The sequence below is a fragment of the Roseivivax isoporae LMG 25204 genome, from assembly GCF_000521865.1.
Classification (GTDB): Bacteria; Pseudomonadota; Alphaproteobacteria; order Rhodobacterales; family Rhodobacteraceae; genus Roseivivax; species Roseivivax isoporae.
On sequence record NZ_JAME01000013.1, the window covers coordinates 56716 to 112264 of the forward strand.

General features: G+C 71.2%; 54 protein-coding genes and 1 pseudogene (2 of these 55 running past the window's edge). 36 read left to right on the forward strand and 19 right to left on the reverse strand.

The features are described 5' to 3' along the window. The 5 genes in view from RISW2_RS10095 to RISW2_RS10115 are tightly spaced (at most 41 nt apart) and all read right to left on the reverse strand, a layout consistent with a single transcriptional unit that may run on beyond the window. On the reverse strand, positions 1 to 831 hold the 5' portion of the coding sequence (locus tag RISW2_RS10095; RefSeq protein ID WP_043770001.1) for a CgeB family protein. Its footprint begins 282 nt before the window's first position; the window shows 831 of its 1113 coding nt (coding positions 1-831); it begins with the start codon at positions 829 to 831; its stop codon lies beyond the left edge, outside the window. Next, positions 831 to 1919, reverse strand: coding sequence for a CgeB family protein (locus RISW2_RS10100; RefSeq protein WP_043770002.1), 1089 nt, complete (start codon positions 1917 to 1919; stop codon positions 831 to 833). Before RISW2_RS10100 ends, RISW2_RS10095 begins: the two co-directional genes overlap by 1 nt. Further along, complete coding sequence (locus tag RISW2_RS10105; RefSeq protein WP_043770175.1) at positions 1916 to 3031, reverse strand: CgeB family protein; 1116 nt, start codon at positions 3029 to 3031, stop codon at positions 1916 to 1918. Before RISW2_RS10105 ends, RISW2_RS10100 begins: the two co-directional genes overlap by 4 nt. Positions 3032 to 3072: 41 nt before the next feature. Then, complete coding sequence (locus RISW2_RS23470; RefSeq protein WP_051491921.1) at positions 3073 to 4914, reverse strand: NAD-dependent epimerase/dehydratase family protein; 1842 nt, start codon at positions 4912 to 4914, stop codon at positions 3073 to 3075. Further along, positions 4911 to 6014: an NAD-dependent epimerase/dehydratase family protein gene (locus RISW2_RS10115; protein WP_043770005.1), complete on the reverse strand. Its 1104-nt coding sequence runs from the start codon at positions 6012 to 6014 to the stop codon at positions 4911 to 4913. Before RISW2_RS10115 ends, RISW2_RS23470 begins: the two co-directional genes overlap by 4 nt. 181 nt (positions 6015 to 6195) lie before the next feature. Here RISW2_RS10115 and RISW2_RS10120 point away from each other — a divergent pair, with 181 nt between their 5' ends. Further along, positions 6196 to 7212, forward strand: coding sequence for an MDR/zinc-dependent alcohol dehydrogenase-like family protein (locus tag RISW2_RS10120; protein WP_043770008.1), 1017 nt, complete (start codon positions 6196 to 6198; stop codon positions 7210 to 7212). Next, a complete protein-coding gene (locus RISW2_RS10125) occupies positions 7203 to 8204 on the forward strand; it encodes a Gfo/Idh/MocA family protein (protein WP_043770011.1) in 1002 nt (333 codons plus the stop codon). The genes RISW2_RS10120 and RISW2_RS10125 overlap by 10 nt, the downstream gene beginning before the upstream one ends. Here the strand turns inward: RISW2_RS10125 and RISW2_RS25035 are convergent. Beyond that, on the reverse strand, positions 8196 to 8972 hold the full coding sequence (locus tag RISW2_RS25035) for a hypothetical protein (RefSeq protein WP_043770014.1): 777 nt from the start codon (positions 8970 to 8972) through the stop codon (positions 8196 to 8198). The two genes, RISW2_RS10125 and RISW2_RS25035, sit on opposite strands and share 9 nt — an antisense overlap. A gap of 174 nt (positions 8973 to 9146) precedes the next feature. Between RISW2_RS25035 and RISW2_RS10135 the strand changes: the two genes are divergently transcribed. Then, on the forward strand, positions 9147 to 10373 hold the full coding sequence (locus RISW2_RS10135) for a cation:proton antiporter domain-containing protein (RefSeq protein ID WP_043770018.1): 1227 nt from the start codon (positions 9147 to 9149) through the stop codon (positions 10371 to 10373). 99 nt (positions 10374 to 10472) lie between these two features. Here RISW2_RS10135 and RISW2_RS10140 read toward each other — a convergent pair whose 3' ends face one another. Beyond that, complete coding sequence (locus RISW2_RS10140) at positions 10473 to 10973, reverse strand: YciE/YciF ferroxidase family protein (protein WP_043770021.1); 501 nt, start codon at positions 10971 to 10973, stop codon at positions 10473 to 10475. Between the two features lie 187 nt (positions 10974 to 11160). On the opposite strand from RISW2_RS10140, the gene RISW2_RS10145 reads away from it, so the two are divergent. The 7 genes from RISW2_RS10145 (at position 11161) to RISW2_RS10175 (ending at position 17675) form a co-directional block, all read left to right on the forward strand. Beyond that, on the forward strand, positions 11161 to 11802 hold the full coding sequence (locus tag RISW2_RS10145) for an SRPBCC family protein (protein ID WP_084615325.1): 642 nt from the start codon (positions 11161 to 11163) through the stop codon (positions 11800 to 11802). Positions 11803 to 11834: 32 nt separating this feature from the next. Further along, positions 11835 to 13004, forward strand: coding sequence for a zinc-dependent alcohol dehydrogenase (locus RISW2_RS10150; protein WP_043770024.1), 1170 nt, complete (start codon positions 11835 to 11837; stop codon positions 13002 to 13004). 21 nt (positions 13005 to 13025) lie between these two features. After that, positions 13026 to 13808: an SDR family NAD(P)-dependent oxidoreductase gene (locus tag RISW2_RS10155; protein ID WP_043770026.1), complete on the forward strand. Its 783-nt coding sequence runs from the start codon at positions 13026 to 13028 to the stop codon at positions 13806 to 13808. Positions 13809 to 13858: 50 nt separating this feature from the next. Next, positions 13859 to 15922, forward strand: coding sequence for a catalase (locus RISW2_RS10160; RefSeq protein ID WP_043770030.1), 2064 nt, complete (start codon positions 13859 to 13861; stop codon positions 15920 to 15922). Continuing rightward, complete coding sequence (locus RISW2_RS10165; protein ID WP_043770033.1) at positions 15919 to 16272, forward strand: hypothetical protein; 354 nt, start codon at positions 15919 to 15921, stop codon at positions 16270 to 16272. Before RISW2_RS10160 ends, RISW2_RS10165 begins: the two co-directional genes overlap by 4 nt. 158 nt (positions 16273 to 16430) lie before the next feature. Beyond that, entirely contained in the window at positions 16431 to 17054 is a 624-nt protein-coding gene (locus tag RISW2_RS23475; protein ID WP_051491922.1) for a BON domain-containing protein, read from the forward strand. An 87-nt stretch (positions 17055 to 17141) separates the two neighbouring features. Beyond that, entirely contained in the window at positions 17142 to 17675 is a 534-nt protein-coding gene (locus RISW2_RS10175; protein ID WP_043770036.1) for a DUF421 domain-containing protein, read from the forward strand. Here RISW2_RS10175 and RISW2_RS10180 read toward each other — a convergent pair. Then, the gene (locus RISW2_RS10180) at positions 17646 to 18734 is read right to left on the reverse strand and encodes a glycosyltransferase family 4 protein (protein ID WP_051491928.1); all 1089 of its coding nucleotides are present in this window, start codon (positions 18732 to 18734) and stop codon (positions 17646 to 17648) included. The two genes, RISW2_RS10175 and RISW2_RS10180, sit on opposite strands and share 30 nt — an antisense overlap. A gap of 320 nt (positions 18735 to 19054) precedes the next feature. Here RISW2_RS10180 and RISW2_RS24535 point away from each other — a divergent pair, with 320 nt between their 5' ends. Both RISW2_RS24535 and RISW2_RS10185 read left to right on the forward strand, forming a co-directional pair. Beyond that, positions 19055 to 19231, forward strand: coding sequence for a hypothetical protein (locus RISW2_RS24535; RefSeq protein ID WP_156943819.1), 177 nt, complete (start codon positions 19055 to 19057; stop codon positions 19229 to 19231). Between the two features lie 353 nt (positions 19232 to 19584). After that, a pseudogene (locus tag RISW2_RS10185) lies at positions 19585 to 20070 on the forward strand (sigma-70 family RNA polymerase sigma factor); the annotation flags it as partial. Positions 20071 to 20232: 162 nt separating this feature from the next. Here the strand turns inward: RISW2_RS10185 and RISW2_RS10190 are convergent. The 4 genes from RISW2_RS10190 to RISW2_RS10205 all read right to left on the reverse strand — a co-directional run bounded on the left by RISW2_RS10190 (position 20233) and on the right by RISW2_RS10205 (position 25161). Further along, on the reverse strand, positions 20233 to 21387 hold the full coding sequence (locus tag RISW2_RS10190; RefSeq protein WP_084615327.1) for a mechanosensitive ion channel family protein: 1155 nt from the start codon (positions 21385 to 21387) through the stop codon (positions 20233 to 20235). A gap of 3 nt (positions 21388 to 21390) precedes the next feature. After that, positions 21391 to 23001, reverse strand: a complete 1611-nt coding sequence (locus RISW2_RS10195; RefSeq protein WP_043770038.1) for a sodium:solute symporter — start codon at positions 22999 to 23001, stop codon at positions 21391 to 21393. A gap of 79 nt (positions 23002 to 23080) precedes the next feature. Further along, positions 23081 to 24313: a cytochrome P450 gene (locus RISW2_RS10200; RefSeq protein ID WP_084615328.1), complete on the reverse strand. Its 1233-nt coding sequence runs from the start codon at positions 24311 to 24313 to the stop codon at positions 23081 to 23083. Next, the gene (locus RISW2_RS10205; protein ID WP_043770045.1) at positions 24313 to 25161 is read right to left on the reverse strand and encodes an SDR family oxidoreductase; all 849 of its coding nucleotides are present in this window, start codon (positions 25159 to 25161) and stop codon (positions 24313 to 24315) included. The genes RISW2_RS10200 and RISW2_RS10205 overlap by 1 nt, the downstream gene beginning before the upstream one ends. Positions 25162 to 25292: 131 nt before the next feature. Here RISW2_RS10205 and RISW2_RS10210 point away from each other — a divergent pair, with 131 nt between their 5' ends. Next, the gene (locus RISW2_RS10210; protein ID WP_043770048.1) at positions 25293 to 25517 is read left to right on the forward strand and encodes a hypothetical protein; all 225 of its coding nucleotides are present in this window, start codon (positions 25293 to 25295) and stop codon (positions 25515 to 25517) included. A gap of 206 nt (positions 25518 to 25723) precedes the next feature. Next, positions 25724 to 28846: a CheR family methyltransferase gene (locus RISW2_RS10215; RefSeq protein WP_043770050.1), complete on the forward strand. Its 3123-nt coding sequence runs from the start codon at positions 25724 to 25726 to the stop codon at positions 28844 to 28846. Here the strand turns inward: RISW2_RS10215 and RISW2_RS23480 are convergent. After that, a complete protein-coding gene (locus tag RISW2_RS23480; protein ID WP_051491923.1) occupies positions 28836 to 29417 on the reverse strand; it encodes a response regulator in 582 nt (193 codons plus the stop codon). The genes RISW2_RS10215 and RISW2_RS23480 overlap by 11 nt on opposite strands. 162 nt (positions 29418 to 29579) lie before the next feature. Here RISW2_RS23480 and RISW2_RS10225 point away from each other — a divergent pair, with 162 nt between their 5' ends. The 13 genes from RISW2_RS10225 (at position 29580) to RISW2_RS10285 (ending at position 41840) form a co-directional block, all read left to right on the forward strand. Further along, a complete protein-coding gene (locus tag RISW2_RS10225; protein ID WP_156943820.1) occupies positions 29580 to 30218 on the forward strand; it encodes a hypothetical protein in 639 nt (212 codons plus the stop codon). Between the two features lie 238 nt (positions 30219 to 30456). Continuing rightward, a complete protein-coding gene (locus RISW2_RS10230; protein WP_043770056.1) occupies positions 30457 to 31116 on the forward strand; it encodes a cytochrome c3 family protein in 660 nt (219 codons plus the stop codon). Next, positions 31104 to 33833: a 4Fe-4S dicluster domain-containing protein gene (locus RISW2_RS10235; protein ID WP_043770059.1), complete on the forward strand. Its 2730-nt coding sequence runs from the start codon at positions 31104 to 31106 to the stop codon at positions 33831 to 33833. The genes RISW2_RS10230 and RISW2_RS10235 overlap by 13 nt, the downstream gene beginning before the upstream one ends. Next, a complete protein-coding gene (nrfD, locus tag RISW2_RS10240; RefSeq protein ID WP_043770062.1) occupies positions 33830 to 35170 on the forward strand; it encodes an NrfD/PsrC family molybdoenzyme membrane anchor subunit in 1341 nt (446 codons plus the stop codon). The genes RISW2_RS10235 and nrfD overlap by 4 nt, the downstream gene beginning before the upstream one ends. Then, positions 35167 to 35679 (forward strand): DUF3341 domain-containing protein, encoded by a 513-nt coding sequence (locus RISW2_RS10245; protein WP_043770065.1) that lies wholly within the window; start codon positions 35167 to 35169, stop codon positions 35677 to 35679. Before nrfD ends, RISW2_RS10245 begins: the two co-directional genes overlap by 4 nt. Then, complete coding sequence (locus RISW2_RS10250; RefSeq protein WP_043770068.1) at positions 35676 to 36215, forward strand: c-type cytochrome; 540 nt, start codon at positions 35676 to 35678, stop codon at positions 36213 to 36215. The genes RISW2_RS10245 and RISW2_RS10250 overlap by 4 nt, the downstream gene beginning before the upstream one ends. Continuing rightward, a complete protein-coding gene (locus RISW2_RS10255) occupies positions 36208 to 37221 on the forward strand; it encodes a hypothetical protein (RefSeq protein WP_156943821.1) in 1014 nt (337 codons plus the stop codon). Before RISW2_RS10250 ends, RISW2_RS10255 begins: the two co-directional genes overlap by 8 nt. Then, positions 37214 to 37543 (forward strand): hypothetical protein, encoded by a 330-nt coding sequence (locus RISW2_RS10260; RefSeq protein ID WP_043770071.1) that lies wholly within the window; start codon positions 37214 to 37216, stop codon positions 37541 to 37543. The genes RISW2_RS10255 and RISW2_RS10260 overlap by 8 nt, the downstream gene beginning before the upstream one ends. After that, positions 37540 to 38262: a thioredoxin domain-containing protein gene (locus RISW2_RS24540; RefSeq protein ID WP_043770074.1), complete on the forward strand. Its 723-nt coding sequence runs from the start codon at positions 37540 to 37542 to the stop codon at positions 38260 to 38262. Before RISW2_RS10260 ends, RISW2_RS24540 begins: the two co-directional genes overlap by 4 nt. Further along, a complete protein-coding gene (gene coxB, locus RISW2_RS10270; RefSeq protein ID WP_043770077.1) occupies positions 38259 to 39200 on the forward strand; it encodes a cytochrome c oxidase subunit II in 942 nt (313 codons plus the stop codon). Before RISW2_RS24540 ends, coxB begins: the two co-directional genes overlap by 4 nt. Continuing rightward, positions 39197 to 40876, forward strand: a complete 1680-nt coding sequence (gene ctaD / locus RISW2_RS10275; RefSeq protein WP_051491925.1) for a cytochrome c oxidase subunit I — start codon at positions 39197 to 39199, stop codon at positions 40874 to 40876. The genes coxB and ctaD overlap by 4 nt, the downstream gene beginning before the upstream one ends. Next, positions 40876 to 41505, forward strand: coding sequence for a cytochrome c oxidase subunit 3 (locus tag RISW2_RS10280; protein ID WP_043770080.1), 630 nt, complete (start codon positions 40876 to 40878; stop codon positions 41503 to 41505). Before ctaD ends, RISW2_RS10280 begins: the two co-directional genes overlap by 1 nt. Beyond that, positions 41505 to 41840 (forward strand): hypothetical protein, encoded by a 336-nt coding sequence (locus tag RISW2_RS10285; RefSeq protein ID WP_043770082.1) that lies wholly within the window; start codon positions 41505 to 41507, stop codon positions 41838 to 41840. Before RISW2_RS10280 ends, RISW2_RS10285 begins: the two co-directional genes overlap by 1 nt. Here the strand turns inward: RISW2_RS10285 and RISW2_RS10290 are convergent. From RISW2_RS10290 to RISW2_RS10305, 4 genes are read right to left on the reverse strand one after another with little or no spacing between them, the layout of a single operon-like run. Then, positions 41827 to 42078: a hypothetical protein gene (locus tag RISW2_RS10290; protein ID WP_043770085.1), complete on the reverse strand. Its 252-nt coding sequence runs from the start codon at positions 42076 to 42078 to the stop codon at positions 41827 to 41829. The two genes, RISW2_RS10285 and RISW2_RS10290, sit on opposite strands and share 14 nt — an antisense overlap. Before the next feature lie 34 nt (positions 42079 to 42112). Then, entirely contained in the window at positions 42113 to 44290 is a 2178-nt protein-coding gene (locus RISW2_RS10295; protein WP_043770089.1) for a xanthine dehydrogenase family protein molybdopterin-binding subunit, read from the reverse strand. Continuing rightward, positions 44287 to 45261 (reverse strand): FAD binding domain-containing protein, encoded by a 975-nt coding sequence (locus RISW2_RS10300; RefSeq protein WP_043770091.1) that lies wholly within the window; start codon positions 45259 to 45261, stop codon positions 44287 to 44289. Before RISW2_RS10300 ends, RISW2_RS10295 begins: the two co-directional genes overlap by 4 nt. Beyond that, positions 45258 to 45767 (reverse strand): 2Fe-2S iron-sulfur cluster-binding protein, encoded by a 510-nt coding sequence (locus tag RISW2_RS10305; RefSeq protein WP_084615330.1) that lies wholly within the window; start codon positions 45765 to 45767, stop codon positions 45258 to 45260. The genes RISW2_RS10300 and RISW2_RS10305 overlap by 4 nt, the downstream gene beginning before the upstream one ends. 172 nt (positions 45768 to 45939) lie before the next feature. Between RISW2_RS10305 and RISW2_RS10310 the strand changes: the two genes are divergently transcribed. Genes RISW2_RS10310 through RISW2_RS24545 form a run of 5 tightly spaced genes read left to right on the forward strand, consistent with a single transcriptional unit; the run spans position 45940 to position 51303 of the window. Next, on the forward strand, positions 45940 to 46131 hold the full coding sequence (locus tag RISW2_RS10310) for a hypothetical protein (protein ID WP_043770093.1): 192 nt from the start codon (positions 45940 to 45942) through the stop codon (positions 46129 to 46131). Positions 46132 to 46153: 22 nt separating this feature from the next. Next, positions 46154 to 49306, forward strand: coding sequence for a formate dehydrogenase subunit alpha (locus RISW2_RS10315; protein WP_043770097.1), 3153 nt, complete (start codon positions 46154 to 46156; stop codon positions 49304 to 49306). Positions 49307 to 49322: 16 nt separating this feature from the next. Further along, a complete protein-coding gene (gene fdh3B / locus RISW2_RS10320) occupies positions 49323 to 49919 on the forward strand; it encodes a formate dehydrogenase FDH3 subunit beta (protein WP_043770101.1) in 597 nt (198 codons plus the stop codon). Next, entirely contained in the window at positions 49916 to 51154 is a 1239-nt protein-coding gene (locus RISW2_RS10325) for a formate dehydrogenase subunit gamma (protein ID WP_051491926.1), read from the forward strand. Before fdh3B ends, RISW2_RS10325 begins: the two co-directional genes overlap by 4 nt. After that, the gene (locus RISW2_RS24545) at positions 51151 to 51303 is read left to right on the forward strand and encodes a hypothetical protein (protein WP_156943822.1); all 153 of its coding nucleotides are present in this window, start codon (positions 51151 to 51153) and stop codon (positions 51301 to 51303) included. The genes RISW2_RS10325 and RISW2_RS24545 overlap by 4 nt, the downstream gene beginning before the upstream one ends. Before the next feature lie 9 nt (positions 51304 to 51312). Here RISW2_RS24545 and RISW2_RS10330 read toward each other — a convergent pair whose 3' ends face one another. Then, positions 51313 to 52479: a C45 family autoproteolytic acyltransferase/hydrolase gene (locus RISW2_RS10330; RefSeq protein ID WP_051491927.1), complete on the reverse strand. Its 1167-nt coding sequence runs from the start codon at positions 52477 to 52479 to the stop codon at positions 51313 to 51315. Between the two features lie 97 nt (positions 52480 to 52576). After that, entirely contained in the window at positions 52577 to 52993 is a 417-nt protein-coding gene (locus RISW2_RS10335; RefSeq protein ID WP_043770210.1) for a CopG family transcriptional regulator, read from the reverse strand. Positions 52994 to 53140: 147 nt separating this feature from the next. Here RISW2_RS10335 and RISW2_RS10340 point away from each other — a divergent pair, with 147 nt between their 5' ends. The 4 genes from RISW2_RS10340 to RISW2_RS10355 form a co-directional block, all read left to right on the forward strand. Next, a complete protein-coding gene (locus RISW2_RS10340; protein ID WP_043770104.1) occupies positions 53141 to 53821 on the forward strand; it encodes a Crp/Fnr family transcriptional regulator in 681 nt (226 codons plus the stop codon). Between the two features lie 99 nt (positions 53822 to 53920). Continuing rightward, entirely contained in the window at positions 53921 to 54118 is a 198-nt protein-coding gene (locus RISW2_RS10345; protein WP_244437543.1) for a YgaP family membrane protein, read from the forward strand. A 37-nt stretch (positions 54119 to 54155) separates the two neighbouring features. Beyond that, on the forward strand, positions 54156 to 55040 hold the full coding sequence (locus tag RISW2_RS10350) for an MBL fold metallo-hydrolase (RefSeq protein ID WP_084615331.1): 885 nt from the start codon (positions 54156 to 54158) through the stop codon (positions 55038 to 55040). Between the two features lie 79 nt (positions 55041 to 55119). Further along, positions 55120 to 55549 carry the 5' portion of a bifunctional protein tyrosine phosphatase family protein/NAD(P)/FAD-dependent oxidoreductase gene (locus RISW2_RS10355; protein WP_043770110.1) on the forward strand. 1253 nt of this gene lie beyond the right edge of the window, so 430 of the gene's 1683 nt are visible here — the first part of the coding sequence; the start codon lies at positions 55120 to 55122; its stop codon lies off the right edge, out of view.

Below are 55549 nucleotides of genomic sequence, written 5' to 3' on the forward strand. Positions count from 1 at the left end.
CTCGAACAGCCGGACGCTCGGCGACCAGCCCTGCGCGCGCATGGCGGCGCGCGTGACGTTCAGCGTGAAGCGCTGCGCGGCGTAGAACGCCACATGCGCGTCGGGCGGCAGATGCTCGATCCGCGTGACGTTGGGCGGCCAGCGCATGTCCTCGGGGTAGAGCGGGCCCGCGACGACGAAGCTCAGCTCGGGACGCTGCCGCGCGGGTTCGAGCAGCAGCCGCTCGAGCGTCGGCTGCCGGTCCGGGCTGTAGGTCCCGAGATAGCCCAGGTCCCAGCGTCGCGGCACGTCGACCGGGTGGTAGAGGTCGGGGTCGACCGCGCAGTGCAGCGCCACAGGGTTCCGCGCGCCGTGCCGCCTGCGCAGCGTGTCGAGCACGCGGCCGCCGGAAAACGAGAAATAGGTGTCGAGCCGCGGCACCTGCCGCCGTTCCAGATGCGCGTCGCCGCCCTTCTCGAGCGCGGCCATGGTGACCGGAGTGTCGATGTCGTAGAAGCAGAGCCTGCGCACCCCGCGCGCCCCGAGCGCGTCGATCAGGCGCGCGCCCTCGGGGACGTAGGATCCCACGATCACCGCGTCGGCCGCGTCGATCTCGGCGCCGTGTTCGGCCAGGACGGCGTCGATGTCGTCGTAGAAGGCCAGCCGGCAGAACTCCGGATCGGTCATGTCGCGGTGCGGGCGGTACCACGGCACGTCGCGCTCGAGGAAGGTGGCGCTGTGCCCCTCGGCGGCGAAGCCGCGCAGGAGCGCGCGGAACGTGGTCGCGTGGCCGTTGCCCCAGGACGATGACAGCGAGAGGCCGAAGACGACGATGTTGAGACCGTCCCGCATCACGCGCTCTCCGGCGTCAGCGCGCGGGCGTGCAGGATCGCGTGGACCTTGCGCGCCCGGTCCGCATAGGTGTGATCGGCCAGCACCCGGCGATGCGCGGCCGCGCGCAGCCCGCTGTTCCTGTGGGTCGGGGTGTCGTCGAGGATGTCGCAGAGCGCGGCGCCGTCTCCTGCCACCAGCACCTCGCGGCCGGGCTCGAAGAACATCTCGATGCCCTCCCACGCGTCGGTGACGAGGCAGCCGCCCGCGCCCGTCGCCTCGAACACGCGGGTCGCGGGCGAGAAGCCGGTGCGCGCCATGTCCTCGCGCGCGATGTTCAGCACCATGCGCGGCGTGCCGTGAAAGGCGTTGTGGTCGGCCGTCGGCACATGGCCGATCCAGCGGACATTGGGCGGCAGGTCGACATCCGCCCAGCCCGCGCCACCGAGCAGGAAGGTCAGCTCGGGCCGCCGGCGCGCGGGCCCGAAGAAGAATTCCTCGACCCGCGCGTCGCGGTCGGGCAGCCGGTTGCCGAGAAAGGCGAGGTCGGCGGCGAAGCGCGGATCGGGCGGGACCGGGAAATGGGTGTCAGGATCGAGCGCGTTGTAGATCGGCACGCAGGCCGGCGCGCCCAGCCTCTCGTAGGCGGACACCACGGCGTCGCCGCCGCCATAGGTCAGCACGACGTCGAGCCCGGCCAGGAGCCGCGCGAGCGGCGCATCGGGCGTGCGGGCGAGATGCGCGAGCGTCGCGGGCGCGTCCACGTCCCAGAAGATGCGCAGCGCGCCCGGCCGGGCCGCGTCCATGACGAGGCGCAGCAGCCGGTCGTCCTCGTAGCCGGTGCCGCTCGCCTTCACGACGATGTCCGCCAGCGCCGCCTCGGCCGCCGCGGCGCGCTGGCCCTCGCGCGTCGCCTCGTAGACCACGACCCGGGCCCAGTCGGGTTCCTCCATGTCGCGGTGGCGGCTGCGGTCCATGGCGTCGGGCTCGTAGAACGTGATGTCGTAGCCGAGCTGCGCCAGCGCCCGCAGCAGGCCCCGGTAATAGGTCGCGGCGCCGTTCCAGTAGCTCGACAGCAGGCTCGATCCGTAGAAGGCCAGTCGGGTCATGTGATGATCTCCCTGTTCTGCGGGGCGGCCGTTCCGAGGGCCGCGAGAATGTCGAACAGCTCCTCGACGCGGTGCCCGCAGGTGTGGCGCGCGCGGATGGTCTCGAGCCCGCGCGCGGCCTGCGCCTCGGCCGCCTCGGGATCGGACAGGAGCTCGCGCAGGTGCGCGCGCATCGCCGCGCCATCGCCCGCACGGCGCATGTCGTCCTCGCGAAAGAGCCCCTCGGCGTCGTCCCAGGGCGCCGAGATCAGCGGAATGCCGCAGGCGAGCGCCTCGAACGGCCGGATCGTCGGGATCCCGGGCAGCGTCTCGACATAGGGCCGCCGCGGGATGTGCACGGTCACGCGGTGGGCCGCGAAGACCTCGGGCACCTGCACGTTCGGGACCCAGCCGCGATAGTCGATCCCGGCCAGGTCCAGCCTCTTGAGCGCGTGGTCGGGGTAGCGCACCCCGTGCACGGTGGCGTCGAGCGACAGCATGGCGGCGGGCCGCACGAGGAATTCCTCGAGCTCCGCGCCGCGTTCGCCGTCGCCCCAGTTGCCGATCCAGACGAGGTCGCGGCGCGCCGCGGGCGCGGCCATCGGGCGGAAGACGCTCACGTCCGCCGCCTCGTGCCAGGTGAAGACCTGCCGTCCCCAGCCCGCGCGCAGGTATTCCTCGCGCAGTGCCGCCCCGAAGGCGAGCACGCCGTCGTAGCCGTCGAGGTCGAGGCCCGCGATGCCGGGCCGGTCGCTGACCGCGCGGTGATGCGTGTCGTGGAAGAGCAGCCGGAACCGCGCGCCGCGGGCCCGCGCCCGCCCGAGGCGCGCGACGAGCGCGGGGTCGGTCCATTCGTGCACCACCACGACGTCCGCATCCTCGAGCGCCTCCTCGTGGTCGAAACGCGGGCCGTAGGTCTTCGTGCCCAGGTCGGGAAAGAGGATGCCGAATTCGTCGATGTGGTGGTCCCCGTGCGCCGCGACCAGGTTGCGCCGGCTCCAGCCGTCCGCGGGTTCGAGCGCACGGGCGTGATGGCCCCGCACCTCGAGCGCGCGCAGGATGCCGCGCAGGAAATGCGCGTTGCCGTGGTTCCAGTCCGAGACCAGCGAATGCGTGTAGAAGACGAAGCGCAGGGGCCGGTCCGGCCGTCCGGCGGGGCGGGGATCCTGCGGCGTCATGCGGTCTTCCGTTCGACGGCTGTCCCGCCGTCTGCCGTGCCGGTGAACCAGGCCGCGAGCCGGGCGAGGCCATCGCGCCAGCCGGTCGCGGCGGCCCATCCGGTGGCCGCCCCGAGCCGGGCGCAGTCCGACACGAACCAGGGCTGGTCGCCCGGCCGCCACGGCGCGTGGCGCACGTCGACCGTCCGGCCCGTGACCGCCTCGATCTCGCGCAGGAGCGCGAGCAGGCTCACGGCGTTTGCCGGACCGCCGCCCAGGTTGAACGCCTTCCCCGAGACCGCGTCGATCCGGTCGAGCACGCGGCGATAGGCATCGACCGCATCGTCCACGTAGAGCACGTCGCGCACCTGCCGGCCCGACCCGAAGAGCGTGATCGGCCCGTTCTCGAGCGCGCGCAGCAGGAAATGCGCGACCCAGCCCTGGTCCTCGGTGCCGAACTGGTTCGGCCCGTAGACGCAGCTCATCCGCAGGACCGCCGTGCGCAGCCCGTAGCTGCGCGCGAAGTCCAGCACGTACTGGTCGGCGACACCCTTCGAACATCCGTAGGGCGTGGCAAGCGACAGCTCCGCATCCTCGCCGATGCCGCGGCGGGCGAGATCCGCGTCGCGGGGTGCGCAGGCGTCGCCGTCCTCGGCCACCTCGACGGCCTCGAGCCGGCCGTAGACCTTGTTGGTGCTGGCGAAGACCAGCGGCACGCCGGGATTGTCCCGGCGCATCGCCTCGAGCAGCAGCAGCGTGCCGCGCGCGTTCACGTCGAAATCGCGGATCGGCGCGGTCATGGACGTGGTCACCGCCGTCTGGCCCGCGAGGTGCACGATCGCACCGGCATCGCGGACCGCCTCGGTCAGCGGCTGGCGGTCGAGCAGCGATTGCGGCACGACGTGCAGCCGGTCGCGGTGCCGCGCGGCGAGCCCGTCGAGGTTCCGCACGACGCCCGCCCGTTCGAGGTTGTCGTAGACCACGACGTCGTGGCCGTCCGACAGGAAGCTCTCGGCGAGGTTGCTGCCGATGAAGCCGCTGCCGCCGGTGACGAGCACCGGGCGCGCACGGCGGATCGTGCGCGGCGCGGCCATCTCCGACAGGCTGCGGACCCGCTCCGGCCCGCCCTCGGCGAGGAGCCGCGCGACGAGCGTGCGGTCGGGGTTGGCGTCGGCCCCGGCTTCCGCGGCGCCGCGCCAGTAGAGCCGGTCAGCACCGGCATCGCGCGCGGCGCAGAAATGGCGCAGACCGGACGCCGCGGTCGCCTCGCGCGGTGCCGCGGCATCGGTGATCCAGACGCCGGTTCCGGCCTTGAGCGCCGCGATCTCGACCCGGGCCTCGGCGACCCGCGCCAGCCAGTCGGGATCGGAGCGCCCCGGCGTCTCGAGCGCCACCGCGTCCACGCGCGCCAGCACACCGGCCGCCTGCAGGCGCCTCAGCCTGTCCGCCCGCGCGGTGCCGGGTCCGCCCAGCACCGGCGCGATGCCGATCGCGCGCATCCGGTCGGTCGCGGCGTCGAGCGCGGCCAGGAGACGCGAGTCGCCCGCGCCGTCCCAGCCGAGGCAGCGCAGCTCGATCCGCCGCACGGCGTCGCCGCAGAGCGCGATCAGGCGGTCGAGCGCGCGGGCACAGTCCACGTCCGCGCAGGCATCGCCTGCGGCCGCGATGTCGAGCGCGGGCAGCACCTCGAAGCGGTCGGCCAGACGGGTCAGCGCGTCCCTGAGCCGCGTGCGGTCCCCGGGCTCCGCCAGGTCGGCGGCGGTCAGCGGGACGCGGAATGCGGTCGCGCCGGTGGCGGCGATCGCCGCGTCGGAGACGTCGCAGACCCGCGCCGCCGGACAGGAGAGGCCGAAGATCATGCCATCAGCCCCCGTGCCTCGAGTTCCGCGCGCATCTGCGCCCCGCGGTCCTCGGCACCCGCTGACGCCACCCAGGCGGCGAAAGGGACGAGCGAGTCCTCGAGCCGGTGGCGCGGCACGAAGCCGAGCTGCGCCCGGGCCCGGCTGATGTCGGCAAAGCAGTTGCGGATGTCGCCCTTGCGGACCTTGCCGAGGATCTCGGGCGTGATGTCCGGCCGGTTCATCGCGGCCGCCAGCCGGCGCGCCACCTCGGAGATGCCGTAGGCCTCGCCCGAACCCACGTTGAACACCCGCCCCGCGGCATCGCCGCTCTGAAGCGCCAGGCGGAAGGCGCGGGCCACGTCCTCCACGTGCACGAAGTCGCGGCGCTGCTCGCCATCCTCGAAGATCGTCGGGCGCTGGCCGTTGGCGATGCGCGCGGCAAAGTTCGCGAGCACGCCGGTATAGGGGTTCGACAGCGCCTGCCCGGCGCCGAAGACGTTGAAGAGGCGCAGCGCCACCGCGTCGACGCCGTAGGTCTCGCCGAAGATCAGCACCGCGCGTTCCTGCGTGAACTTCGTCAGCGCGTAGATCGAGGCGAGGTCGACGGGCTTCGTCTCGTCGGTCGGGACCGGCTGCAGCGCGACGCCGTCCCGGTGGGGCTCCCACCGGCCAAGCGCCGCGTCCTCGGGCCGGCGGCGCGCATCTGGCACGGGCGTGCCGTCCTTGGCGACATAAAGCCCCTCTCCGTAGACGCTCATCGAGGAGGCGAGCACGATGCGGCCGATCTCGTGGCGCGCGGCCGCCTCGAGCAGGACCGCGGTGCCGAGGTCGTTCACGCCCACGTAGCGGGCGATCTCGTACATCGACTGCCCGACGCCCACCTCGGCGGCGAGGTGCACGATCCGGTCGACCCCCGGCAGCGCCGAGTCGAGCGCGTCTGCATCTCGGACGTCGCCGCGGATCACCCGCGCGCCCTCGGGACTCTCGGCCCCGGAGCCGCCATGGACCTGGTCGATCAGGGCGTCGTAGAGGACCACGTCGTCGCCCGCCGCCAGGAGCTCGCGGGCGACGTGCCGCCCGATGAAGCCGCATCCTCCGGTGATCAAAGTGGTCGGCATTGCGCCCCCTTGCATGTCCTTGGTCAGGTGAGCGCCCAGAACAGCATCTTCACGCTTATGTTCCAGCTGCTGCCGCTCGCCCGCGGAACCCCGCCCGCCGGGAACATCTTCCGGAAGATCCTGTTCTCACGCCCCGAAGCACGGGCGTCCCCGCCCGAGAGATTTCCGACGGAGTGACGCGATGAACGATCCCGGCCCGGCCCTTCTCGGGGGCGACAGACATCCCGCGGCGGAGGGAACCCCACGAGCGGCCCGCCTCCTCGCACCCGGCCAGATCGGGATCGGCCCGATCGAGATTCGCGCGCCCGACCGGGGCGAGGTGCGCATCCGGCTCGAGGGCACGGGGGTCTGCGCCTCGAATCTCGGGCCATGGGCAGGCGGACCCGGCACCGGCTTTCCGACCGATCCGGGCGCGCCCGGCCACGAGGGCTGGGGCGTCGTCGAGGCGGTCGGCGCGGACGTCGACACCCTGCGCACGGGCCAGCGTGTCGCGTTCCTGGGCGGGGCGAGCTATGCCACGCACGAGACAGTGCCGGCCGGCAACGCCGTGGTCCTGCCGCCCGAACTCGACGGCCAGCCCTTCCCGGGAGAGCCCATCGGCTGCGCCATGAACATCTTCCGCCGCAGCCGGATCGCCGCCGGCGACGACGTGGCGATCGTCGGCATCGGGTTCCTAGGTGCGCTCCTGACCCGGCTCGCCAGCGCGGCGGGGGCGCGCGTGACCGCGATCTCGCGCCGGCAATCCTCGCTGGAGCTTGCCCGCGAGATGGGCGCGGCCGAGGCCCTGCCCCTCGGCGACGCGCGGGACATCGTGGGGCACGTGAGTGACCGCACGCGCGGCCGGCTTTGCGACGTGGCGATCGAGGCGGTGGGGGCACAGGCGCCGCTCGACCTCGCCGCCGACCTCGTGCGCGAGGGCGGGCGGCTCGTCATCGCGGGCTACCACCAGGACGGGCCGCGCCAGGTGAACATGCAGCTCTGGAACTGGCGCGGCTTCGACGCGATCAATGCGCACGAACGCGACCTGTCGGTGCAGCTCGACGGGATCCGCCGCGGCATCGCGGCGACGCTCGAGGGGCGCATCGATCCGGGGCGGCTCCTGACCCACACCTACCCGCTCGAGGATCTGGACCGCGCGCTCAACGACACCCGCGACAAGCCCGGCGCCTTCGTCAAGGCGGTGATCGCGTGCCGCTGAGCCCGCCGCGGCCGCGGCTCGGCTTCGCCGGGCTTGGCTGGATCGGGCGCATGCGGCTTGCCGCGCTGGCCGAAACGGACGCGGCCGAGATCGCCGCGCTCTGCGAGCCCGACCCGGAAAGCCGTGCCGCCGCGGCAGCGATCGCGCCCGGGGCGGCCACGTGCGCAACGCTCGAGGAGATGGCGGCAGGCGATCTCGACGGCATCGTGATCGCGACCCCCTCGGCCCTGCATGCCGCGCAGTCGATCGCGGTGCTCGAGGCCGGCAAGGCGGTGTTCTGCCAGAAGCCGCTCGCGCGTGACGCGGCCGAGACCAGCCGCGTGATCGACGCCGCGCGCCGCGCCGACAGGTGCATCGGCGTCGATTTCAGCTACCGGTACGCGGCGGCCTTCGGCGCGGTCAGGACGCTTGTGTCCGAGGGTGCGCTCGGCCGCGTCCACGCGGTCGACCTGACCTTCCACAATGCCTATGGCCCCGACAAGGCGTGGTACCGGCAGGCCGAGCTTGCGGGCGGCGGCTGCCTCATGGACCTCGGCACGCATCTCGTCGATTACGGGCTTACGCTTCTCGGGGACGCGCCGCTGCGCTGCCGCGCGGCGCACCTGTCTGCCGGGGGACGGAAGGCCGCACCGGGCGCGGTCGAGGATTTCGCGGCAGCGATGCTGGCGACCGACGACGACCGGCTGGTGCGGCTCGCCTGTTCGTGGACCCTGCCGGCGGGCCGCGAGGCGGTCATCGCGGCGGAGGTCTACGGCGACCGGGGCGGCGCGGCGCTGCGCAATGTCGAGGGCTCATTCTTCGACTTCGTCGCCGACCGCTTCGACGGCACCCGGTCCGAACGGATCGCCGAGCCCCCCGATCCGTGGGGCGGGCGGGCCCTCGCCGCCTGGGCGCGGGTGGTGGGACGCGACCCGCGTTTCGACCCGGCCGCGTGCCATGCCGTGCAGGTGGCCGAAACGCTCGACGCGATCTACGCCGCGGCGTCAGCCTAGCGCCGCGCGGTCCGGCGCCTGCCACGGGGCCGGGCCGAACAGGTCCTCCGACAGCGTGCACATCTCGTCGTCGATGAGCGCCGCCCATTCGGAATCGTCCGCATAGGCCCGCCAGCGGTCGCCGGTCGGCATCTGACCCGCCCGCCCGTCGTAGAGGAGGCCGTCGAAGGAGCTGCCGCCCGCGGTCGCCGCGACCTCGTCGAGCCCGGCATCGCAGGGCGAGAGCCCGAGCGCGCGGGCAAGTGCCGCCCGGTACGCCGGTTCGCGGCACCAGCGGTTGTAGAGCACGACCACGAGGTCCGGCACCTTGCGCCCGCGCCCGAGTGCCGCGCGCGCGTGCTGCTTCCACATGCGGCGGCTGACATGCGGGGACAGCGCCGCGCCCATGCGCAGCCGGCTGGCGAACAGGTTGAACGGGTCGCGAAGCACGAGCAGCCGGACCCGCCGCCGCGAGGGCCCGAGCCAGGCGTCGTGGTGCCGCTCGAGCTTGTCGCTGAAGGCATGCGCGAGCCAGCTGTCCTCGTAGCTGTGGTAGAGCAGGCGCCGCGACCGCGACCGGTGCGCGAGGTCCGCGCGGCCGGCGGCATCGACCGCCCGCCAGACCGGTCCCCCGGTCATCAGCGGACGCGCCGACAGGAACGGGTCGGTCTTGCCCTCGGCGCAGTTCAGGAGAAGCTTCGGCGCTTCGGCCTGCCGGAAAATCCAGTTCGCGATGGCGTGGTTCCCGCTCCGCGACATGCCAAGCGCCTGGATCTCGAGCTCGTTCATGCAGTCCTCCGCTGTCAGGTCCGGCGCGCGGGCAGCCGTCCCGCACGCCCGCGGGGGAACATCCCGGCCCGGGATTTGTTCGCGCCCGCCCCGCGGACGGGGCGCGCGCAGGCGGTCGGGGAACATGCCGGGCCGCGCGCTGTTCCGGCCGGCGACAGCCACCGGAGCTCGCCCATGGACCAGATCACCCTCGCGCTCGCGCTCGTCGGCCTCGTGGTCGTGTGCCTCGGCCTCGTCTCTGCCCGGGTGGAGACGCTGCCGGTGTCGAAGCCGCTTCTCGCGCTCGGGGCGGGCATCGCCGTCGGGCCGGTGGGGCTCGGAGTCCTGCGGCCCGGGGAGTGGGCGGAGGGCCACACGATCCTGCGCGAGGCCGCGCGCTACACGCTCGCGATCTCCGTCTTCGGGATCGCGCTCCGGACGCCGCCCGGCAATTACCGCCGGCTGCTGCGCCCGGTGGCGCTGCTTCTGAGCGTCGGCATGCTGGTGATGTGGCTCGTCTCGGCGGGACTCGGCTGGGCGGTGCTCGGCCTCTCGCCCATGTCGGCGCTCCTCGTCGGCGCGGTCCTGACGCCGACCGACCCGGTCGTGTCCTCGTCGATCGTCACCGGCGGCGCGGCGACGCGGAGCCTGCCCGACCGCCTGCGCTCCACCCTCTCGCTCGAGGCCGGGACCAATGACGGGCTCGCCTATCCGTTCGTGCTGCTGCCGCTCGCCTTTCTCGACCCGCCGGACGGGATGGCCCCGCTCGCGCACTGGCTGCTCGACGCGGTCCTGCGCGGCGTGGGGCTGGCCGTGATCGTGGGCGCGGTGATCGGCATGCTGGCGGCCCGGGCGCTCCGCGTCTCGGACGATCGCGGCTGGATCGAGGAACAGTCGCTCCTCAGCATGTCGATCGCGCTGTCGCTCGGGGTGCTCGCCACGGTGCACCTGATAGGGTCGGACGGCATCCTCGCGGCTTTCGCCGCCGGCGCCACGTTCAACCTCGGGATCGCGACCTCCGAGGAGTTCGAGACCGAGGACGTGCAGGAAGCGATCAGCCGCCTGTTCAACCTGCCGATCTTCGTGCTCTTCGGCGCGGTCCTGCCGTGGTCGGACTGGGCGGCGCTCGGCTGGGCCGGGGCGGGCCTCGCGCTCGCAGTGCTCCTGCTGCGCCGGCCGCTTGCCCTCGCCGCCACGGCGCCGTTCGCGGGGGCCATGGTCGAGCGTCGCGACGCGGTCTTCATGGGCTGGTTCGGGCCGCTCGGGGTCGCCGCGATCTTCTATGCGCTGCATGCCGAGCACCGCCTCGGCGATCCGCAGGCCTGGCACGTGACGAGCCTGGCCGTCGCGCTCTCGATCGCGCTCCACGGGATCACGGCGGCCTGGGGCATGCGGCGCTACCGCACACGGACGCCGTCCTGACGACCCACACGCCCTGCCGGACCGAAAAGCCCCGGCGGACCAGCCGCCGGGGCGTCGGGCGCCGCCCCGGCGGACGGCACCCGGTCGTCCTTCGTCGCCTCAGGCGGCAGCGTTCAGGCGGTCAAGCGCCACCTTGTTCAGCTTGGCGTCGGCCTCCTTCTCCTCGTCGAGCGTCGCCTCGAGGATCTTCGCGCTCTCGGAATGACCGAGCTGGCGCGCCCAGGCGACAAGGCTGCCGTAGCGGCTCATCTCGTAGTGCTCGACCGCCTGCGCGGCGGCGGCAAGCGCGGCATCGAGCGTCTGGCTGTCGGCGATCTCGTCCGAGATCTCCTCCGCCTCCTCGATGATGCCGTCGATGGCCGGGCAGGTCACGCCCGAGGCCTTCTCGCCGATATGCTCGAAGACCTGGTCGAGCCGCGCGACATGCTCGTGCGTCTCCTCGAGATGCGAGCGGAACGCCTGCCGCAGGCCGTCGTCCGACGCCTTGTCCGCCATCTTGGGCAGCGCCTTCTCGATCTGTTTCTCCGCGTAATAGATGTCGCGGAGCGTGTGCAGGAAGAGGCCGTCCAGGCTTTCGATATCCTTGGAAAGCAGTGCCATGGTCCATGTCCTTTCACGGTGGATGTGACAGGCCGCCGAACAGCGCCCCCGCGCCAATGTTCCCGGGCCCCCGCACGGGTCCCGCCCCCGGCGCCGGCCGCGTCGGCCGGGCCGGCGGACCGCCGCCTGCGGTCTGGAACATTCCGGGCCCGGCGCGGTTGCGGCGGGCCAGACAAGGAAGGATGTCATGTCACTTCGCTCAAGACTTCCCGCCCGACGGGAGCCCGCGCGCGGCGCGGTCGCAGGCCCCGCGCTCCTCGCCGGTGCCACGCTTCTCGGGATCGGGCTTGCCCTCTACTGGCGCAACCGGTTCGACGGACGGGGCAGCCGCGACAGCGCCCCGGGTCACACCGCGCGGCGCAGCCGGTTCGGCGGGTACACCGTGATCGGCCGCTCGGTCACCATCCACGCCGACCGCGGCTCGCTCTACGACCAGTGGCGCGACTTCGGGAACCTGCCCCGCTTCATGGAGAACGTGAAGGCGGTCCGGACCGAGGGCGACGTCAGCACCTGGACCATCGCCGCGCCCCGCGGGTCGGTCACCGTGAAGACGCGGATCGTCTCGGACCGCCCGGGCGAGGAGATCGCCTGGCGCTCGACCGAGGATTCCGACATCGACACCGAGGGTAAGGTGTCCTTCCGCGACGCGCCGGGCGGCCGGGGCACCGTGGTCGAGGCGCGCATCGCCTACCGCCAGCCCGGGGGCGCGGTCGGCCGCGGTGCCGCGTTCCTGACCGGCACCGACCCGCGCCAGCAGGCGCGGCGCGATCTCAAGCGCTTCAAGATGCTGATGGAGACGGGCGAGGTCACCTCCTCGCGGCTCCGCTGACGCCCTGACCGACCTGATCCACGGAGGCCGCCATGCGTGCCCTGACCTACCATTCCAAACACGACGTGCGCGTCGACACCGTGCCCGATCCCGAGCTCGTCAATCCGCGCGACGCCATCATCGAGGTGACGGCGACGGCGATCTGCGGGTCGGACCTGCACCTTTACGACGGGGTGATCCCGGGCGTCATGTCCGGCGACATCCTCGGCCACGAGTTCATGGGCCGCGTCGTCGACGCAGGCCCCGGCAGCACGCTCGAGAAGGGCCAGCGGGTGGTCGTGCCCTTCACCATCTCGTGCGGGCAATGTTTCCACTGCCTGCGCGCGCAGTATTCCGCCTGCGACAACTCGAACCCGGCCGAGAACCAGGACCTGACCGAACCGCTCTACGGCCAGGCGCTGAGCGGTCTCTTCGGCTACTCGCACCTGACCGGCGGCTATCCCGGCGGCCAGGCGGAATATGTCCGCGTGCCCTATTCCGATATCGGGCCCATCGTCATTCCCGACGGGCTCGAGGACGAGGAGGTGCTGTTCCTCTCCGACATCCTGCCGACGGGATGGATGGCCGCGGACAATTGCGACATCGAGCCCGGCGACACCGTCGCGGTGTGGGGCTGCGGCCCGGTCGGCCTGTTCGCGATCCAGAGCGCGAAGCTCATGGGGGCCGCGGAGGTCATCGCGATCGACCACTACCCCAACCGGCTCGACCTCGCGCGCAAGCTCGGCGCCAAGGTCATCGACTACCGCACGACCCGCGTGCTCGAGGCGTTGACCGAGATGACGGGCGGCATCGGCCCGGACGCCGTGATCGACGCGGTCGGCATGGAGAGCCACGGGCTCGCGCCGGACAACATCGCCGACACGGTCAAGCAGAAGGTCGGCTTCGGCGCCGATCGCGGCCACGCCCTGCGCGAGGCGATCATGGCCTGCCGCAAGGGCGGCCGGGTGTCGATGCCGGGCGTCTATGGCGGCTTTCTCGACAAGTTCCCGCTCGGCGCCTTCATGGAGAAGGGCCTGCAGATGCGCACCGGGCAGACCCACGTGCAGAAATATTCCAAGGACCTGCTGCACCGCATCCGCGAGGGCGAGATCGACACGACTTTCCTGATCTCGCACCGCCTGCCGCTCGAGCAGGCGGCCGAGGGCTACGCCAACTTCCACTCGAACCAGGACGACTGGACCAAGGTCGTCCTGAGACCCTGATCCCGTCCGGAGGAGTACCCCATGTCACTGGAGTCCCCGCTTGCCGTCGTCACCGGCGCCTCGAGCGGCATCGGCCGAGAACTCGCCCGGCTCTGCGCCGACGACGTCAAGACGCTGATCCTGACGGCGGACGAGCCCGACCTTTCGGACCTCGCGATCGAGCTCGACCGCGCGGGCGTGAACGTCGAGGTGGTGAAGGCCGACCTCGGCACGCCGCCCGGCGTGCAGCAACTGCTCGACCGCGTGGGCGACCGCCCCATCGACTGCTTCATGGCGAATGCTGGCGTCGGGCTTGGCCACGCCTTCGTCGAGCAGGACCTGGGCGACATCCGGCGGGTCATCAACGTGAACGTCACCGGCACGACGATGCTGCTGCACGAGATCGCCCGGCGCATGCGCGACCGCGGCACCGGACGGATCCTCGTGACGGGATCCATCGCGGGCCTGATGCCCGGCAGCTACCAGGCGGTCTACAACGCCACCAAGGCCTATCTCGACAGCCTGAGCTACGCGGTGCGCAACGAGCTGCAGGGCAGCGGCGTCACCATCACCTGCCTGATGCCCGGCCCGACCGAGACCGAGTTCTTCGACCGCGCCGACATGCAGGACACGCCCGTCGGCCAGTCCGACAGCAAGGACGATCCGGCCATGGTCGCGCGCGAGGGCTACGCCGCGATGAAGAAGGGCCAGAGCGGCGTCGTCACTGGCTTCATGAACAAGGTCCAGGCGACCTTTGCCGGGCTCATCCCCGACACCGTGCTCGCGCGGATGCACCGCCGCATGGCCGAACCCGAAGACGGCTGAGGGCGGGCCGCGACGGCCCGTCCCAGATTTCCAACCAGAGGAACGAGTAGATGTCCGAAGATGATGGCCGCGACCGGATCGGCGACGGCGGTGAGACCCACCAGAGGGCCGGCGGCGCACGCCCGGCGATGACCACCGACCAGGGCGCCCCGGTCGGCGACAACCAGAATTCCCTCAAGGCGGGACGCCGCGGGCCGACACTGCTCGAGGATCACCAGTTCCGCGAGAAGATGTTCCACTTCGACCACGAGCGCATCCCCGAGCGCGTGGTCCATGCCCGAGGCTACGGCGCGCACGGCTTCTTCGAGACCTACGAGTCGCTTGCGGACATCACCTGCGCCGACCTCTTCCAGCGCGCGGGCGAGCGCACCGAGGCCTTCGTGCGCTTCTCGACCGTCGCCGGCAACATGGGGTCGCCGGACCTCGCGCGGGACGTGCGCGGCTTCGCGGTCAAGCTCTACACAAAGGAAGGCAACTGGGACCTCGTGGGCAACAACATCCCGGTCTTCTTCATCCAGGACGCGATCAAGTTTCCCGACCTGATCCACGCCGCAAAGCAGGAGCCCGACCGGGGCTTCCCGCAGGCGCAGACGGCGCACAACAACTTCTGGGACTTCATCTCGCTCAGCCCCGAGGCGACGCACATGGTCATGTGGATCATGTCGGACCGCGCCATCCCCCGCTCGTTCCGCTTCATGGAAGGTTTCGGGGTGCACAGCTTCCGGCTGGTGGACGCCGAGGGGCGCGCGCGCTTCGTCAAGTTCCACTGGAAGCCCAAGGCGGGCCTGCAATCGGTCACCTGGGACGAGGCGATGAAGATCAACGGCGCCGATCCCGACTATCACCGCCGGGACCTCTGGGACGCGATCCAGTCGGGCGCCTTCCCGGAATGGGAGCTGGGCCTCCAGGTCTTCGACGAGGACTTCGCCGAACGTTTTCCCTTCGACGTGCTCGACGCCACCAAGATCGTGCCCGAGGAAGAGGTGCCGGTGCGCCGCGTCGGGCGGCTGGTGCTCGACCGCATGGTCGACAACTTCTTCGCCGAGACGGAACAGGTCGCCTTCCACACCGGCAACGTGGTGCCAGGCATCGACTTCTCCGAGGACCCGCTGCTGCAGGGGCGCAACTTCTCGTATCTCGACACGCAGCTGAAGCGGCTCGGCAGCCCGAACTTCACCCACCTGCCGGTGAACGCCCCGCGCTGCCCGGTCCACAATTTCAACCAGGACGGCCACATGGCGATGCGCAACCCGAAGGGCCGCGCGAACTACGAGCCGAATTCGTGGTCGGCAGAGGCCGCGGGCCCGCGCGAGACCGGCGAAGGCTTCGCCTCGACGCCGGTGCCGATCGCCGGGCGAAAGGAACGTGCCCGCGCGGACACCTTCGCCGACCATTACAGCCAGGCACGGCAGTTCTACCGCAGCCAGACCCCGGTCGAGCAGTCCCACATCACCGAGGCGCTGGTCTTCGAGCTGTCGAAGGTCGACGTGCCGCAGATCCGCAGCCGCATGCTGTCGCATCTCCTCCACGTGGACGAGACGCTGGCCGACGGTGTCGCGGACGGCCTCGGGATGCCGCTGCCCGACCCTGCGCGTCCCGCGCGCACGCCCGACACGACGCTCGCCGAAAGCCCGGCGCTGTCGATCCTGCGCAACGGGCCCGACAGCTTTGCCGGCCGCAGGCTGGGCCTGCTGGTGACGGACGGCGCCGACGCGTCCGCGGTGGACCGGCTGATGCAGGCGGCGGGCGGCATGTCCGTCACCGTGACGGTGGTTGCGCCGCGCATAGGCGGCGTCACGGCGTCCGACGGCAGCACCATCGCCGCGGACGAGAAGATCGACGGCGCGCCCTCGGTCCTCTTCGACGCGGTGGCGGTGATCGCGTCCGAGGAGGGCGCGCAGGCGCTTGCGCGGACGCACGCGGGTCGCACCTGGCTCGCCGACGCCTTCGCGCACGGCAAGTTCATCTACCACGACGCGGGCGCCGCGCCGCTGCTGCCGCCGAGCGCGATCGACAGCCCGGACGAGGGCATGTTCGACGCCGCCGGCACCGCTCCCGAGGGGTTCCTCGACGCCTGCGCGCGCCTGCGCCACTGGGACAGGATCGCCTCATGACCGACCGCAGATCGCCCGCGGACGCGCCCACCTCGGACCGCCTGCGCAAGGACATCGACGAAGGGCGCACCGGCGACAAGATCGGCTTTCCCGATCCCGCCGCGGCGCCGCTCGGCACCGACGACGAGGCGGCCGGGAGCGCGCCCACGCCCGAGCAGCTGCAGCACGCCGCCGACATGGAGGCCGGGCGGATCCCCGAGGCGCGGGACTCCTCCGTGGACCGCCGCCCGATCTCGGGCGGCGAGGGCACGCCGCCCCGCCACGTCCAGACCACGCTGAAGGTGGCCGCGGCGGTGGTCGCGGTACTCGTGGCCGGCTGGCTGCTCTGGCGCGCGATTTCCGGAACCTGATCCGGGAACATCGGCGCCGGGCCGCTGTTACCGGTGTCGATCGAAGACGGCAGGTGCCCGGGACGGACACAAGGAACGCCCCCCGGGCCCGCCCACGCGATCACCCGACGACGCACCGGCCGGCCGACCTGCTGCCGGACACGCGAAAGGACACCGAGATGGCCGAGAGACCGAAATTCAGGGGCTGGCCCGACGAGCAGGCCGACCCCGACCGCGGCTTCCGCCAGGGTCACGACGATGGCCGCGCGCCCCGTCGCGGCGACGCCTCGGACCGCGCGGGCGCCGCGACGCAGGACGACGTCCGGGCGCGGCGGCAGGACGCCGACGACGACCGGCGCGCCGCCGCATCTCCTGAAACGGTGGCCTGGCCTTGGGCCGGGCGGCTCGACGAACGCACCCGGCAGCGGCCGGAACGGCCGTTCATCGACCGCGCGCGCGACGAGGTCGCGTCCTGGGTCGGCGACGATGCCGCCGCGCGGCGGCGCCAGCGCGACTATACCGGCGTCGGACCGCGCAACTACCGCCGGTCCGACACCCGGATCGAGGAGGACGTCAACGACGACCTGACCGCCGATCCGCTGCTCGACGCCTCGCACATCGAGGTGACGGTGCGCGACCGCGAGGTGACGCTCGACGGGTTCGTCGCCGACCGGCAGGCCAAGCGCCGCGCCGAGGACTGCGCCGACTTCGTCGCCGGCGTCGTCCACGTTCAGAACAATCTCAGGATAAGGGGTCCTTCCTCCGAAGGATCCGAGGCGTTCGCTCCGGGCACATCACCCTGATCCCCTGGCTTGGAGTGGACCTCCGGCCCGCGCAGTTTGCATCCCGCCGGTGCGCGCGGGCCGGAGCGCAACATTTTCCGTGTGCTCATGCCGCATGACCTTCTTCTCGACGACGCCGCGGGCCTGCTGCGGACGCTGATCGTCGGCCCCCTGGCCTACGCGTTCCTCGTCGCGGCCCTGCGCGTGTCGGGCAAGCGCACGCTGGCCAAGCTCAACGCCTTCGACCTCGTGGTCACGGTGGCGCTCGGCTCGACGCTCGCCTCGGTCCTGACATCCGAGAACGCGGCGTTCGCCGAGGCCGCGGTCGCCTTCCTCACCCTCATCGGGCTGCAGTGGATCGTGGCGACCGCCTCCGTGCGCTGGCGCGGCTTCGCGCGCACGGTCCGGTCCGATCCGACGCTGCTCATGCGGTCGGGCGAGATCTGCGAGGATGCGCTGCGGCGCGAGCGGATCACCCGTGCCGAGCTGATGACGGTGATCCGCACCAGCGACACGAACGATCCGCGCAACGTGGCCGCGGTGATCCTCGAAAGCGACGGATCGTTCAGCGTGATCCCGGAACCCGAGGGGCCCGGGTCCGCGGACTACCCGCTACCCGGCGCGGGCGCCCGCGGTACCTGAACCCCGGCCTGCCTGCGGCCAGAGCAGATCCTCGATCGCGTCGAGTTGCGCCGCGCGGCTGAAGCGCGCCGCCCGCTCCGCCGCGTGGGCACCCATGGCACGGGCCAGCCCCGGATCGCCGCGCACCTCGGAGATGCGCGCGACCAGCGCGTCCGGGTCGCGCGGGTCGAAGAACAGCGCGACACCATCCCAGAGCTCGCGGAAGGTCGCGATGTCCGACAGGACGAGCGGCGCGCCGCCGCTCGCCGCCTCGAGCACCGCGAGCCCGAAAGGTTCGTAATGGGACGCCGAGACGAAGACCTCGGCCTCGGACACCATCCGGCGGGCGGCGCGCGCGGGCAGGTTTCCCACCGCCTGCGCATGCCGGATCTGCGCCACCGACCCCTCCGGCCCGCGCACCGCGCCGAGCAGCGTCACCGGCACGTCGAGCTCCGCCGCCGCAAGGTCGAGGCAGCGCGCGTTCTTGGCGAGGTCCCACCAGCGGCCGGCGGCGATCACGCCCGACCGCGTGGCGGCGGGCGCCTCGGGCGCCACGGTGGCGTTCCACACCGCGGCGATCCCGTCGAGGCCCGGATAGGTGCGCGCCAGCGCATCGGCATGGCTGCGCGAGGGTGCCAGCACCACGTCCGCACGCTCGAGCCCCGCGCGAGTCAGCGCGGACAGCCATGCGACCGGGCCCGGCACCGGTTCGTCGAGGACCTCGGCGTACCACGTGCCGAGGCAGGAATGGGACATGGCGATCACGGTGGGGTCGCCGGGGATCCGGGGCAGGTCTGCGGCCTGGCTCGGCACGTTCAGCCACACATGGGTCGCACCGCGCCGCGCGGCCTCGGTCGCGATCCAGTGGCCGACGCCCGCAAGCTCCTCCGGCACCGCCGCCATCCAGTCAAGCGGCTCGGGCGCCCAGACCAGCGTCGCCACGCGTTCCGCCTCGGCCCGCTGCTCGGGCACGGGTTCGGGGCCGAAGCCCGCCAGCACGACCTCGGCGCCGCGGGCCTGGAACCCCTCCGCCAGGTCGACCGAGTGGCGCCAGACGCCACCCACGGCGTCGAGCGTCATCAGGATCCGCGCGCCCCTCACGCCGGGGCCCGTCCGTGTTGCCCAGGTGCATCCATCTGTCTGCCTGCCCTTGATATTGAAGAGAGCCGCGGGAACACCGCCGTTGCGAACATGTTCCCGGATCGCGAGACGGCGCGGCGGCAGCGTTCGCGGCGATCGGCCGCATCCGGGCCAAATGTCCGGTTTATGCGGGAAAATGCGTGTTGCTTTCTTACGTGTTCGTGAACCCCGGTGGGAAACATGACGCTTTCGGAGTAGTTCACTTCTGACGCAGGATGTAGGCAGCCGACGACAGCCCGCAGGACCCGAGGAGCCGGATCTTGAAGACACCGAACACACCGCCCGGCGCCGCGATGCGCGACGAGACCGAAAAGCTGCACGACCAGATGGATGCCGCGCTGGCGCGGCAGCTGCAGCGGATCGAGAACGAGGAGACGCCCGAACACCTCCTGGCACTCGCCCGCGAGTTGCAGGAGCTGCTGCGCGGCAAATCGTGACTCTTCGAGGAACATCTAACTTCACGGGTCGTTGATCCTGTGACCGAGGCCGTCCCGGCGTCGGTGGACGCGAGGATCACGACATGTCCGATGCCGGAACGCTGCACGATCATCCGCAGGCCTTCCCGTCATCCGCTGCCTCGCGTCGCCGAGCCGACGCCCCATATCTTCCCCTAGACTGCGCCCTTGCCGCGCGGCCCGCCGGGTCGTGGGCCGGTGCGCGCCTGCACCCTCGGTCCCTGCCCCGCGACATCGCAGGTTCGTCGCGGAGCCACCTGTGAGCGTACCAAGTGCAGACATCCGCCGGGCCGTTCCGCGGAACGCCCGGCCATCAACGACCAGGGGGCCGACACATGTTTGACCAAAGCGAGATACTGGACGCGACGCAGACGGTGGAATGGATCCCGGCGCTGCGGGCCTATGCCCGGACGCTGGTGCGCAACGACGCCGATGCCGACGACCTCGTCCAGGAGACGCTCACCAAGGCGATCCGCAACCGCGAGAAGTTCAAGGCCGGCACCAACCTGCGCGCCTGGCTCTTCGCGATCATGCGCAACACCTTTTACAACAACATCAAGCGCTCCCGCCGCGAGGTGACGGGCTCGGCCGACTGCGTGTCCGGCACCGTGTCCTCGCCGGCGACGCAGGAATGGTCGCTGCGCGGCCGCGAGATGCTGGCCGCCATCGACCGGCTGCCCACGCATTACCGCGAGATGCTCATCCTCGTCGTGATGTTGGGCGAGACCTACGAACGCGCGGCAGAGATCTGCGGCTGCACCATGGGCACCGTGAAGAGCCGCGTGAACCGCGCCCGCAACATGGTCGCGCGTGAACTCGACCGCGAGGTGCCGCCCGCGCCGGCCGAGGCCGCCGCACCCGCGGAACCGCCCCGCCGGGCCGTGCGCGCCACCGCGCGCAGCGGCAGACGCGCCGCAGATGCCTCGGCCCAGAAGCCACGACGATCAGGACCGCGCGGCTCGTAGGCCGCGCGACCCACGCGGTCACTGCCCGTCCCCGTCCGGTCCGGTCTCCTGCCCGGGACGCGGCGGTTCGGCGGCCCGCCTCTCCGCCGGCTCGGGCGTCGGGCTCAGTTCGCCCCGCAGGCGCGGCAGCGCCTCGGGATGTTCCCGCTGGAGCCAGTCCAGCATCTTTTCCCGCACCTCGCAGCGCAGGTCCCAGTTCAGCGGCGAGGTCCGCGCGCTCATCAGGCCGCGCAGGTGGATCGTGTCCTTGTCGGTGCCCACGACCTGCAGCACCTTGACCTTGCCGTCCCAGAGCGCCGAAGCCTCGACCACCTCCTCGAGCTTGGCGCGCATCTCGGCCACCGGCAGCGTATAGTCCGCGTACCAGTAGACCGAGCCGATGATCGACGCGGTCTCGCGCGTCCAGTTCTGGAACGGGTTCTCGATGAAATAGGACAGCGGCACCACCATCCGCCGCCAGTCCCAGAGCCGCACGACCACGTAGGTCGCGAAGATCTCCTCGACCCAGCCCCACTCGTTCTCCACGATCACCACGTCCTCGAGCCGGATGGGCTGGGTGATGGCGATCTGGATGCCGGCAATCAGGTTCGACAGGACGGGCCGCGCCGCAAGCCCGAGGACCAGCCCCGCCGCCCCCGCCGAGGCGAAGAGGCTCACACCGTAGCGCCTAACGCTCTCGAAGGTCATGAGCGCGACCGCGACGGTGACCATGCCGAGCAGGATCTCGATCGCGCGCCGCAGCACGCGGACCTGGGTCACGCGCTTGCGCGCCATCAGGTTGTCCTCGAGGTCGAGCCGCTGGCGCTGCAGGGACCGCTCGGTGACGAAGTTCGTGATCAGGATCAGCGTCCAGCCGATCAGCAGGATCACGAGGACGAGCACCGCGTGCCAGATAGCGCCGCCCAGATCCGGCGCCATCGACACCTGCGGCAGCGTCAGGAGGAGCGCCGTCAGCAGCGCCACCAGCCGCAGCGGGCGCCGCGCCCGCCGCAGGAGCGCGGCGCGCATGTCGCGCCGACCGTCGATCCGCGTGAGCGCCATCCGGAACGCGAGGCGGTGGAGGGCGAGCGCGATCGCCACCGCGAGGGCGACCTGCGCCAGGGGCAGCACCACGTCCGGGGCGCGATCGAGCGCGGCGGCGAGCCGCGCCCACAGGTCGCGGGCGGACTCCATGGCCTACCAGAACCAGGCGATGGTGCCGGCAAGCGCAAGGATCAGGACCCCCGACCAGATCGTGCGGTCGCGCCAGAGCGGGCGTTCCCAGCGGGTGAAGACGTGCACGAATTCCTCGCGCGACCAGACGAGCTCGTCGACATGCTTGCGTTCCTCGGGCGTCGTGCGTGTCGCGGCCGAGAGGCCCACATGCAGCACGATGCCCGCGAACATCATGACCGTGGACATGATGGTGTAGTGGATCGCCGGCAGGCCCGCCGCCTCCCAGACGCCGGTGACTTCCTTGGCGAGGAAGAGCGGGATGCCCACCACGAGGCCGAAGACGATGGTCCAGAAGGCGCCCGTCCCGTTCAGCCACGGCACGAAGAGGCCGAGGATGTAGACCACGACGATGGTCGGGATGATGTAGCTCAGCGACGACTGGAAGTAGCTGAAGAGGCTCTCGAACGAGCCGATGAAGGGCGAGTAGACCGCGCCGAAGACCATCACCACGCCGGTCACGATGCGGCCGATGCCGACCATGCGTCCCTCGCTGATCCCGGGCCGGAAGGGCTGGACGAAATCCTTGACCACCAGCGTCGAGGCCGAGTTCAGCGCGGAATCGAGCGAGGACATGATCGCCGCAATCAGCGCCGCCATGATGAGCCCGCGCAGGCCCACCGGCATCAGGTCGAAGGCGAGCGAGGGAAAGGCCAGGTCCGGCGTCTCGAGGTCGGGATAGAGCTGCAGCGCGATGATGCCCGGCAGGATCATGAGGAAGAGGTTGGGAAGTTTCAGGAAACCGGCAAAGAGCGCACCGGTCTGCCCCTCGCGCAGGTTCTTGGCGCCGAGGGTGCGCTGCACGACGAACTGGTTGATCGTCCAGTAGTAGAAGCCGAGCAGCACCACGCCCCAGAGGCCGGTCCACGGCAGGAACTCGTCGTCCGCCGACAGGATCAGGTGCTGCTTGCGCTCGGGGATGCCTTCCCACAGCTGCGACCAGCCGCCGATCTCGTTCAGACCGATCCAGAACAGGGCCGCGGCACCGCAGATCAGGAGGACCGCCTGCACCGTGTCGGTCACCACCACCGCCGAGAGCCCGCCGAGAATGGTGTAGAGACCCGCGACCAGCGCAAGCACGGCGACCGCGGTCCAGATGTTGAGATACTCGGTCACGTTCGAGATCACGAGCCCGCCGGCGTAGAGCGCGCCCGCGGTGTCGATGAACATGATGGCGAGGATGGTGAAGAGCGAGAAGGCCCGCCGCGACCGCACGTCGTAGCGGTACTCGAGATATTCGGGCACCGTGCCGATCTTGGCCCGCAGGTAGGAGGGCAGGATGAAGATCGCAAAGAGGATCAGCACGAAGGCGGCCGTCCACTCGTAGTTGAAGATCGACACGCCGTTCGAGTAGGCGCCCCCCATCAGCCCGACAAAGCTCGACCCCGACATGTTCGAGGCAAAGAGCGAGAAGCCGATCAGGTACCAGGGCAGCGAACGGCCGGCGAGGAAGTAGTCGTCCGACCCGCCCTTGAGCTTGCGCGAGACGTAGACACCGTGGGCGATGATGCCCACGAAGTAGACGGCGACCACCGTGAAGTCGATCCAGCTTAGCTCGAATTGCGCGTTGCCCATGGAGTCGCTCCTGCGGTTGCTGCGGTCCGCCGGAACAAGACGATCACATCATTGTTCCAGCGGATCGGCCGCCGCGCGGTCACGGACGCGGCGCGGTCGCGGCCGCGAGGCCGCTCAGGCGCACGCCGCTGGCGGGCTGCGCGGGCATCCGCGACAGCGACACCGACAGGTCCTGCGGAGGTGCCGTCCAGTCGACGCGGCGGCAGAGCACGCGCAGTGCCGCCACGATCAGCGCGACGCTGACAGGGTCTCCCGGGCAGCGGTGGGTGGTGGACACCACGCCCCCGCCCTGCGGCACGAAGCTGTCGTCGCCCGCCCGCCAGTCGAGGTCACGATCTGGGCGGAAAGCCTGCGGATCGGGAAAGCGCGCGGGGTCCTGCATCGTGCCCCAGAGGTCGGCCAGCACCCATTGGCCGGGCGCGAGCGTGAGCCCCTCGTGCACGACAGGTTCGGTGGCGATGGCCCCGATCAGCGGAAAGAACGGCGCGGTGCGGCGGATCTCCTCCGCAAAGCGGCGCAGGCCCTCGTCGTCCGCGACCGCGAGCCGCTCGCGCCAGACCGGGTCGATCACCAGCCGCCGCGCGGCGAAGGCCATGTAGCGGCCGATGGCGGTCACCGGGCGGAGGAGGTTCAGGATCTCGACCACCGCCACGTCGCGCGGCAGGGGGCGTCCGTCCTCGACGAAGGCCGCGATGCGGCCCGCGGGACTGTCGGGCGGCACGCCCGCGTCGAGCGCGGCGGCCACGCGGCGCTCGGCGCGCCGCCGGCGCCCGAGCGCGCGCAGAAGCTCCGGACCGACCCGGCCGGCACGGTCCACCATGAGGAAGAGATCGCGCCGGAACCGCGGGTCGCCCGAGAGGTCGCGCCCGAGGCCCGCCCATCGCGCCGCGACCGTCGCCAGCGCGTAGCTTGCGGAGTGGAGCACGCAGGTCTCCCGCTCGCGCAGGAGCCGCGCGGTCCAGTCCTCCTCGAACCGCGCCGCGAGCGCGGCCGCGGCGCCGCCCGACCCAAGCATGTCCCAGAACAGCGCCTTGCGGCGGTGGTGCGCCGCGCCGTCGAGGGTCTGGATGCTGCCCTCGTCCTGCAGCAGGTGCAGGACGCTCCGGGGCATCGCGCCGCGCCGGGTCAGCCCGGGCGCGCCGTAGAGAAGCCGCACGCCGCGCGGCCCGGTCAGGCACACCGCGTCGCGCAGCATGATCCGGGTGCGGAACGCGTCCGTCCCGAGCCGCGCGCAGCGGTTGGGGATGAACGCGTAGCCTTCGCGCAGGAAGGCGAGCGTGGCGTCGCCCCGCCCTGCGCGCTGCGGTTCCATCATATCATCGGCTCACCGCCGGTGACCGCCACGGTCGCGCCCGCGGTGTAGCTCGAGGCCGGGTCGGCCAGCATCACGTAGGCGCTGGCAAGCTCCGCGGGCTGCGCAGGTCGGCCCATGGGCTTGCTCTTGCCGAAATTCTCGACATCCGGCAGCGTCGAGGGGATGAGCGGCGTCCAGACCGGGCCCGGCGCCACGCAGTTGACCCGGATACCGCGCGGCGCGAGCATCTGGGCGAGCCCCGCGGTGAAGTTCTGGATCGCGCCCTTGGTGGTCGCGTAGGCCAGAAGGCCCGGGTTCGGGCTGTCCGAGTTGATCGAGGCGGTGTTGATGATGGACCCGCCATCGGACATGAGCGGCGCCGCGGCCTTGCACAGGTAGAACATCGCGTGGATGTTCGTGCGGAACGTCGCATCCCATTCCTCGTTCGAGATGTCCTCGAACGCGTCGAAATGCGCCTGGTGGGCGGCGTTGTTCACGAGGATGTCGAGCCGGCCGAAGGCCTCGTGCGCGTCCCGCACCAGGCTGCGGCAATGCGCCGGATCCTGGATGTCGCCCGGCACCACGTAGCCGCGCCGCCCGGCGCCCTCGACCAGCGACAGGGTCGCCTGCGCGTCCTCGGTCTCGTCGAGATACGAGATCATCACGTCGGCGCCCTCGCGCGCGTATGCCAGCGCCACGGCGCGGCCGATGCCGCTGTCGCCGCCGGTGATGAGGGCCGCCATGCCCTCGAGACGGCCCGAGCCGCGATAGCTCTCCTCGCCGTGGTCCGGCTGGGGCGACATGGCGCCGGTATGGCCGGGCATCGGCTGCTCTTGCGGATCGAACGGGGGTGTGCGGTCGGTCATCTTGGTCTCCTTCCGATTTTCCAGCGAACAAGACGCGCGCCGCGATGTTCCCGGGGAAGGCCGCGCCGATCCTCGGCCGGCAAGGCGCCGCCCGCCCGGCGGCGCGGACACGACACGCAAAGGAGCGATCCATGCCGCAATGCGACCAGTGCGGAAACGACTACGCCAACCTCATGACGATCGAGAAGAACGGGCAGCGCTACGGCTTCGACTGCTTCGAATGCGCGATCGAGAAGATGGCGCCGCGATGTGCCGTCTGCTCGACCCGCGTGATCGGACACGGGATGGAAACCGACGACGCGATCTATTGCTGCGACCACTGCGCGCGGCGCGCCGGCGCGGACGCGCGCGCCTGACGCGCCCGCCCGGCACGGCCGGGTCAACCAGAACGTACACTGCGCGGAAACAATTCCGACCGCCGAATGTTTACGGCGGTCGGCCCGCCCCTCAGGATGCACACGGGAAATCAGGACCTGCGACATGCGGTCGGTGCACCCGAGGGGCCTGCCGAACCGCCGCGACGGGAACACGCGGCGGAAGATCGCGGGGGGTAGGGACAGCCATGGACCCGAGGACTAGGACGACCATCGTCGGCATCGGCGCGTCCGCCGGTGGCATCCCGGCGCTCGAGACGTTCTTCGGCCGTCTCGGCACGGTGCGGCGGATGGCCTTCGTGGTGGTGACCCACCTCAATCCCGACCATCACAGCCGCCTGCGCGAGGTGATCGCGCGCCATGCCGGGATCGACGTGCTGACCGCCGAACACGGTCAGGAAGTGCGCCCGGGCCGGATCTACGTGATGCCCGAGGCGTGCCTTCTGCGCATCTCCGGCGGCCGGCTCACCCTGTCGGAGGCGCCGAAGGACGGGCCGCGACCCAATCCCGTCGACGTGTTCCTCTCGGCGCTCGCGCAGGACCAGGGCGACCGGGCGGTCGGCATCGTGCTGTCGGGGGGCAATTCCGACGGCACGCTCGGGATCAAGGCGATCAAGGAATGTGGCGGGGTCACGCTGGCGCAGACCACGGGCACCGACGATGCGCCCGCCCACGGCCGCATGCCGAGGAGCGCCATTTCCACGGGCCTCGTCGATTTCGCGGTGCCCGTGACCGAGATGCCCGACACGCTGCGGCGCGTGATCGACAGCCGCGCCTCGTTCGAGGCGCTGTCGGTGCATGTCGAGGACGGCGGGCGCGACCCGGCGCTCGACGTGGCCTTCGAGGTGCTGCGCAGCCACACGGGGCACGACTTCTCGGGCTACAAGCGGCGGATGTTCCTCCGCCGCCTCGCACGGCGGGCACAGATCGTCGGCACGCCCAGCCTCGAGGGATACGTCGCGCGCATGCGCAAGGACCCGGCCGAGGTCATGGAGCTCTACCGCGACCTCCTCATCAACGTGACGCGGTTCTTCCGCGACGCCGAGGCCTTCGAGGCGCTCGAGCGGCACGTGATCCCGGAGCTCTTCCGCGACCGCGGCCCGGGCGACATCGTGCGCGTCTGGATCCCGGGCTGCGCCACCGGCGAGGAGGTCTATTCCATCGCCATCCTGATGCAGGAGCGGATGGCAGCCCTCGACGCGCCGCCGCAGGTCCAGATCTTCGCCACCGACATCGACGAGGCGGCGCTGCAGGTCGCCCGCGCCGGCCGCTACCCCGAGGAATTCGCCTCGGGCATCCGCCCCGACCGGCTGCAGCGGTTCTTCCGCCGCGAGGCCGGCCAATACGTGGTGGAAAAGCCGGTGCGCGACCTCTGCATCTTCTCGGCGCACAGCGTGATCTCGGACCCGCCCTTTGCGCGGATGGACCTGCTGTCGTGCCGCAACCTCCTGATCTACTTCGCCCGCGATCTGCAGGACCAGGTGATCCCGACCTTCCACTACGCGCTGAAGCCGGGCGGCTTCCTGTTCCTCGGCACGTCGGAGAGCATCAGCCGCAAGGACGACCTTTTCCAGCCGGTCGACCGCCAGCAGCGCATCTTCCGAAGCCGCGCCACCGCGGGCGCGCGCCCCGAGGTCCCGCGCGGCTTTCTCGGCGGCAGCACGGGGTTCGGGCGGATGACTTTCGGACCCTCGGAGCCGCGCCCGTCACGGGCGACCCTGCAGCTGCGCCAGCGCGTCGAGTTGCAGGTGCTCGACCGGCACGCGCCACCGCACGTGGTGGTCGATGCCCGCGGCGAGGTCGTCTACTACTCGGCCCGCGTGAGCCGGTTCCTCGAGATCCCGCGCGGCGCGCCCAGCCGACGGCTTCTCGACATGGTCCCGCGCGAGATGCGGTCGGACCTGGCGGGCGTCCTGCGCGAGGCGATGGAGACGGGCCTGCCGGCCGAGCGCAGGACGGCGCCCGCGGTCGACGCGGGCCATCCGGCCGAATACCTCCTGACGGTCGAGCCGATGCACCTCGGCGGCCACGACGAATCCGTCTACCTCGCGCTCTTTTCACCTGCCCCTCCGGCCGAGGAGAGCCCAGCCCGGGCCGAGGCGCAGCATCACGACAGCCAGGACGACGAGCTGCGAGAGATGCGCGAGCGGCTGCATTCCACGATCGAGGAATACGAGACCGCGCTCGAGGAGCTGAAGGCGTCGAACGAGGAACTCGTGTCGGCCAACGAGGAGGCACAGTCGGGCAACGAGGAGCTCGAGGCGTCGAAGGAGGAGATGCAGACCCTCAACGAGGAGCTCTCGGCCACCAATGCCGAGCTGACCCGGCGGCTCGAGGAACTCGATGCCGCGCACGACGACATGCGCAACCTCTACGACGCGACGCAGATCGCGAGCGTCTTCCTCGACGCGGATCTCGTGATCCGGAGCTACACGCCCGCGGCAGTCACGTTCTTCCACCTGCGCGAGAACGACGTCGGCCGCCCGCTGAGCGATCTGGCCCACGCGCTCGACCGGGACTTCCGCGACGACCTGCGGCGGGTGCTCGAGACCGGCGAGATGCTGGAGCGGCGCGTCGGGCCGCACGGAGCCGAGCGGCGATACCACCTCGTGCGGCTCATGCCCTACCGCGCCCGGTCGGGTGACGTGGCCGGCGTCATCGTCACGCTCATCGACATGACGAGCCTCGCCGCAGCCGAGGACAACCACCGCATCCTCATCGACGAGTTGAACCACCGCGTGAAGAACATGCTCTCCGTGGTCATCTCGGTGGTGAACGCGACCCTGCGCAACGCGAAGGGAACCGAGGATTTCGAGGCGGCCGTGATCAGCCGCCTGCACGGCATGGCCCGCACCTATGCGCTCCTGTCCGAGGAGCAGTGGCAGGACGTCTCGCTCGACGCGCTGGTGCGGCAGGAATGTTTCGCCCACGATCCCGCGCGGTTCCGGATCGAGGGGCCGGATGTGCCCCTGCCCGCGCGCCGGTCGCTGCCGGTGGGGCTCGTGCTGCACGAACTGGCGACGAACGCCGCAAAATACGGCGCGTTGAAACATTCCGACGGCACCGTCCGGATCCGCTGGACGGTGGATGGCGGCTGGGTGCGGCTCGACTGGCGCGAATGCAACGGACCGCCGGTCCGAGAACCGGAGGCCGACGGGTTCGGATGGCAGCTGATCGAGGGCCAGATCCGCCACCAGCTCGACGGCGCGCTGGACCGCCTGTTCCACCCGGACGGGCTGCAGGTGACGATGCGCTTTCCCCTCCGGACGCCCGGCACGGAGGAAAGCGACGCGCCCGGCGTCAGTTCATGATCTCGGGCCCGTCCCGTTCGAGGACGCGCGTGCATTTGCCGAACAGCCACGTCGCACGGTCGCCGGAGGGCACCTCGCCGCGCTTCACGGCGGCGATCGCTTCGTAGAGCGCGCGTTCCACCAGCCGGTCGGCGCTGGCCGGATCCTTGAGAAGGAGCCGGGACCAAACGCGCAGCATGGGCAGCATGCGCTCCACGTCCTGCCACGGGTCGACCTGCGGATCGTGCAGCCGCGCGAAGGCGTCGCCGAGCGCGTCGGGCATCACCGGCTTCGAGATGATCTGCACGTGTCGCAGGGCTGCCGGCAGGTCGTCGGTCCGTCCGCGCCCGGTGTAGAACACGAAGGGCACGTTGCGCCGTGCCAGCGTCTCGGCGACCGGGTAGACCATGCGCCCCGCCATATCGAGGTCTAGGATCGCCGCCTCGGCCACCGCGGCGTGTTTCATCGCGGCACCTATGGTCAGGGCCGGTCCCAGCACGGTCGCGCCGGTACGCCTGAAGAAATCCCCGATCTCGTGCGCCTGGAGATAGTCGTCCTCGACCACCAGCACGCTGCGTCCTCGCATGTCCATCGCTTTTTCCCTCCACCCCTAGTCCGGAAGCTTGAACCTGCACGTGAACCAACGGGCGCGGGCCGCTGTTGTTCCCCCCTCCTTCGCGGCGAACCGCGGCGGGAATCCGCGCCGGCAGGGAACATCGGCGCGTCCGGCCTGTTCGAGCCGACCAGCAGGCGCGTGAACCCGAGCGCCGCGGGAGAGCTGCCCATGCTGGCCTGGCTGCAGGAAAACCACGCGACGGTGTCGCTCGTCGTCAATGCTGTCTCCGCGGTCGTGTGGCTCGTGTACCTGCAGATCTTCCTTCTCAGCTTCCTCGGCGAGCGGCGCAGCGTCATCGTCATCCACATCGGCGGCAGCCGCGGCCAGAGTGCGCGGGTGTTCATCAGCAATCTCGGCTCGACGCCCATCTACCTCGTGGGCATCCTCATGCGGCTCAACTCCGGCGAGGACTCGCACCTCGCCGCCGTCACCGACCGCGACGAGCTGAACGCGCAGGACCTCGAACGGGCCTCGGACCGCACCACGCAGGGGCCGCTGTCGCCGGGCGGCTTCCGCGACATCGGCGACTTCGCGACGCTTCGGGAACGCGCGCGCCTCACTGCCGGGCGCAAGACGCTGCCCGCCCATCCCGAGGAGATCGTCATCTACGTCGTCGCGCAGTCGGGAAACCGCGGCCGGCTCGTGGGCTGCCGGCAGCTCTTCTGCCGGAACCAACAGTCCGAAGAAGACGACTACGTGCCCAAGGAACTGTCGGTGAAGCAGATCCCGAACCTCCGCCGGGCGCGCTACCGCGAGCTTCTGGACACCCTGCGCTAGCCGGCCGGCCCGCAGCGTGCCCGGGCGCGCGGTACGGTGTCAGCCGCACCACGTTTTCCGCCGTGGCTGGAACATCTTCATCCGCGGCCTGTTTGCGGCTCCGGACGAACGCGGAGGCGCGGGGCCCGGGACATTCCCCCTCGCGTCCAGCGGCGCCCTTGCCGTCGCCGGCCGACCGGGCCGGCGCGAAACGCAGGAACGAAGCCGCGCCGGACAGGGCGCGTGCCGGGAGAGCCGGATGAGCCAGATCTTCGGGCCCAGAGCCAACACGGTCGCGCGCCTCGCGCTGCCGGCGCTGGTCCTGGTCCCGGTGGCGATCCTGTCCCTCGTGATCTTCCTGCAATGGACCGACAACGCGACCGGCGAGAACCGCATCGTGTCGCAGCCCGTGCCCTTCAGCCACCGACACCACACCGCCGAGGTCGGCATCGACTGCCGCTACTGCCACACGACGGTGACGGAAAGCGCCAGCGCCGGGCTGCCGCCCACCAAGACGTGCATGACCTGCCACAGCCGGCTCTATGCGCAGGAGGAGATGCTGCAGCCCGTGCGCATCAGCTGGACCGAGGGCACGCGGCTCGACTGGAACCGGGTCCACGACCTCGCCGACCACGTCTATTTCAACCACTCGACGCATGTCACGAACGGCGTCGCCTGCACCACCTGCCACGGTGCCGTGGGCGACATGCGCCTCATCGGGCAGGCCGAACCCCTGACCATGGGCTGGTGCCTCGAATGCCACAGGGATCCGGGCCCTAAGCTGAGCCCGCCCGAACGGGTCTTCGCCCCCCTGCCGCCGCGCGAGGCCCGCATCGACGCCGGGGCGATCCACGCCCTGCTCACGCGCTACGACATCGACACCTCGACCCTCACGGACTGCACCACATGCCACCGCTGACCGCCCCGCCCGACCTCGGCGGCGGCGCCGACCTCGACCGCCGCGCGGCGCTCAAGCTCTTCGCCGCGGGGGCCGCGGCGCTCGCCTCGGGGTGCCGCCGCTCCGAGGACATGCTGCCCTACCGCGACATGCCGGAATACGGCGCCTCGGGCGACGCGGTCCTCTTCGCGACGGCGCTGCCGCTTGCGGGCGCCGCGCGCGGCGTGCTGGTCGAAAGCCGGCAGGGCCGGCCCACGAAGGTGCACGGCAACCCCGACCACCCGGCGAGCCTCGGGTCGACCGACGTGTTTGCCGAGGCCGCGCTCCTGTCGCTCTACGACCCGACCCGGTCGGCGAGCCCGGCGGCCGGGAACACGCCGGTCTCGTGGTCGGCGGTGGCCGACGTGCTGCGCCAGGCGACCGCGGACGGCGGCGAGGGCACCGCGCTCCTGACCGGCCCCGTCGGATCGCCGACCCTCGCGCGCCAGATCCGGGCGCTCCTCGACGCGGCCTCGGGCCTGCGCTGGTTCAGCCACCGTCCGGCCGCGCCCGCGCTCGAGGTTCCGACGCGCGCGGCGGGCCACGACCGCGTGCAGCTCTGGCCGGACTGGGAGCAGCTCGACACCGTGGTGACGCTCGGCGCCGACCCGCTGGGACCGGGCCCCGCGCAGGTCGCCATGACCAAGGGCTGGACGCGGGCACGCGCCGACCGGCGCGGGACCTTCACGATGCACGCCTTCGAGCCCGTACCGACCCTGACCGGCACCAAGGCCGACCTGCGCAGTCCCGTCTCGCCCGCCGAACTGCCGCGGGTGGCACGGGCACTGCTCGCCGCGCTCGACGGCGGTGAGGCGCCCGCGGACGTGGCGCGGGCGGCGCGGGCGCTCGCGCGGGCGCGGGGCCGCGCGGCGGTCCTGCCCTCCGCGGACCTGCCGCCCGGGGCGCTCGCCGCGGTGGCGGAGCTGAACCGGCGGCTCGCGGCCCCCCTCGCACGTCTCCTGCCCTTCTGGCACTGGCCCGATGTCCCGCAGGAGGATGCGGGTGCGCTCCTGTCGGCACTGGACGAGGGCCGGGTGCAGAGGCTGGTCGTGCTCGGCGCGAACCCGGTCTACGACCTCGGCGCGCCCTTCACCGACCGGCTCGACGGCGTCCGGCTGGTGCATCTCGGCCACCGGCAGGACGAGACGGCCCTGCGCGCGGAGATGCACGCGCCGCTGCACCATCCGCTCGAGGACTGGTCCGACCTGCGCGCGGTCGACGGCACCGCGGCCCCGGTCCAGCCGCTCATCGAACCCCTGCACGAGTCGCGCTCGGCCCACGAGGTGGTCGAGATGCTGCGCGGGCGCGCCGGGCGTGCCGCCCGCGACCTCGTCGAGGACACGTGGCGCGCCCGCTGGGGCGAACGCTTTGCCGCGCGCTGGCAGGAGGCGCTGCGCACGGGCGTGATCGCGGACTTCCCGCCGCCCGCCACGGTCCCGGACGAGCCACCCGCGCCGGACGATGCGCCGGCTGCGGATGGCGACGGTTTTGCCCACGTGGCGCTCCTGTCGCACGCGGTCCTCGACGGCAGCCACGCGTCGAACGCCTGGCTGCAGGAATGCCCCGCGCCCCTGACGAAGCAGGTCTGGGGCAACGCCGCGAGTCTCTCGCCCGCGGATGCCGATCGGCTCGGCGTGGCGGAGGGCGATGCGGTGGTCCTGCGGGGCCGCGGCGCTGCGGTGCGCCTGCCGGTCACGATCCTGCCGGGCCAGGCGGCGGGCACGGTCGGCACGACGCTCGGCTACGGGCGCAGCGCGGCTGGCCCGATCGGCAGCGGTGTCGGCGCGGATGTCCGGCCCCTGGGCCCCCGGGTCGAGATCGAGCCGGCCGGCGAGGAGGGCGGCCTCGTGCGCACCCAGGTCGAGTTCGGCCAGCACGGCCGCGACATCCTGCGCAGCGTCAGCGCGGAGGACCCCGGCCTCGAGACCGCGCACCACGCCTCCGAAAGCTTCTACGCGCCCTGGGACTACGACAGCCCGTCCTGGGGCATGGTGATCGACACCGATGCCTGTTCGGGCTGCAACGCCTGCATGATCGCCTGCCAGGCCGAGAACAACATCCCCGTGGTGGGTCCCGACGAGGTCGCGCGCGGCCGGCACATGCACTGGATCCGCATCGACGCCTACGACGTCCCCGAGGACGACGTGCGGGGCTTCCAGCCGGTCCCCTGCATGCATTGCGAGAAGGCGCCGTGCGAGCCGGTCTGCCCCGTCGCGGCGTCGGTCCACGACGAACAGGGGCTGAACGCGCAGGTCTACAACCGCTGCGTCGGCACGCGGTTCTGCCAGGCGAACTGCCCCTACAAGGTGCGGCGCTTCAACTTCTTCGACTATGCCGACAGCCAGGCCTACGCGCATCTCGGCGCCGACCTGCTGCAGGCCGCGCGCAATCCCGACGTGTCGGTGCGGGGGCGCGGCGTGATGGAGAAATGTACCTACTGCGTCCAGCGGATCGAGGCCGCGCACCACCGCGCGTCGCGCGAGGACCGCCCGATCCGCGAAGGCGAGGTGGTGACCGCCTGCCAGGCCGCCTGCCCCGCCGAGGCGATCACCTTCGGCGACGTCGCCGATCCCGAAAGCGCGGTGAGCAGGGCGCGCGACGATCCGCGCCACTACGCGCTGCTCGAACATCTCGGCACGCGGCCGCGCACCACCTACCTCGCCCGCGTCGTGCCGCCCGCAAGGTCGGAGGACGGATGACCGCGACCGACGCCATCCTGCCCGACCGCGCGCCGGGGCGCCTGACCGCCGACGTGGCGGACCCGATCCTCGCCCGGCGGGCCGGGCGGATCTGGTGGGCCTGCCTCGCGCTCTTCCTCGCGCTGACGGTGCTGATGGTGGTCAGCCTGACCGTGCTCGCGGTCTCGGGCGTCGGCATCTGGGGCATCAACACCTCCGCCGTCTGGGGCTTTGCCATCGTCAACTACGTCTGGTGGATCGGCATCGGCAACGCGGGCACGCTGATCTCGGCGATGCTGCTCCTGACCCGGCAGCGCTGGCGGACCTCGATCAACCGCTTCGCCGAGGCCATGACCCTCTTCGCCGCCTGCATCGCGGGGCTCTTCCCGATCTTCCACCTCGGGCGGCCGTGGCTCTTCTACTGGCTCGTGCCCTATCCCAACACGATGGGCCTCGTGCCGCAGTGGCGCAGCCCGCTGGTCTGGGACCTCTTCGCCATCGCGAGCTACATCCTGTTCTCGCTGATGTTCTGGTACACCGGCGCCATCCCCGACTTCGCCACGCTGCGCGACCGCGCGAGGGGCCGGCTGACCCGCGCGGCCTGCGGCATCCTCGCGCTCGGCTGGCGGGGCTCGGCGCGGCACTGGCAGGTCTGGCAGGGCTATTACGGCGCCATGGCGGCGATGGGCGTGCCGCTCGTGATCTCGGTCCACTCGGTCGTCGGCATGGACTATTCGGCGGGCCTCGCGCCCGGCTGGAACGAGACGATCTTTCCGCCCTACTTCGTCGTCGGCGCGATGTTCTCGGGCTTCGCCATGGTGGTCGTGCTCGCCGCGATCTTCCGCCGGGCGCTCGGCGTTCCCCACATGATCACCGACCGGCATTTCGACATCATCGGCAAGGTGCTGCTGGCGGGGTCGCTGGTCATGACCGTGAGCTACGCGACCGAATGGTTCTACGCGTGGTATTCGGGCGAGCCAGCCGAACAGCGCATCGTCGCCGTCCAGCTCTGGGGCGACTACTGGCCGCTCTACTGGGGGATGCTCGCGGGCAACTGCATCCTGCCGCAGCTCTACTGGGTGCCGTGGTGCCGCCGGACGCTGTGGGTGACCGTGCCCGTCGCCATCGCCATCAACATCGGCATGTGGCTCGAACGCGTGGTCATCACCGTCGTCCCGCCGACCCGCGGCTACCTGCCGTCGCAATGGGGATCCTACTGGCCCACGTTCTGGGACTGGGCGCTCTTCGCGGGCACGCTCGGCTTCTTCGGCCTGCTCTTCACGCTCTTCCTGCGGGTGATCCCCGCGGTGTCGATGCACGAACTCAAGGAACAGGTGGACGAGGAGGTGCGCGCGTGACCGCCCGGCTGCTTCTCGTCTTCACCGACACCGCGTCCCTTGTCGACGCCGCGCGCACCCTCCGGACCGAGGGCGTGGACGGCATGGACGCGCACACCCCCTGGCGGGTGGCCGATCTCGAACCGGTGCTCGAGCCGCCGGCGCACGGCGTGCGGCGCACGATGCTGATCGCGGGCCTTGCGGCTGCGGCGGGCGTGTTCCTGCTGCAGACCTGGTCGGCGGTCTGGTTCTACCCGCTCAATGTCGGGGGACGGCCGCTCTTTTCCTGGCCCGCCTTCGGCTTCGCGACCTTCGAGACGGGGATCCTCGGCGCCGCGGCGGGGGGGTTCGTCGCGATGATCCGCGCCTGCGGGCTGCCGCGGCTGCACGACCCGTTCTTCGACACCGCCGAGACCGAGGGCGCGAGCGACGATCGGTTCTTCCTGTCGCTGCCGCGCGAGGGCGCGCCCGACCGGCTGCGCCTGTCGCGGCTCGACGGCCTCGCCCGCATCGTGGAGGTCGGCCGATGACGCGCCTCCTGTGCGCCCTCGCGCTGGCCGGCACCCTCGCCGCGTGCCGCGAGGAGTCCTCGCTCGCGAACCAGCCCAAGCTCGAGCCGTGGGAGCGCACGGCGATCTGGGCGGACGACGCGGCGGCACGGCCCTGGCCCGCGGGCGTGGTGCCGCGCCACGCGCCGCACGACCTTGGCCCGGGCGCGCGTCCCGAGGTCACGCCCGCCCTGCTCGCCCGCGGCCAGGAACGCTACGGCATCTTCTGCGCGCCCTGCCACGGGCCGACCGGTGCGGGCGACGGCCGCGTGGTCGCGCGCGGCTTTCCCGAGCCGCCCTCGTTCCTCGGCGCGCGGCTGCGCCGGACCGGGGCAGAGCATTTCGTGCGCGTGATCGGCGACGGCTATGGCGTGATGTTCCCCTACGACGACCGCGTTCCCCGGCCCGACCGCTGGGCGATCGCGGCCTATATCCGCGCCCTGCAGGCCGCCTCGCCGCGGCTCGACCCCGCGCATGCCGCCCGCGCCGCGGTTCCCGTGGAGGACCCGGATGGCTGAGGCGCGACGCATGCCCCTGCCCGGCCCCGCGCGGGCCGCGATGCCGGCGCTCGGCGCCCTCGCGGTGCTCGCCGCGGCCGCCACGCTCGCGCCCGGGACCGCGGCCGCGGGCGCGCTCGCGGCATGGCTCTTTGCCCTCTCGGTCACGACGGGGGCGGGCCTCTGGCTCCTGATCGCGCGCCTGACGGGCGGGCGCTGGCCCGGGGCGGCGCCCGCGCTGCCGGCACTGGCGCGGCTCACACCCCTGATCGCGCCCGCAGGCGTGCTCCTCTTCCTCGCCGGGCCGCTCCTCTACCCGTGGTGGGAGGGCGTTCCGGGCCTGCGGGGCGAGGTCTACCTGGTGCCCTGGTCCTTCGGGCTGCGCGGCGCGGGCATCCTCGCGCTCTGGTCGCTGATCGGCTGGCTCGCACCGCGCGGGCCCGGCCCGGTCGTGGCGGCGGTGCTGCTGACGGCCTACGGGATCAGCGTCGGTCTCGCGGGCCTCGACTGGGTGCTCTCGCGCGATCCCGACATGCTGTCGACCGCGTTCGGCATGCTGCTCGCGGCGATGCAGCTCGGTCTCGCGCTGGCCGTGGCGGCGGCGGCCGGACTGGATGCCCGGGCACCGCAGGGCGTCGCCGATTGCGGCGGGCTTCTGCTGGCCTGCTGTCTCGGCAGCTTCTACCTCGCCGCGATGCAGTTCCTGGTGAGCTGGTCGGGCAACCTGCCCTTCAAGGCTGCGTGGTTCGGGGCCCGCACAGACGCCACCGGAACGGCCGTCATCGTGACGGCGCTGGTCCTCGGCGTCCTCATGCCCTTCGCGGCGCTCCTCGGCACCTCCGCGCGGGGATCGCCCGCGGTCCTGCGCGCCGCGGGCGCCTCGGTCGCGGCGGGTGGGGTCCTGCACCTCGTCTGGCTCGCCGCACCCGGCGCCATGGCGGGCGCCCTCGTCGTGGCGGCGGCGCTCGTCCTGCCCGCGGCGCTTGCCGTCCCCAGCATCCTGCAGGGGAGCGCGCGCCATGGATGAACTGCGCCATCCCGATTTCCCGGTCTTCCGGGTCGTCGTGGCGATCGCAGCGGCGTTCGGCATCCTGATCGCGGCGGTCGCGGCGATCTATCTCGGCTATTCCGGCGCGCGCGCCCCGGCCCCTCCCGCACCGGCCGATTTCGGCGTGCCCCGGCTCGAGACGGCGCCGGTCGCCCGCCACGAGGCGTGGGCCGCCCGGCAGCGCGCGCTTCTCGACGGCGCGGAGGGCCGCCTGCCCATCACGGAGGCGATGCGGCACGTGCGGGACCGCGCCGATCCCTACGCCCCCCTGCCCCTGCCCGACGACGGAGGCACGCGATGATCCGGATGCTGCTCGCCCTCCTCGTCCTGTCGGGACCCGCTCATGCCGGGCTGACGGCGGCCGAGCTCGACACCGTGCGGTCCGACCCGCCGCCCGGCGCGCAGGTCGACCTCGGAACCGGGCTGCCCACGATCCTCGTCTTCGCCGACCTCGATTGCGGCGCGCTCTGCGACGCGATCCTCGCGCGCACGGCGGACGAGCTGTCCCGGACCGGGCTCGAGATCGGACGCGACTACGCGCTGGTGGTCGTCGGCATCGACCCGCGCGACGGGTCTTCCGAAGCCCGCTCCTTCGTCGCGGCACAGGCGGCCCCCCTGCCCGCCGCGCGGATCGTCACGCGCACGCCCGACGCGGACACGCTCGCGGACCTGACGCGGGTGCTCGGCTACGGCTACCGGCACGATGCCGCGAACGACCGCTTTGCGCACCCCGCGGTCCGCCATGTCCTGACAGCCGAGGGCCGGGTCGCGCGCGTCCTGCCGGCCTTCCGGGTGGCCGAGGGCGACATGCGGCGGGCGCTCGTCGAGGCCGGCGAGGGCCGCGTCGGCACGGTGGTCGAGCGCGTGGCGCTCGCCTGCTACGGCTTCGACCCGGTGACCGGCCGCTACTCCCTGTCGATCACGCGCGCGGCGACGGCGGGCGGCATCGCCTCGACGCTCCTCGTCGCGGGCGGGATCGCCCTCGCGCTGCGGCGCGAACGCCGCGGGAGGTCCGCATGATCTGGTCCATCGCCCCCGAACAGGCCTCGACCCAGGCCGAGGCCTTCGACCGGATCTTCGCCATGATGACCGGCTTCTCGCTGTTCGTCGTGGCGCTGGTGGGTGCGCTGATCTTCGTCTTCTCGCTCCTGTTCCGGGCCAAGCGCGGCACCCCGCGCCGGTCGGTGAAGGCGTTGCAGAACCGCCAGATCGAGGTGTTCTGGACCGCCGTCACCGCGTTCTTCGCGATCTTCTTCTTCTGGTACACCTCGACCGCAAGCCTCGACGCCATCGAGGCGCCCGCGGGCGCCATGGAATACCACGTCGAGGCCAAGCAGTGGATGTGGAAGACCCGCCATCCCTCCGGCGCGCGCGAGCTCAACGCCATGCACGTGCCGGTCGGTCGGCCGGTGACGGTGTTCCTCAACTCGCAGGACGTGATCCACTCGTTCTACGTGCCCGCGTTCCGGATCAAGCAGGACGTGGTGCCGGGCCGCACCTCGACGGTCTGGTTCGAGGCGACGAAACCCGGGACATACCGGCTTTTCTGCGCGGAGTTCTGCGGCACCGACCATGCCAAGATGACCGGCAGGGTCGTGGCCATGGCCCCGGGCGACTACGCCCGCTGGCTCGAGACCCGCGCCGAGGGCGAGACGCTCGCGGCCACGGGCGCGCGGCTCTTCGTGTCGGCCGGCTGCGCGGGCTGCCACGAAGAGGGCAGCGACGTGCATGCCCCGTCGCTCGCGGGCCTCTTCGGCCGCGAGATCCCGCTGGCCGACGGGCGCCAGGTGACCGCCGACGCGGACTACCTGCGCGATTCCATCCTGCTGCCCGGACGCGACATCGCCGCCGGCTACGAGCCGATCATGCCGAACTTCTCGGGCATGCTCGAGGACGGCGAGGTCGAGGCGCTCGTGGCCTACATCCGCACGCTGTCAGAGGAGGAGGCATCCCGATGAGCCTGACCGACACCGAGGGTCACATCGCGCAGGAACCGGACTACCTCGGCGCCGGGCACAGCGTGCGGTCGTGGCTCCTGACCACCGATCACAAGCGTATCGGCATCCTCTACCTCGTCACGCTCGTGTTCTTCTTCCTCGTCGGGGGCGCGGCCGCGACGGCGGTGCGCCTCGAACTGGCGACGCCGCCAGGCGACCTCGTCTCGCCCGACACCTACAACCGCCTCTTCACGCTCCACGGCGTCATCATGGTGTGGTTCTTCCTCGTGCCCGCGGTGCCCTCGACGCTCGGCAACTTCCTGTTGCCGCTCGCGATCGGCGCGCGCGACATGGCGTTCCCCAAGCTCAACCTCGCGAGCTGGTACATCAACCTCGCCGGCGGCATGCTCGCACTCGCCGCGCTGCTCCTCGGCGGGGTCGACACGGGCTGGACGTTCTACACGCCCTATTCCTCGCTCTACTCGAATTCCTACGTGACGCTGGCCGCGCTCGGCGTGTTCGTCGCGGGCTTCTCGACCATCGCGACCGGGCTCAACTTCATCGTGACGGTTCACACCCAGCGCTGCGAGGGGCTCACCTGGATGCGCCTGCCGCTCTTCGTCTGGGCGCTCTACGCGACCTCGGTGGTGATCGTGCTGGCGACGCCGGCACTTGCCATCGCGCTGATGATGGTGGTGCTCGAACGGGTCTTCGGGCTCGGGCTCTTCGACCCCGCGCAGGGCGGCGACCCGATCCTCTTCCAGCACATCTTCTGGTTCTACTCGCATCCGGCGGTCTACATCATGATCCTGCCGGGCTTCGGCGTGGTGAGCGAGGTGCTGACCTGCTTCTCGCGGCGCAAGATCTTCGGCTACGAGGCGATGGTGTTCGCCATTCTCGGCATCTCGATCTTCGGCTTCTTCGTCTGGGGCCACCACATGTTCGTGTCGGGCCAGTCGGCCACCGCGAGCCTGGTCTTCTCGCTCCTGTCGTTCCTCATCGCGATCCCGTCGGCCATCAAGGTGTTCAACTGGTCCGCGACGCTCTACGGCGGGCACATCACCTTCGAGGCGTCGATGCTCTACGCGTTGGGCTTCGTCGGGCTCTTCACCCTCGGCGGGCTGACCGGGCTCTTCCTCGCCTCGGTGCCGATCGACGTGCACGTGCACGACACCTACTTCGTCGTGGCGCATTTCCACTACATCATGGTGGGCGGCATGGTCTCGGCGTTCTTCGCCGGGCTGCACTTCTGGTGGCCCAAGATCAGCGGGCGGATGTATTCCGAGCTGTGGGCGCGGCTCGCGGCGCTGCTGATGTTCGTGGGCTTCAACTTCACCTTCTTCCCGCAATTCATCCTCGGCTACATGGGCATGCCCCGGCGGTACCATTCCTACCCGCCCGAGTTCGAGATGTGGAACGTGCTGTCCTCGGCAGGCGCGGTCATCCTCGCGGTCGCCTACCTGATGCCGTTCGTCTATTTCGGCGTCTCCGTGCTGCGCGGGCCGCGGGCGGGCGACAATCCCTGGCAGGCGCGCGGGCTCGAATGGCAAACCGCCTCGCCGCCGCCGCGCGAGAATTTCGGCCGCCTGCCCACGGTCACCGGCGGGCCCTACGACTACCATGCGCAGGGCGAGGAGCCGCACGCCCGCGAGGGCGACGTGACGTTCCCCGGCCGGTCGGATTCGGAGCGCCGCTGATGCCCGAGGCCCTGCACGAACCCTTCGAGGACATCGCCAGCCAGCGCAGCGCCGAGCAGGCGGGCATCTGGATCTTCCTCGCCTCCGAGGCGGTCTTCTTCGGGGGGCTGTTCCTCGGCTACGCGGTCTACCGGCACCGCTATCCCGAGGCCTTCGCCGAAGCGCTCGGCGAGACGAACCTGGTCCTCGGCAGCGTCAACACCGCGCTCCTGCTCGTCTCGAGCGCGACCATGGCGCTTGCGGTCTGGGCCGGGCGCGCCGGGGCGCGGCGGCTGACGACGGCGGCGCTCGTGGCGACGCTGGTGCTGGGCCTCGCCTTCCTGGGCGTGAAGGGCGTGGAATACGCCGAGGACATCCGCCACCACCTGGTGCCCGGGCATCCGGACTTTCCAGTCGACCGCCTCGGGGCCGAGATGTTCTTCTCGTTCTACTGGGCGATGACCGGCCTTCACGGCCTGCACATGGCGATCGGACTCGGCATCATCGGCTGGACCGCGCATGCCGTGGCGCAGGAGCGCATCGCCTGGCGCGAGACGGCGCACCTGCACGTGGTCGCGCTCTACTGGAACCTCGTCGACATGGTGTGGATCTTCCTCTTTCCGCTGCTCTACCTCGTGGGGAGGGGCTGATGGCGGAGAGGTCGCAGACCCGCATGATCCTGCGCGCCGCGCTCCTTTGCGTCGCCATGCTGGCGCTCGCCGCGTCGTCGGTCGCCGCGGCGCTGCTTCTCGGGGGCTGGGCCGGCACGCTCGTGCCGCTCGGGATCGCCTGCGCCACGGCGGCGATCGTCGCGGTCGGCTTCATGGAAGTGCCGCATCTCGACGCGGTGAGCGCGATCTCGGCCGCGCTGGCGCTCGCCCTCGTCGCGGTGCTGTTCGGGCTCACCTTCACCGACGAGCTCACGCGGGCGCACATCCCGCCGGGATTCGGCGGGATGGCGCCCGGCGAGGTCAGTACCGAGTGACCGGGTCGCTCGCGGGAAAGGTCTCGTCGACCGCCTCGTCCTGCGCGTCCCAGTCCGCGGGGCTGTCCCGCTGGGCCGCGGCGCCCGCGTCGCGCACCGGCGCGGGCTGCCCGGGAGGGCCGCCGTCCTCGTAGCGGCGGAACGCCACGCGGTGCGCGGCCGCCCGCCGGCTGTACCGGCGGGCAAGGAGGTATCCCGCACCGAGGACGATCAGTCCGGGGACAAGGCGCGTCAGCATGGTGAACCTCCGTTCCGTTCGGGTCGCGCGGGTCTCACTCCTCGAGACCCGCCAGCACGCGGTCGGGCGTCGCCGGCAGGTCGCGCACGCGGACGCCGCAGGCATGGTGGATCGCGTTCAGCACCGCCGCCGCCGCGCCGCAGATGCCGAGCTCCCCGATGCCCTTCGACATGAGCGGACCCGCCCAGGGATCGCGCTCCTCGAGGAAATGCACGTCGAGCGGCGGCACGTCGGCGTTCACCGCCATGTGGTACTCCGCGAGGTCGCGGTTCACGATGTGGCCGTCGCGGCGGTCGTGCACCATCCCCTCGGTCAGCGCCATGCCGATGCCCCAGGTGAGGCCGCCATGGCATTGCGACCGCGCGGTCTTCTCGTTGAGGATGCGGCCCGCGGCAAAGGTGCCGGACATCCGCCGCACCCGCACCTCGCCGGTGACGTCGTTGACCGCCACCTCGGCGAAATGCGCGCCGAACGTCGATTGCCGGACCTTGCTGAAGGCGTCGCCCGCCTCGATATGGCCGTGCCCCTCGAGCGTCGCCCCGTCGAGGAGGTCCGCAAGCGCGACCCGCCTGTTGCCGCAGGTGGCGGTGCCGTCCTTGAGCGTCAGCTCGCCTTCCCCGCACTCCATCCGCCGCGCGAGTTCGGCGCGGATCTCCTGCGCGGCGAGCCAGACCGCGTTGCCGGTCGTGGCCGCGCCCCAGGACCCGCCCGAGCCCGAGCCCGGCGGATAGGTCGTGTCCCCGAGCCGCACCTCGACCTTTTCGGCCGGAAGCCCCAGCGCCTCGCCCGCGATCTGGGTCAGGATGGCGTAGGTGCCGGTTCCGATGTCGGTCATGTCGGTCTCGACCACGGCGCCCTCGGGCGAGAGCGCGATGCGCGCCTCGGCCTCCATCATCACGTTGACGCGGAACGCGGCCGACATGCCGGTGCCGATCCACCACTCGCCCTCGCGGCGGGCACGCGGTTTCGGTGCGCGGTCGGACCAGCCGAACCGGCGCGCACCCGTCTTCAGGGCCTCGGCCAGCATGTGCGACGAGAACGGGATGCCGCCTTCGGGATCCGTGTCGGGGATGTTGCGCAGGCGCAGCTCCACCGGGTCGATGCCGATGTCGTTCGCCAGCTCGTCCATCGCGCATTCGAGGATGGTGACGCCGACCGCCTCGCCCGGCGCGCGTACCGACCCCGCCGCCGGGCGGTGCAGGCGTTCGAGCCGCTCGCCGATCACCCGGTGCACCGCGCCATAGGCGAAGGCCGTCGCCTGTGTCACCGGTTCCTGGAAGACCTCGCCAGGCAGGTTCGACACCCACGCCTCCTGCCCGATCCCCGACAGCTTGCCGGTGCGGTCCGCGGCGAGCCGCAGCCGCTGCCGCGTCTCGGACCGGCGGGTCACCGTCTCGAACACCTGCCGGCGGTGCTGCACCACGCGCACAGGGCGGCCGAGGTCCTGCGCTGCGATGGCGGCCGCGACCGCCTCGGCCGCGATGCCGAGCTTGGAGCCGAAGCCGCCGCCCACATAGGGGGCAAGCAGCCGGACCTTGGCCGGGTCGATGCCGAGGCTGTCCGCCAGTTCGTTGCGGTTGTATTTCAGCATCTGAAGCGCCGAGCGCACCGTCAGCGCGTCTCCTTCCCACCAGGCCACGGCGGCGTGCGGCTCCATCGGCGCGCTCGTCATGCTGGGCGTGGTGTAGGTGACGTCGAGCCGGTGCGGCGCCTCGGCCATGGCGGCGTCAAGGTCGCCGGTCGTGTCCGGCTCGCCTTCGGTCTCGACGTCACCGGGGTTGACCGGCAACGGCCCGCCATCGGTGCGCAGCTGCAGCGCCTGCGCCGCGTGGCGCGCGGCCTCGAAGCTTTCGGCGACGACCAGCGCCACGGGCTGGCCCACGTAGTCGGCGCTGTCGACGCCCTGCACCGGCGCGGCGTTGGCCGTGCCCTGCGCGGCGTTGCGTACCATCCGCTTGTCCCGGATGACGGCAAGCACGCCCGGCATCGCGCGGACCTCGTCGGCGTTCCCGACCTCGATCGCACCGAAACCGGGCGCGCGCACCAGCATGCCGTAGGCGCAGCCCTCGGGCACGTCGTCCGCGGCGTAGACCGCGGCACCCGTGACCTTCAGCACGCCGTCCGGGCGGTCGAGCGCGGTGCCCAGAAGGCCCTGCGCGAACGCCTCGGCGCGCTCCTCGCTCTGTCCATCGACCTTGAGGTCCAGTGTCATGCGGTCGCCTCCTCGAGAACGGCCCTCAGCACGCGGCGCGCGAGCGGAACCTTGAATTGCGTGCCCTCCTCGGGGACGGCCCCTCTGAGGAGCGTGTCCGCCGCGGCATCGAAGACCGCCGCCGACGGCTTTTCGCCGACGAGCACGGCATCGACGTCGGGATCACGCCATGGCACCGTGCCGAGCCCGCCGAAGCCGATCGCGGCATGGGCGATGCGGCCGCCCTCCATCCGGACGACCGCGGCGACCGAGACCAGCGCGAACGCGTACGACGCCCGGTCGCGCACCTTGCGGTAGATCTGGCGGTCGCCCTTCGGCGCCGGGAGGTGCACCGCGGTGATCAGGTCGCCGGGGGCCAGAACCGTCTCGATGTCGGGCGTCTCGCCCGGCAGGCGGTAGAAGTCCTGCATGGAGAACCGTTCCGCGGCACCCTCGGAGCGCTGCACGTCGATCGTGGCGTCGAGCGCCCGCAGGGCCACCGCCATGTCGCCGGGATACAGCGCGATGCACTGATCGGACGTGCCGAGGATCGCGTGGTTGCGCGTCTCGCCGCCCATGGCCGCGCAGCCCGATCCCGGCCTCCGCTTGTTGCAGGCCGTGTCGGTGTCGTAGAAATACGGGCAGCGCGTGCGCTGCAGGAGGTTGCCGCCGGTCGTCGCCTTGTTGCGCAGCTGGCCGCTCGCGCCGGACAGGAGCGCCCGCGACAGGACCGGCCAGGTGCGCCGCACGCGGGCATCGGCGGCGACGTCGCTGTTCGTCACCGTCGCCCCGATCCGCAGACCGTCGCCATCCTCGGCGATGCCGCCGAAATCGAGCCGCGAGACGTCGACCAGCGTCTCCGGCGCCATCACCTCGAGCTTCATGAGGTCGAGAAGGTTCGTGCCGCCGCCGATGAAACGGGCATTGGCCTGCGCCGCCGCGCGGCTGGCGGAGACCGGATCCTCCGCCCGGACGTAGTCGAAGGGTCTCATGTGGCGTCACCCGTCCCGGCAGTCTCGCGGATCGCGGCGTTGATGCCCGGGTAGCAGGAGCAGCGGCAGAGGTTCCCGCTCATCCGCTCGGACAGTTCGGCCTGCGTCAGCTCGTAGGGCCCGTCGAGGTCCGCGCTCGCGTGGCTCGGCCAGCCCTCGGCGATCTCGTCAAGCATGCCGGTGGCCGAGCAGAGCTGGCCGGGCGTGCAGAAGCCGCACTGGAAGCCGTCGTGCTTCACGAAGGCTGCCTGCAGCGGCGACGGCGCGCCGTCCGACAGGCCCTCGACCGTCACGATCTCGTCACCCTCGTGCATGACCGCGAGGCTGAGGCAGGAATTGATGCGACGGCCGTTCACGAGGACGGTGCACGCGCCGCACTGGCCATGATCGCATCCCTTCTTCGATCCGGTCAGGTGCAGGTGATCCCGGAGCGCGTCGAGAAGCGACACGCGCGGGTCGATGTCCAGCGTCCGTGCACGCCGGTTGACTGTGAAGCTGAGGTTCATGGCGTCTCCGTAAATGCGCGGCCGCAGGCCGGCTGTCCCGGGACAACAGGCGGCCCCGATCCTTGTTCCCGCACATTCTGGGGGCGCCGTGGCGGAACCCCGGCCATTTTTTCGGGAACATCATGCCTGCCAAGGACTTTCACCCGAGACGACCGATCATCACGAGATGCCAATGTCCTCCGACACCCCGAGCCGCCGATCCGTCCTGACGGGTCTGGCCGTCCTTCCCGCCACCGTCGCACCGGTCGCGGCGCGCTCCGACGAGGTGCCGGCGCCGACCCGCACCGACGGCAAGCCGCGGCACGATCCGACCTTCCCCGACAGCGACCACGTCCGGACCTATTACGCCCTCGCCCGGGGCTGAGCGACACACCACGGAGGCCCGCTTGCTCAAACGCCGAACCGCCCCGCGCCCCGCCCGCCCCGCCTTTGCCGCCGAGGAACGTGCCGGCGTCGACCGGCGCAGCTTCCTCAAGCGTTCGGGCCTGGCGATCGGGGGCCTCGGCGCCGTCGCCGGGTCGGGCGGCATGGTCGTGCGCGCGCAGGAGGCACCGGGGACGGAGGCGCCCGGACGCCCCGAGGCCGAATGGCGCAAGACCGTCTGCCCGTTCTGCTCGGTCGGCTGCTCGATCTGGGCTGAGGTCCGCGACGGGGTCTGGACCGGGCAGGAACCCGCGTTTGAGAGCCCGATCAACCAGGGCACGCACTGCGCCAAGGGTGCTGCGACGCGCGAGATCGCGCTCGGCGAACGGCGGCTCAAGTACCCGATGAAGCGGCAGGACGGCGAGTGGGTCCGCATCTCGTGGGACCAGGCGCTGGAGGAGATCGGCGCCAGGCTCACGCAGATCCGCGAGGAATCCGGGCCCGACGCGGTCGAGTGGCTGGGATCGGCCAAGTTCTCGAACGAGGCGGCGTACCTCTTCCGCAAGTTCGCGGCGCTCTGGGGCACGAACAACGTCGACCACCAGGCGCGGATCTGCCACTCGACCACCGTCGCGGGCGTCGCCAACAGCTTCGGCTACGGCGCGATGACGAATTCCTACAACGACATCCGGAACTCGAAGTCGATCATCATCATCGGCGGCAACCCGGCCGAGGCCCACCCGGTGTCGATGCTGCACGTGCTGAACGGCAAGGAGAACGGCGCGCCGCTGATCGTGGTCGACCCGCGCTTCACCCGCACCGCCGCGCATGCGGACGAATACGTGCGCATCCGTCCCGGCGCCGACGTGGGCTTTCTCTGGGGGCTCGCCAAGATCATCTTCGACAATGGCTGGGAAGACCGCGCCTACCTCGAAAGCCGCGTCTTCGGCATCGACAGGATCCGCGAGGAAGCCGCCCGCTGGACCGCGGAAGAGGTCGAGCGCGTGTCGGGCGTGCCGCCCGAGCAGCTGCACCGGGTGGCCAAGACGATCGCCGAGAACCGGCCCGGCACGCTCATCTGGTGCATGGGCCTGACGCAGTCGAGCATCGGCAACAACAAGACGCGCGCCGCTTCCGTGCTGCAGCTCATCCTCGGCAACATCGGCAAGTCGGGCGGCGGCGCCAACATCTTCCGCGGCCACGACAACGTGCAGGGCGCGACCGATCTCGGCGTCTCGTGCGACACGCTGCCGGCCTATTACGGCCTGAACGAGGGCGCGTGGAAGCACTGGGGCCGCGTCTGGGACATCGATTACGACTGGATGCGCGGCCGCTTCGCGTCGAAGGAGATGATGGAGGCGCCGGGCATCCCGGTCAGCCGCTGGCCCGACGGCATCCTCGAGGACGGCGACGCGCTCGACCAGCCGGTGCCGCTGCGCGCGGTGTTCTTCTGGGGGCACGCGTCGAACAGCCAGACCCGCGGGCCGGACCGCAAGGAGGCGTGGAAAGCCGCCGACCTCGTGGTGGTCGTCGATCCCTACCCGACGCAGACTGCCATCGAGGCCGATCTCGAGGACGGCATGTACCTCCTGCCCTCGGGCACCACGATGGAGATGGCGGGATCCGTCACGAACTCGAACCGGTCGATCCAGTGGCGCGAGAAGGTCATCGACCCGGTCTTCGAGGCCAAGATCGACACCGAGATTCTCTACCTTCTGGCCGAAAGGCTGGGCTTTTCCGACGAGATGTTCCGGCACATCGCCGTCGAGGGCAACGTGCCGAGCCCCGAGGACACGCTGCGCGAGATCAACCGCGGCACCTGGACCATCGGCTATACCGGGCCGAGCCCGGAGCGCCTGAAGGCGCACATGCAGCAGCAGGACCGCTTCGACAGCATCACGCTGCTCGGCAAGGGCGGCGATGTCGACGGCGACTATTACTGCCTGCCCTGGCCGTCCTGGGGGCGCCCGGAACAGCGCCATCCCGGCACGCCGCTCCTCTACGACCTGTCGAAGCCGGTGGCGGAGGGCGGCCTGCCCTTCCGCGCGCGCTGGGGTGTCGAGCACGAGGGCGAGACCCTGCTTGCCGAGGACAGCTGGACCGCGGGATCCGAGATCGAGGACGGGTATCCCGAGATCACGGTCAACATGCTCGAGGCGCTCGGCTGGGCGGAAGAGCTGACCGACCGCGAGAAGCTGATGATCGTCGCCGTGGCCTCGGACCGCTTCCGCTGGGAGATGTTCGACATGCCCGACGAGGACGTGCGGGCAGCCATGGACGCGCTCGAGGAAGAAGTGCGGCGCTCGGGGGGCGGGGGCGACGGCGCGCCCGCACAGATCGACGGGTCCTGGCAGAACTCCTCACCCGACGGCGGTGAGCGCATGGCTCCCGGCGAGGCGCGGTCGGCCTTCCCGAACTATCCCGAGAGCGCGCTGACGGCGATCGAGGCCTACTTGCAGGCCAACATCCAGAACGAGGCGACCGACAACATGTCGCTGCCCGAGCGGATCGCGCGGGTGAACTGGAAGACCGACCTGTCGGGCGGCGTGCAGCGCGTGGCCATCGCCCACGGGCTCGCCCCCTTCGGCAACGGCAAGGCGCGCGCGGTGGTCTGGACCTTCCCCGACGAGGTGCCGCTGCACCGCGAGCCGCTCTACACCAACCGGCGCGACCTTCTGCCGCAATACGCGACCTTCGAGGACCGGCGGGTGTGGCGCCTGCCCTCGCTCTACCGCTCGATCCAGGAGAATGATTACAGCAGGGACTTCCCGCTGCAGCTCACCTCCGGGCGGCTCGTGGAATACGAGGGCGGCGGCGACGAGACGCGGTCGAACCCGTGGCTCGCCGAGTTCCAGCAGCAGATGTTCGCAGAGATCAACCCGAACGACGCCGGCGCCGCCGGCATCGAGGACGGCGGCTGGGTCTGGGTCGCAACGCCCGAGGGCCGGATCCGGGTCAAGGCGATGGTGACCCGGCGCGTGGGTCCAGGAACGGTGTTCATGCCGTTCCACTTCGCCGGCATGTGGATGGGCGAACCGATCCACGAACGCTACCCCGAAGGCGCGAAGCCCTACGTGGTCGGCGAGGCGTCGAACACCGTCCAGACCTACGGATACGACATCGTCACCCAGATGCAGGAGACCAAGGCCACCCTGTGTCGGGTCGAACGGGCCTGAGGATCGAGGAGGCACAATGGCCAGAGCCAAGTTCCTGTGCGACACCGAGCGCTGCATCGAATGCAACGCCTGCGCCACAGCCTGCAAGAACGAGCACGAGGTGCCGTGGGGCATCGTCCGGCGCCGCGTCGTCACGCTGAACGACGGCGAACCCGGAGAGCGGTCGATTGCCACCTCCTGCATGCACTGCACCGACGCCCCCTGCGTGTCGGTCTGCCCGACCTCGACGCTCTACCAGACCGATATCGGGATCGTGCTGCACAACAAGGACACCTGCATCGGCTGCGGCTACTGCTTCTACGCCTGTCCCTTCGGCGCGCCCCAATTCCCGAGTGCCACGCTGTTCGGCTCGCGCGGCAAGATGGACAAGTGCACCTATTGCGCGGGCGGCCCGGAAGAGGACCATTCCGAGGCGGAATACCGCAAGTACGGCACGAACAGGATCGCCGAGGGCAAGCTGCCGCTCTGCGCCGAGGTCTGTTCGACCCGCGCGCTGCTGGCCGGTGACGGCGAGACGATCGGCGAGATCTACCGCGAGCGCGTGGTGCACCGCGGCTTCGGCTCGGGCGCGTGGGGCTGGAACACCGCCTACTACCCGGAGGACGGCTCATGACCGACGCCGCACAGGGGCATGCAGGCGGCGTCCGCGGGCGCGCCTTCACCGGTTACCGCATCGCGGGGGCGTTGTCCGCGCTCCTGTTCCTGGTCCTCCTCGCCTGGCAGGCGTTCGAGCTCTTCGACGGCGATGCCACGGTCGCCCCCGAGCGCGGCTGGCGCGCGGTCTCGTCCGAGGCGGCGGGCGACGACGGCAGCGGCACGCTCGCCTCCGAGATGCTGACCGCCCGGACGCGGCTGCAGGACGAACGGTTCCGCACCGGCCCCGCGCCGGACGCCGAGACGCCGGGCCGCGGTCTGCCGCAGGACATGCGGCTCGAACAGCAGGACATCCCGCGCAACGAGGCGCTGACCGACGCGTGGTCGCGCCCCGAGGGCGACGCGGCGTCGATGCTGCACGATCCCGGCCGCATCGTCGGTCTGTCCTCCCTGCCCTATGCCAATGCCGCGCTCTACGAACGCCCCTTCGCGCGCGACTGGCGCGTCGGGCTGTCGGATGTCATCACGCATATGGGCGCGATCGCGATCCTCGGCATGGGCTTCCTGCTGTCTGCGATGCTGGCGCTGCGCGGCCGCGTGCCGATCCGCAAGGGCCGCAGCGGGCGGAAGGTGCGCCGCTTCGGCTACCTCGAACGCACGACCCACTGGCTGACCGCCATCAGCTTCATCGGGCTCGCGCTGACCGGCATCGTGATCGCCTACGGCGAGACGCTGTTCCTGCCCCTGGGCGACCGGGTTCTCGGCACGCTCGGCTGGTGGTCGACCTGGGGGCACGTTCTGTTCGCGCCCACGTTCTTCCTCGGGATCGCGGTGATGGCCGCGATGTGGACGCTCGGCAACCTGCCGACGAAGCTCGACGCGAACTGGGTCGCCAAGGGCGGCGGCTTCTTCTCGGACGACGGGCCGCACCCGCCGGCGCGCAAGTTCAACGCGGGGCAGAAGATGGTGTTCTGGTCGGCCGTGCTGGGCGGGCTCGTGATGGTGGTGACCGGGGTCACGCTGATGTTCCCGTTCTACTGGCTCGACCTCGGCGGCATGGCCTGGGCGATGCTGATCCACGCGGGCATCGCGGTGCTGCTGATCGCCATCTTCCTCGGCCACATCTACATCGGCACGGTCGGCATGCAGGGCGCGATCGAGGCCATGTGGGGCGGCGATGTCGACCGCAACTGGGCAGAGGAGCACCACGTGCTCTGGCTGCAGGAAAAGGACGCGAAGGAGGGCGCGCGATGAAGGCGTTCCTGACGGGGGCGGCGGTGGCCGCCCTGGGCGCGGGCCTGACCTTCGTCGGGCTCGTGACCTTCGACCAGTCGACCGCCGAACGCTACCAGGACGGATCGGTGATCCTCCTCGACCACGCGACCTCCTGGGACACGGACTGAGGGCCGGCGCTAGCGCGCGCCGCCCTCGTGCATGGCGGGCGGCACGAAGAGCTGCCCGAACCCCGCCCAGTCGACCCGGCCGGCGGCGGCGGCGTCGATCCAGTGCCGTGCCGCCTCGCGATTGGCGGCGGGCACGTTCGGCAACAGGCCCTCGATCATCGCCGCCATGTCCGTGGCCGGCACCGGCGTACCCTGCGACGCGGCCCCTTGGGCAAACCGCACGTGCCAGCTTTCGGGGAAGAAGGCGTCGAGCGACTGCACCATCTCGCCGTCCGGCCACATGAGCCGCATCGCCCGGTCGCGCGGCACGTATTCCGCGGTGAAGAGCGTGCCGAATCCGCCCGCGTAATCCGTCTGGTAGAGCGGCGGCACGAGGAACGCCGACGCGTCGGCCACCTGCCCCGGCGCCACGAGATGCGACAGCCGCGCGCGGCGCTCCACCGTGCGGGTGAACGCCGCGCGGTCGGGCAGCGGCGCGTCGAGCTGGTGGTTCGTGGCGATCGCTGTCGCCCGCCACGTGGTCCCCCCGCCCGCGTGCATCTCGACCGACGCGGTCCGGCCGCCGGCATCGGCGAGGACAACGTTGTAGTCCATGTGCGACGGCACCCGGTCGAGCACCGCGCGCGCCTCGGTCACGTCGCGGCAGGTCTCGAGCACGTAGCGCAGGATCATGCAGATGCCGAAGCCCCGCCCGACCGTGCGCGTGCCGCCGAAGGCCAGCGCCACGGCCAGGCCGTGACCGTTGATGCCGTCCGACACGCCCCAAAGGAACTCGGTCATCGCCATGACCGGCGTGCCGGTCCACTCGGTCCGCAAAAGCAGACCCTCGTTGAGGGTCGGAGAGAGGTCGTAGTTGCGCACGAGACGCGTCGTGCCGCCGCTCTCGAAAGCGGCGAGCGAGCAGCCGCCCAGGTAGGGCGGCGGGCACCAGCCCGACAGGAACCGCCCGACGTTGTCCGACCCGCCCGCGAGCCGCGTCAGCGCGCGGTGCACGGGCACGAGTTCGGGCATGTGATGTGCCAGCGCCTCGGCGCATTCGGCACCCGAGGGGCCCGCGAGGCCGCCGCGCGCCGTGAACCAGTCGAGGTAGAGCGCGCCGGATCTCTGCCACCGCGCCTGCCAGGCGCGGCCGGGCCGTGCCTCTGCCACCGCGTCGAAGTGCATTTCCGGGATCATGTCGTCGTCCTTTCAGAGGCGCGCACCGGCGCGCGGTGACGGCCCGGCCCGAAACGGCCGGCCGTGATGTGTCCGTGCAGGCGATCCTGCGCGGGGGTCAGTCCATGCGGTCGGCGATCGCCGCCTTGACCTCGGCGGGCGCCTGCAGCGCCCCGAGCACGGTCAGCGAGGCGATGGCGGCGCGGGCGAGGTCCGGCGTGACGTCGTCCGCGATCCGCGCAAGCCCCAGCACCCGCAGATGCAGCACCTCGCCGCGGTCGATGAGCGCCTCGAGATCGGCCCGGGTCACGTCGAAGAGCCCCATTTCGAGGCGGTGCCGCGCCACCGACTGCGCCAGCGCCGCGCCGTCGGTGGCAAGCTGACCGCGGATCGCGGCGCGGATGAAATCGGTCCGGTTGCTGTAGAACCCTTCCCGCACGAGCAGGTCGATCCGCCCGAGGTCCACCGGACCGAGGTTGAGCGTGACCTTCTCGGTGTCCGCGTGCTTGTCGGGCACGCGCCGCAGCTTCGGCATCTTCAGCATCTCCATCCAAGTGGAATGCAAATGGTGGATATGGAGGCACCGCGCAAGGGCGCACGCGCCGCACTTGCGTTTTGCCAATCGAGGGGTCAGCACATCGGGGGGCGCGGTTCCGCCGCGCATCATTGGATGGGGGGCCAGATGACCGCACGCGACACGAGCTGGATCGACCGCTTTCAGGGCCTGAGCCGGCTGCCCGAGGACCTGCGCCGGGTGCTGGTGAACGGCAGCAAGGTGGTGTCGGTTCCCGCGGGCACGCAGATCTTCGCGCCGGGGCAGTCTGCAGACAACCTCCTCCTCCTGCTCGAGGGCACGGTCCGCGTGCAGCAGAAGTCCGATACCGGGCGCGAGGTGTTCCTCTACCGGGTGCATGCGGGCGAGAGCTGCGTCCTGACCACCGCCTGCATGCTGGCCTTCGAGGACTATGCCGCCGATGGCATCGCCGAGACCGACGTGACGGCCGTCGCGATCCCGCGGTCGACCTTCGACGACCTCACCGCCCGCTCGCCGATCTTCCGGCAGTTCGTGTTCACCGCCTATTCCCGCCGGATCACAGACCTCTTCACGCTGATCGACGACATCGTGTTCCAGCGCATGGATGTCCGGCTGGCCGCAAAGCTGCTCGAGCTCTCCGGGGACGGCGACGTGGTGGCGGCGACGCACCAGACGCTTGCCAACGAACTTGGCACCGCGCGCGAGGTGATCTCGCGCACGCTGTCCGAGTTCCACCGCCGCGGCTGGATCGAACAGGCCCGCGGCGAGGTCCGCCTGAGCGGGCGCGAGGGGCTCGTGCGCCTCGCCCGCTCGGCCGGGGAACAGTGAGCCGCGATCTTTGTGACGAAGTCACCGACTCGGGGAGGCATGTCGTGGCATACCCTGTGCGTCACATGCTTTCCGGGAGACACGGGAATGACACGCAACATGGGAACTCTGGACCGGGCGCTCCGCATCGTGGTCGCGCTCGGCCTGCTCTACGTGGCCTTCGGCACGACCGTCGCCGCCGCGGGCCTGCTGCACTGGCTGGCCATCGCGGTCGCCGCGGTGTTCGTGCTGACGGCGCTCCTCGGCAATTGCCCGCTCTACACGCTCGTGGGGATCAGGACCTGCCGCGCCGGCTGAGCGCGCGCCCCAACCCCGACCAGAAGGAGAGATAACGATGAAGGACATGACAGACGCCACCGTGCGCCCCGAGGTCACCGGGTTCTTCGACCCGGCGACCAACACCATCTCGTACGTGGTGAAGGATCCGGGCTCGTCCGCCTGCGCGATCGTCGATTCGGTCATGGACATCGACTATGCCGCGGGCCGCATCACCTACGACCATGCCGACGAGATCATCGCCTTCGTGCGCGAGCACGGGCTGAATGTGGAATGGCTGATCGAGACGCATGTCCACGCCGACCACCTGTCCGCCGCGCCCTACATCCAAGGCAAGCTCGGCGGCAAGCTCGGCATCGGCCGCAACATCACCGTGGTGCAGGACACGTTCGGCAAGGTCTTCAACGAGGGGACCGAGTTCCAGCGCGACGGCAGCCAGTTCGACCGGCTCTTCGACGACGGCGACACCTACCAGGTGGGCGGCATGACCTGCCGCGCGATCCACACTCCGGGCCACACGCCCGCCTGCATGACCCATGTCATGGGCGACGCGGCCTTCGTGGGCGACACGCTGTTCATGCCGGACGGCGGGTCGGCACGCGCCGACTTCCCCGGCGGAGACGCAGGCGAGCTCTACGATTCGATCCAGAAGGTGCTGGCCCTACCCGACGAGACCCGGCTTTTCATGTGCCACGATTACGGCCCGAACGGCCGGGACATCCGGTGGGAGACCACCGTGGCCGAGGAAAAGGCCCACAACATCCACGTGGGCGGCGGCAAGACCCGGGAGGAGTTCGTGCGCTTCCGCACCGAGCGCGACGCGCAGCTCGCGATGCCCCGGCTCATCATCCCGTCACTGCAGGTGAACATGCGCGGCGGCGCGCTGCCGCCCGCGGACGAAAGCGGCCGGCGCTTCCTCAAGGTTCCGCTGAACGGGCTCTGACGGCCGCGTGCCGGACCCTTGCCGCGGGCGGCCCGCCCCGCCCGCGGCCCCACCTGACACGCCCCCGAGGGAGAAAGACATGGACATCCGCAGGATCGACGACCGCCTGTCGGTCAGCCCCCAGATCGACGCGGACGACGTGGCCGCGCTCGCGGCCGAAGGCTACCGCGCCATCATCTGCAACCGGCCCGACGGGGAAGGCGCCGACCAGCCGTCCTTCGACGAGATCGACCGCGCCGCCCGCGCGCACGGGCTCGAGGCGCGCTACATCCCGGTCGCCACTGGCATGGTGAAGGACGAGGACGCCCGCGCCTTTGCCGAGGCGCTGCGCACGCTGCCGGGCCCGGCGCTGGCCTATTGCCGGTCGGGCACGCGGTCGGCCACGCTCTGGTCGCTGACCGAGGCCCGGGACCGCCCGCTGCCCGACATCCTGGCGCGGACCAAGGCCGCGGGCTACGACATGTCGGGTGTCGCGCGGCGCATCGCGAACGGCGGAAAGACCCCAACCG

Bases quoted from the DNA above. Each gene is read 5' to 3' on its own strand.
- RISW2_RS10100 (WP_043770002.1), bottom strand. From the start codon at position 1,919: ATGACCCGACTGGCCTTCTACGGATCGAGCCTGCTGTCGAGCTACTGG.
- RISW2_RS23470 (WP_051491921.1), bottom strand. From the start codon at position 4,914: ATGATCTTCGGCCTCTCCTGTCCGGCGGCGCGGGTCTGCGACGTCTCC.
- RISW2_RS10115 (WP_043770005.1), bottom strand. From the start codon at position 6,014: ATGCCGACCACTTTGATCACCGGAGGATGCGGCTTCATCGGGCGGCAC.
- RISW2_RS10120 (WP_043770008.1), top strand. From the start codon at position 6,196: ATGAACGATCCCGGCCCGGCCCTTCTCGGGGGCGACAGACATCCCGCG.
- RISW2_RS25035 (WP_043770014.1), bottom strand. From the start codon at position 8,972: ATGAACGAGCTCGAGATCCAGGCGCTTGGCATGTCGCGGAGCGGGAAC.
- RISW2_RS10135 (WP_043770018.1), top strand. From the start codon at position 9,147: ATGGACCAGATCACCCTCGCGCTCGCGCTCGTCGGCCTCGTGGTCGTG.
- RISW2_RS10140 (WP_043770021.1), bottom strand. From the start codon at position 10,973: ATGGCACTGCTTTCCAAGGATATCGAAAGCCTGGACGGCCTCTTCCTG.
- RISW2_RS10145 (WP_084615325.1), top strand. From the start codon at position 11,161: ATGTCACTTCGCTCAAGACTTCCCGCCCGACGGGAGCCCGCGCGCGGC.
- RISW2_RS10150 (WP_043770024.1), top strand. From the start codon at position 11,835: ATGCGTGCCCTGACCTACCATTCCAAACACGACGTGCGCGTCGACACC.
- RISW2_RS10155 (WP_043770026.1), top strand. From the start codon at position 13,026: ATGTCACTGGAGTCCCCGCTTGCCGTCGTCACCGGCGCCTCGAGCGGC.
- RISW2_RS10160 (WP_043770030.1), top strand. From the start codon at position 13,859: ATGTCCGAAGATGATGGCCGCGACCGGATCGGCGACGGCGGTGAGACC.
- RISW2_RS10165 (WP_043770033.1), top strand. From the start codon at position 15,919: ATGACCGACCGCAGATCGCCCGCGGACGCGCCCACCTCGGACCGCCTG.
- RISW2_RS23475 (WP_051491922.1), top strand. From the start codon at position 16,431: ATGGCCGAGAGACCGAAATTCAGGGGCTGGCCCGACGAGCAGGCCGAC.
- RISW2_RS10175 (WP_043770036.1), top strand. From the start codon at position 17,142: ATGCCGCATGACCTTCTTCTCGACGACGCCGCGGGCCTGCTGCGGACG.
- RISW2_RS10180 (WP_051491928.1), bottom strand. From the start codon at position 18,734: ATGACGCTCGACGCCGTGGGTGGCGTCTGGCGCCACTCGGTCGACCTG.
- RISW2_RS10190 (WP_084615327.1), bottom strand. From the start codon at position 21,387: ATGGAGTCCGCCCGCGACCTGTGGGCGCGGCTCGCCGCCGCGCTCGAT.
- RISW2_RS10195 (WP_043770038.1), bottom strand. From the start codon at position 23,001: ATGGGCAACGCGCAATTCGAGCTAAGCTGGATCGACTTCACGGTGGTC.
- RISW2_RS10200 (WP_084615328.1), bottom strand. From the start codon at position 24,313: ATGGAACCGCAGCGCGCAGGGCGGGGCGACGCCACGCTCGCCTTCCTG.
- RISW2_RS10205 (WP_043770045.1), bottom strand. From the start codon at position 25,161: ATGACCGACCGCACACCCCCGTTCGATCCGCAAGAGCAGCCGATGCCC.
- RISW2_RS10210 (WP_043770048.1), top strand. From the start codon at position 25,293: ATGCCGCAATGCGACCAGTGCGGAAACGACTACGCCAACCTCATGACG.
- RISW2_RS10215 (WP_043770050.1), top strand. From the start codon at position 25,724: ATGGACCCGAGGACTAGGACGACCATCGTCGGCATCGGCGCGTCCGCC.
- RISW2_RS23480 (WP_051491923.1), bottom strand. From the start codon at position 29,417: ATGGACATGCGAGGACGCAGCGTGCTGGTGGTCGAGGACGACTATCTC.
- RISW2_RS10230 (WP_043770056.1), top strand. From the start codon at position 30,457: ATGAGCCAGATCTTCGGGCCCAGAGCCAACACGGTCGCGCGCCTCGCG.
- RISW2_RS10235 (WP_043770059.1), top strand. From the start codon at position 31,104: ATGCCACCGCTGACCGCCCCGCCCGACCTCGGCGGCGGCGCCGACCTC.
- nrfD (WP_043770062.1), top strand. From the start codon at position 33,830: ATGACCGCGACCGACGCCATCCTGCCCGACCGCGCGCCGGGGCGCCTG.
- RISW2_RS10250 (WP_043770068.1), top strand. From the start codon at position 35,676: ATGACGCGCCTCCTGTGCGCCCTCGCGCTGGCCGGCACCCTCGCCGCG.
- RISW2_RS10255 (WP_156943821.1), top strand. From the start codon at position 36,208: ATGGCTGAGGCGCGACGCATGCCCCTGCCCGGCCCCGCGCGGGCCGCG.
- RISW2_RS10260 (WP_043770071.1), top strand. From the start codon at position 37,214: ATGGATGAACTGCGCCATCCCGATTTCCCGGTCTTCCGGGTCGTCGTG.
- RISW2_RS24540 (WP_043770074.1), top strand. From the start codon at position 37,540: ATGATCCGGATGCTGCTCGCCCTCCTCGTCCTGTCGGGACCCGCTCAT.
- coxB (WP_043770077.1), top strand. From the start codon at position 38,259: ATGATCTGGTCCATCGCCCCCGAACAGGCCTCGACCCAGGCCGAGGCC.
- ctaD (WP_051491925.1), top strand. From the start codon at position 39,197: ATGAGCCTGACCGACACCGAGGGTCACATCGCGCAGGAACCGGACTAC.
- RISW2_RS10280 (WP_043770080.1), top strand. From the start codon at position 40,876: ATGCCCGAGGCCCTGCACGAACCCTTCGAGGACATCGCCAGCCAGCGC.
- RISW2_RS10285 (WP_043770082.1), top strand. From the start codon at position 41,505: ATGGCGGAGAGGTCGCAGACCCGCATGATCCTGCGCGCCGCGCTCCTT.
- RISW2_RS10290 (WP_043770085.1), bottom strand. From the start codon at position 42,078: ATGCTGACGCGCCTTGTCCCCGGACTGATCGTCCTCGGTGCGGGATAC.
- RISW2_RS10295 (WP_043770089.1), bottom strand. From the start codon at position 44,290: ATGACACTGGACCTCAAGGTCGATGGACAGAGCGAGGAGCGCGCCGAG.
- RISW2_RS10300 (WP_043770091.1), bottom strand. From the start codon at position 45,261: ATGAGACCCTTCGACTACGTCCGGGCGGAGGATCCGGTCTCCGCCAGC.
- RISW2_RS10305 (WP_084615330.1), bottom strand. From the start codon at position 45,767: ATGAACCTCAGCTTCACAGTCAACCGGCGTGCACGGACGCTGGACATC.
- RISW2_RS10310 (WP_043770093.1), top strand. From the start codon at position 45,940: ATGTCCTCCGACACCCCGAGCCGCCGATCCGTCCTGACGGGTCTGGCC.
- fdh3B (WP_043770101.1), top strand. From the start codon at position 49,323: ATGGCCAGAGCCAAGTTCCTGTGCGACACCGAGCGCTGCATCGAATGC.
- RISW2_RS10325 (WP_051491926.1), top strand. From the start codon at position 49,916: ATGACCGACGCCGCACAGGGGCATGCAGGCGGCGTCCGCGGGCGCGCC.
- RISW2_RS24545 (WP_156943822.1), top strand. From the start codon at position 51,151: ATGAAGGCGTTCCTGACGGGGGCGGCGGTGGCCGCCCTGGGCGCGGGC.
- RISW2_RS10330 (WP_051491927.1), bottom strand. From the start codon at position 52,479: ATGATCCCGGAAATGCACTTCGACGCGGTGGCAGAGGCACGGCCCGGC.
- RISW2_RS10335 (WP_043770210.1), bottom strand. From the start codon at position 52,993: ATGCCGAAGCTGCGGCGCGTGCCCGACAAGCACGCGGACACCGAGAAG.
- RISW2_RS10340 (WP_043770104.1), top strand. From the start codon at position 53,141: ATGACCGCACGCGACACGAGCTGGATCGACCGCTTTCAGGGCCTGAGC.
- RISW2_RS10345 (WP_244437543.1), top strand. From the start codon at position 53,921: ATGGGAACTCTGGACCGGGCGCTCCGCATCGTGGTCGCGCTCGGCCTG.
- RISW2_RS10350 (WP_084615331.1), top strand. From the start codon at position 54,156: ATGAAGGACATGACAGACGCCACCGTGCGCCCCGAGGTCACCGGGTTC.